This is a genomic window from Streptomyces sp. PKA51, from assembly GCF_057552455.1.
Genome location: NZ_BAAJPZ010000011.1, coordinates 169,163 through 222,769, shown reverse-complemented (window position 1 = coordinate 222,769; position 53,607 = coordinate 169,163). Strand labels below are relative to the sequence as shown.

Annotated in this window: 39 protein-coding genes (1 of these 39 running past the window's edge); 18 read left to right on the top strand and 21 right to left on the bottom strand. The window is 74.0% G+C overall.

Annotated elements, in window-relative coordinates; genetic code table 11:
- Window positions 1-157: 157 nt before the first annotated feature.
- A complete protein-coding gene (locus tag AC27L3_RS18650; RefSeq protein ID WP_487235170.1) occupies window positions 158-364 on the bottom strand; it encodes a hypothetical protein in 207 nt (68 codons plus the stop codon).
- Window positions 365-691: 327 nt separating this feature from the next.
- Here AC27L3_RS18650 and AC27L3_RS18645 point away from each other — a divergent pair, with 327 nt between their 5' ends.
- From AC27L3_RS18645 to AC27L3_RS18610, 8 genes are all read left to right on the top strand, one after another.
- Window positions 692-1,147 (top strand): Crp/Fnr family transcriptional regulator, encoded by a 456-nt coding sequence (locus AC27L3_RS18645; RefSeq protein WP_487235169.1) that lies wholly within the window; start codon window positions 692-694, stop codon window positions 1,145-1,147.
- 253 nt (window positions 1,148-1,400) lie between these two features.
- A complete protein-coding gene (locus tag AC27L3_RS18640) occupies window positions 1,401-2,093 on the top strand; it encodes a pyridoxamine 5'-phosphate oxidase family protein (RefSeq protein ID WP_487235168.1) in 693 nt (230 codons plus the stop codon).
- A gap of 189 nt (window positions 2,094-2,282) precedes the next feature.
- Window positions 2,283-2,408, top strand: a complete 126-nt coding sequence (locus tag AC27L3_RS18635) for a hypothetical protein (protein WP_344435466.1) — start codon at window positions 2,283-2,285, stop codon at window positions 2,406-2,408.
- Between the two features lie 175 nt (window positions 2,409-2,583).
- Window positions 2,584-5,760 carry a lantibiotic dehydratase gene (locus AC27L3_RS18630; protein WP_487235167.1) on the top strand — a complete coding sequence of 1,059 codons (3,177 nt, stop codon included), beginning with the start codon at window positions 2,584-2,586 and terminating at the stop codon, window positions 5,758-5,760.
- On the top strand, window positions 5,757-7,037 hold the full coding sequence (locus tag AC27L3_RS18625; protein WP_487235166.1) for a lanthionine synthetase C family protein: 1,281 nt from the start codon (window positions 5,757-5,759) through the stop codon (window positions 7,035-7,037). The genes AC27L3_RS18630 and AC27L3_RS18625 overlap by 4 nt, the downstream gene beginning before the upstream one ends.
- 39 nt (window positions 7,038-7,076) lie before the next feature.
- Window positions 7,077-8,033 (top strand): JmjC domain-containing protein, encoded by a 957-nt coding sequence (locus tag AC27L3_RS18620; protein ID WP_487235165.1) that lies wholly within the window; start codon window positions 7,077-7,079, stop codon window positions 8,031-8,033.
- 145 nt (window positions 8,034-8,178) lie between these two features.
- Complete coding sequence (locus AC27L3_RS18615) at window positions 8,179-8,406, top strand: hypothetical protein (protein ID WP_487235164.1); 228 nt, start codon at window positions 8,179-8,181, stop codon at window positions 8,404-8,406.
- An 80-nt stretch (window positions 8,407-8,486) separates the two neighbouring features.
- Window positions 8,487-8,717, top strand: a complete 231-nt coding sequence (locus AC27L3_RS18610) for a hypothetical protein (protein WP_487235163.1) — start codon at window positions 8,487-8,489, stop codon at window positions 8,715-8,717.
- A 19-nt stretch (window positions 8,718-8,736) separates the two neighbouring features.
- Here AC27L3_RS18610 and AC27L3_RS18605 read toward each other — a convergent pair whose 3' ends face one another.
- Window positions 8,737-11,667, bottom strand: coding sequence for an AfsR/SARP family transcriptional regulator (locus AC27L3_RS18605; RefSeq protein WP_487235162.1), 2,931 nt, complete (start codon window positions 11,665-11,667; stop codon window positions 8,737-8,739).
- 161 nt (window positions 11,668-11,828) lie between these two features.
- On the opposite strand from AC27L3_RS18605, the gene AC27L3_RS18600 reads away from it, so the two are divergent.
- The 3 genes from AC27L3_RS18600 to AC27L3_RS18590 all read left to right on the top strand — a co-directional run bounded on the left by AC27L3_RS18600 (window position 11,829) and on the right by AC27L3_RS18590 (window position 15,196).
- Window positions 11,829-13,022 (top strand): saccharopine dehydrogenase family protein, encoded by a 1,194-nt coding sequence (locus tag AC27L3_RS18600; RefSeq protein WP_487235161.1) that lies wholly within the window; start codon window positions 11,829-11,831, stop codon window positions 13,020-13,022.
- 28 nt (window positions 13,023-13,050) lie between these two features.
- Entirely contained in the window at window positions 13,051-13,665 is a 615-nt protein-coding gene (locus tag AC27L3_RS18595; RefSeq protein ID WP_487235160.1) for a LysE family translocator, read from the top strand.
- Between the two features lie 403 nt (window positions 13,666-14,068).
- Window positions 14,069-15,196, top strand: a complete 1,128-nt coding sequence (locus tag AC27L3_RS18590; RefSeq protein WP_487235159.1) for a hypothetical protein — start codon at window positions 14,069-14,071, stop codon at window positions 15,194-15,196.
- A gap of 6 nt (window positions 15,197-15,202) precedes the next feature.
- On the opposite strand, the gene AC27L3_RS18585 is transcribed toward AC27L3_RS18590, so the two are convergent.
- The 4 genes from AC27L3_RS18585 to AC27L3_RS18570 all read right to left on the bottom strand — a co-directional run bounded on the left by AC27L3_RS18585 (window position 15,203) and on the right by AC27L3_RS18570 (window position 18,267).
- Window positions 15,203-15,931, bottom strand: a complete 729-nt coding sequence (locus AC27L3_RS18585) for a hypothetical protein (RefSeq protein WP_487235158.1) — start codon at window positions 15,929-15,931, stop codon at window positions 15,203-15,205.
- A gap of 132 nt (window positions 15,932-16,063) precedes the next feature.
- Window positions 16,064-16,561: an SRPBCC domain-containing protein gene (locus tag AC27L3_RS18580; protein WP_487235157.1), complete on the bottom strand. Its 498-nt coding sequence runs from the start codon at window positions 16,559-16,561 to the stop codon at window positions 16,064-16,066.
- Complete coding sequence (locus AC27L3_RS18575; protein WP_487235176.1) at window positions 16,558-17,409, bottom strand: hypothetical protein; 852 nt, start codon at window positions 17,407-17,409, stop codon at window positions 16,558-16,560. The genes AC27L3_RS18580 and AC27L3_RS18575 overlap by 4 nt, the downstream gene beginning before the upstream one ends.
- 201 nt (window positions 17,410-17,610) lie before the next feature.
- Window positions 17,611-18,267, bottom strand: a complete 657-nt coding sequence (locus AC27L3_RS18570; protein WP_487235156.1) for a TetR/AcrR family transcriptional regulator — start codon at window positions 18,265-18,267, stop codon at window positions 17,611-17,613.
- Window positions 18,268-18,376: 109 nt separating this feature from the next.
- Between AC27L3_RS18570 and AC27L3_RS18565 the strand changes: the two genes are divergently transcribed.
- A complete protein-coding gene (locus AC27L3_RS18565) occupies window positions 18,377-19,693 on the top strand; it encodes an alpha/beta fold hydrolase (protein ID WP_487235155.1) in 1,317 nt (438 codons plus the stop codon).
- A 153-nt stretch (window positions 19,694-19,846) separates the two neighbouring features.
- Window positions 19,847-21,718 (top strand): CASTOR/POLLUX-related putative ion channel, encoded by a 1,872-nt coding sequence (locus tag AC27L3_RS18560; protein ID WP_487235154.1) that lies wholly within the window; start codon window positions 19,847-19,849, stop codon window positions 21,716-21,718.
- A gap of 133 nt (window positions 21,719-21,851) precedes the next feature.
- Here the strand turns inward: AC27L3_RS18560 and AC27L3_RS18555 are convergent, their stop codons facing one another.
- Window positions 21,852-23,234 carry a phosphatase PAP2 family protein gene (locus AC27L3_RS18555; protein ID WP_487235153.1) on the bottom strand — a complete coding sequence of 461 codons (1,383 nt, stop codon included), beginning with the start codon at window positions 23,232-23,234 and terminating at the stop codon, window positions 21,852-21,854.
- A 147-nt stretch (window positions 23,235-23,381) separates the two neighbouring features.
- Here AC27L3_RS18555 and AC27L3_RS18550 point away from each other — a divergent pair, with 147 nt between their 5' ends.
- Entirely contained in the window at window positions 23,382-24,146 is a 765-nt protein-coding gene (locus AC27L3_RS18550; RefSeq protein ID WP_487235152.1) for a class I SAM-dependent methyltransferase, read from the top strand.
- Between the two features lie 4 nt (window positions 24,147-24,150).
- Here the strand turns inward: AC27L3_RS18550 and AC27L3_RS18545 are convergent, their stop codons facing one another.
- The gene (locus AC27L3_RS18545; RefSeq protein WP_487235151.1) at window positions 24,151-25,410 is read right to left on the bottom strand and encodes a Gfo/Idh/MocA family protein; all 1,260 of its coding nucleotides are present in this window, start codon (window positions 25,408-25,410) and stop codon (window positions 24,151-24,153) included.
- 114 nt (window positions 25,411-25,524) lie between these two features.
- Between AC27L3_RS18545 and AC27L3_RS18540 the strand changes: the two genes are divergently transcribed.
- Both AC27L3_RS18540 and AC27L3_RS18535 read left to right on the top strand, forming a co-directional pair.
- Complete coding sequence (locus AC27L3_RS18540) at window positions 25,525-26,817, top strand: RICIN domain-containing protein (RefSeq protein WP_487235150.1); 1,293 nt, start codon at window positions 25,525-25,527, stop codon at window positions 26,815-26,817.
- A 76-nt stretch (window positions 26,818-26,893) separates the two neighbouring features.
- Window positions 26,894-27,226 (top strand): STAS domain-containing protein, encoded by a 333-nt coding sequence (locus AC27L3_RS18535; RefSeq protein WP_487235149.1) that lies wholly within the window; start codon window positions 26,894-26,896, stop codon window positions 27,224-27,226.
- Here the strand turns inward: AC27L3_RS18535 and AC27L3_RS18530 are convergent.
- The 11 genes from AC27L3_RS18530 to AC27L3_RS18480 form a co-directional block, all read right to left on the bottom strand.
- Entirely contained in the window at window positions 27,219-28,301 is a 1,083-nt protein-coding gene (locus tag AC27L3_RS18530) for an amidinotransferase (protein ID WP_487235175.1), read from the bottom strand. The genes AC27L3_RS18535 and AC27L3_RS18530 overlap by 8 nt on opposite strands.
- A 95-nt stretch (window positions 28,302-28,396) precedes the next feature.
- Window positions 28,397-29,785, bottom strand: a complete 1,389-nt coding sequence (locus AC27L3_RS18525) for a phosphatase PAP2 family protein (protein ID WP_487235148.1) — start codon at window positions 29,783-29,785, stop codon at window positions 28,397-28,399.
- Window positions 29,786-29,949: 164 nt separating this feature from the next.
- Window positions 29,950-32,700 carry a discoidin domain-containing protein gene (locus tag AC27L3_RS18520; protein ID WP_487235147.1) on the bottom strand — a complete coding sequence of 917 codons (2,751 nt, stop codon included), beginning with the start codon at window positions 32,698-32,700 and terminating at the stop codon, window positions 29,950-29,952.
- A 174-nt stretch (window positions 32,701-32,874) separates the two neighbouring features.
- Window positions 32,875-33,927: a class I SAM-dependent methyltransferase gene (locus AC27L3_RS18515; protein WP_487235146.1), complete on the bottom strand. Its 1,053-nt coding sequence runs from the start codon at window positions 33,925-33,927 to the stop codon at window positions 32,875-32,877.
- Window positions 33,924-35,135 carry a glycosyltransferase gene (locus tag AC27L3_RS18510; protein WP_487235145.1) on the bottom strand — a complete coding sequence of 404 codons (1,212 nt, stop codon included), beginning with the start codon at window positions 35,133-35,135 and terminating at the stop codon, window positions 33,924-33,926. The genes AC27L3_RS18515 and AC27L3_RS18510 overlap by 4 nt, the downstream gene beginning before the upstream one ends.
- Window positions 35,132-35,926, bottom strand: coding sequence for an alpha/beta fold hydrolase (locus tag AC27L3_RS18505; protein WP_487235144.1), 795 nt, complete (start codon window positions 35,924-35,926; stop codon window positions 35,132-35,134). Before AC27L3_RS18505 ends, AC27L3_RS18510 begins: the two co-directional genes overlap by 4 nt.
- Entirely contained in the window at window positions 35,923-36,213 is a 291-nt protein-coding gene (locus tag AC27L3_RS18500; protein WP_487235143.1) for an acyl carrier protein, read from the bottom strand. Before AC27L3_RS18500 ends, AC27L3_RS18505 begins: the two co-directional genes overlap by 4 nt.
- The gene (locus AC27L3_RS18495) at window positions 36,210-40,577 is read right to left on the bottom strand and encodes a beta-ketoacyl synthase N-terminal-like domain-containing protein (protein ID WP_487235142.1); all 4,368 of its coding nucleotides are present in this window, start codon (window positions 40,575-40,577) and stop codon (window positions 36,210-36,212) included. Before AC27L3_RS18495 ends, AC27L3_RS18500 begins: the two co-directional genes overlap by 4 nt.
- Before the next feature lie 56 nt (window positions 40,578-40,633).
- A complete protein-coding gene (locus tag AC27L3_RS18490; RefSeq protein WP_487235141.1) occupies window positions 40,634-47,518 on the bottom strand; it encodes an SDR family oxidoreductase in 6,885 nt (2,294 codons plus the stop codon).
- Between the two features lie 231 nt (window positions 47,519-47,749).
- The gene (locus AC27L3_RS18485) at window positions 47,750-48,373 is read right to left on the bottom strand and encodes a cysteine hydrolase family protein (protein WP_487235140.1); all 624 of its coding nucleotides are present in this window, start codon (window positions 48,371-48,373) and stop codon (window positions 47,750-47,752) included.
- A gap of 18 nt (window positions 48,374-48,391) precedes the next feature.
- Complete coding sequence (locus AC27L3_RS18480) at window positions 48,392-49,645, bottom strand: MFS transporter (protein WP_487235139.1); 1,254 nt, start codon at window positions 49,643-49,645, stop codon at window positions 48,392-48,394.
- Between the two features lie 124 nt (window positions 49,646-49,769).
- Here AC27L3_RS18480 and AC27L3_RS18475 point away from each other — a divergent pair, with 124 nt between their 5' ends.
- Entirely contained in the window at window positions 49,770-50,705 is a 936-nt protein-coding gene (locus AC27L3_RS18475) for a LysR family transcriptional regulator (RefSeq protein ID WP_487235138.1), read from the top strand.
- A gap of 107 nt (window positions 50,706-50,812) precedes the next feature.
- Here the strand turns inward: AC27L3_RS18475 and AC27L3_RS18470 are convergent, their stop codons facing one another.
- A complete protein-coding gene (locus tag AC27L3_RS18470; protein ID WP_487235137.1) occupies window positions 50,813-51,361 on the bottom strand; it encodes a GNAT family N-acetyltransferase in 549 nt (182 codons plus the stop codon).
- Window positions 51,362-51,408: 47 nt separating this feature from the next.
- Window positions 51,409-53,286, bottom strand: coding sequence for a transketolase (locus AC27L3_RS18465; RefSeq protein WP_487235136.1), 1,878 nt, complete (start codon window positions 53,284-53,286; stop codon window positions 51,409-51,411).
- Window positions 53,287-53,539: 253 nt separating this feature from the next.
- Here AC27L3_RS18465 and AC27L3_RS18460 point away from each other — a divergent pair, with 253 nt between their 5' ends.
- Window positions 53,540-53,607, top strand: the start of a protein-coding gene (locus tag AC27L3_RS18460) for a LamG-like jellyroll fold domain-containing protein (protein WP_487235135.1). It continues 7,552 nt past the right edge of the window; 68 of the gene's 7,620 nt are visible here — the first part of the coding sequence; it begins with the start codon at window positions 53,540-53,542; its stop codon lies off the right edge, out of view.

The following is a 53,607-nucleotide window of genomic DNA, read 5'->3' as shown; positions in this document are numbered from 1 at the left end:
CCGCCTGGGGCGGGGGTAACTGCGCGATCGGCCACCGACGGCCCGCAGTCGAACGCGCCACCCCGAGGCCCGGGCTGAGCACGGCACCCTGCCTGCGGGCGCCTCGTGGCTTGTCGCGCAGTTCCCCGCGCCCCTAGGGGGCCACGCCGGACAGGCCCTAGAGGTCCAGGTGGCAGTTGGCGACCAGCTGGCAGGCGTCCTGGACGAGGGCTCCGGGGTCGATGTCCTGGACCACGCCCCCGAGGTCGATGTCACGCGGCTGTGCCCGGGGGGCGGCAGTCGGGGCGGCCGGGGCGACGGCCGCAGCGGTCAGCAGGAGCACGGCCGCGGCCGCCGACACGATGCCCGCTCGGAATGCGATCACGACGGGAGACTCCCTCTGCGTGGTCGTGCGTGGAGAGGCGCGGCTGCGGCCCCCGAAGAGCCTGCCCGACGACAGGTTCCGGTCGCCCGGGCGGCCCGGCGCACGGACGCGCTGCCCCAGGGCCCGGGCAGCGGAACGGCGCTGTGTGCCGGCCGCACGCCGGGGCACGGCGCACCCCGCGCCCCCCTCCCGGCTCGCTCGGGGTGCGGGGGGCCGGGGGTGTCGTCAGGCTGGGGGGACAGGAGCGCCCTTCGAGCAGCGAGCAGCAGGAGCCAGCATGTCCTCCGTCACGGCACCACCGGCCGCCCGCACGGACGGGGCGTCGTCGTGAAGCGCACCGGTGTGCTGGCCGCCCTTCCCGACGAGCCGCGGGAGCGGCTGATGGCGCTCAGTCGCGAAGTGACGTTCGACGTGGGCACGCGCATCTTCGAGGAGGGCGGCAAGGCCGACCGCTTCTGGGTCGTGCGCACCGGCAACGTCGAGCTGGACATCCATGTGCCCGGCCGCCGTGCCGCGGTCGTCGAGACCCTCGGGCCGGGGCGGATGCTGGGCTGGTCCTGGCTGTGTCCGCCGCACCGGTGGCATCTGGGCGCGGAGGCCGCGAGCCCGGTGCGCGCGTGGGAGTTCGCCGCGGCGGACGTGCTCGACCTGTGCGCTCGCGACCACGAGCTCGATCATGCCCTCCTGATGTACGTCATCGAGGTCATCGGGCGCCGCCTGCGGGCCGCCCGCACCCGGTTGCTGGATCTGTACGGTCCCTACGGCAGCGGGTCTACGGAGTGAGAGCGAGCCGGAAAAGACGCAGGTCAGTGCGGTAGCGCTGGGCCTTGGGGCGTGGTGTGATGGAAGTGGCGGGAGGACCCCGCAGGAGACGCGGGGAAGCGGCCCGCAGCCGCGCACCGCGCAATCCGGATCCGCGAGAGGTGGATGGGCCCTCCCGTCGGCATTCCCCCACGACGCGCCCTGCCGGGGCGTACCGATCGGCGGCACAGCGCTGGCACGCGCCGTCGGCCTCTGGTCCCCTGGAGACAAGGCCGTGGACGTGGAGGTGCGGGTGATGCACGGTGACGGGCCCGGCCCCGGTGGCGCGAGCGAGGACACGGTGGCCACGCGCTGTGCCGTACGCCGTGAGCAGCTCGGGCTGACGCGGGAGGATCTGGCGCGCCGCGCCGGGATGTCCGTCGCCTACCTGGGTCAGCTGGAGACCTTCAGCGGGGATTTCGATCCCGCCGCGCTCATGCGGCTGGCCGCGGCGCTGGAGATGCCGTACGACGAGCTCGTCGCCGGCCCGCGGGATGCGCCCGCGGGCCGGCAGGGGGCCGCTCCCCACCCGCTGCTGGCGCAGCTTGCGCAGGAGGAGTGCTGGCGACGGCTCGGTACGCACGGCATCGGACGGGTCGGGCTGGGCGCCGCCGGAGCCGCTCCCGTCGTGGTGCCCGTGAACTTCCTGGTCGACGGCCGTACCGTCGTCTACCGGACCGAGGCCGGCGGTGCGGCGGCCCCGGCGGAGGGGGAGCAGGTGGCGTTCGAGGCCGATCACATCGACGAACATCTCAGCCGCGGCTGGAGCGTCCTCGTCACCGGAACGGCCGAGCACATCGGCGACCCGGGCACGGTCGAGCGCCTGGCCACCCGGCCGGGCGCCCGGCCCTGGGCCGGTGGCGAGCGCGACCTGTGGGTGCGCATCCGGCCGGGCGAGGTGACCGGCCGCACGATCCATACCCGGTGAGGGTCGCGTCGCCCGGCGCGGCACTTTCCCTGCTGCGACCGCCCCGCGGCATCGGCATTGATGCGGCGTAGATCCGGCGTGGATCCCGTGTAGACGGGCGCTTCGTAGGTTGGCACTCGCCACCGGGGACGAGCCCCGGGGCCGCCGCCGGAGACGGGGCGCATCGCGCACGAAGAGGATGGAGTCGTCATGAACAACTTCGACGAGCTGTTCGAGCTGGACGTCATCGAGGTCGCCGCCACCGTCGAGGACGAGCAGGTCGAGGCCCAGGCCGCCACCGGCTCCTGGCCGTTCTACTGCAAGACCACCATCTGACGGTCGGTTCTGTGTTCGGGCGCACAGCCCACAGGTGAGGCGGCCCGGTCCCCCGACGGGCCGCCTTCCTCGTTCCCGGGCAGTTCCCCGGCGGTTCCCCGAAAGTCCCCCGGCAGTTCCGCGGCACTCCCCAGCACTCCCCCGGCACTTCCCCGCACTTCCCTGGAGGCTCCCTGTGGCGGCACCCGCAGCCCACCCGTCGACCTTCCGTTGCGCGGACGCCCTGCTGTTGCGCGCCGCGGCCCGGCCCCCGGAGCAGGCCGGCGGCCCGGGCGAGCGGGACGAGCCCGGCGACGGGGAGGCGGAGCTGCGGGCGCATCTGCGCACCGCCGCGGCCGATGCCCGGTTGCGGGAGGCGGTCTCGCTGGCGAGCCCTTCGCTGCACCGGACCCTGGACGCCGTGCTCGCCGGGGAACCGGTCCGCCCCAAGCAACTGCGGCGCGCGGTACGGGCGCTGGCCCGCTACCGGCTGCGCATGGCGGGCCGGGCCACGCCCTTCGGCACCATGGCGGGGGTCGCCGCGATCGGCTTCGCCGAGGAGCCGGGAGCGGCCACGGTCGGCTGGGGCGAGAGCCATCGCAAGGCGGTGCGGCCCGACATGGGCTGGCTGACGGAGGTGGTGGCCGGGCTGGAGCGGGAGCCGGCCGTGCTGCGGCCGCTGCGCGTCACCGCCAACGACCTGTGCTTCGTCCGGGGTGACCGGCTGGTCGTCCCGTACGTGCCCGCTCCCGGGGCGGGCACCCGCCCGGCCGCGCAGGAGGTGTCGGTACGGGCCGGGGCGGTCGTCCTGCACGTCGTCCGGCGCGCCGCCCTGCCCGTACGGTTCGGGGAGCTGGCCGACGAGTTGGCCGCCGCCCACCCCGGAGTGCCGGCCGCCACCGTGGAGCGGCTCCTTGTCGACCTGATCGGGGCGGAAGTACTGCTGACGGAGCTGCGCCCACCGCTGGACGGCGCCGATCCGCTCGGCCACGTCCTGGACCTGCTGACGGGCCGGGGCGGTGCCACCACGTCCCTGCCCGGGCCCGTGGCCGCGCTCGCCGCCGAACTGTCGGCAGTGGAAAAGGACCTGAGGACCTACGCCGCGGCGCCGCTGGGCGACGGTCTCGACGCCCGTGACGCCGCCTGCCGGCGGATGGCCGAACTGCATCCCTCGGACCACCTCCTGCAGGTCGACCTCGGGCTCGACGTCGACGTGCGGCTGCCGCCCGCCGTGCGAGCCGAGGCGGAACGGGCCGCCGAGACCCTGTGGCGGCTGGCCGCCGCCCGCCCGGGCCCGGCCCATCTGCGCCGGTACCACCTCGACTTCCTCGAGCGGTACGGAGCCGGGCGCGCCGTCCCGCTCAAGGAGCTCCTCGACCCGGACACCGGCCTCGGCGGGCCGGCCGGCTACCGGCTTCCCGCCTCCCCGCGGGAGCCGGCCCAGGACTCCTCGGCCCGGGAACAGGACCGGCTGCTGACCGAGCTCGCCCAGGAGGCGGCCATGGGCGGTGAGCGGGAGATCGTCCTGGACGACGCGCTGGTGGAGCGGCTGGCCGCCCGCAGCGGTGACGCCCCGGCGCCGGTGCCACCGCCGTCCTTCGAGATCCTGGCGCAGCTGCTCGCCGACACGCCGCGGGCACTGGCCGACGGTGATTTCCGGCTGGTGGTCACCGGCGGGGCGCGCACGGCCGGTGCGCACGCGGGGCGCTTCGGCTGCGTGCCGGGCGCCGACGATGCCCGGTTCGGCGCGCTGGTGCGGCAGGTGCCGGGGACGGTCCCGGAGGCCGTCACCGCGCAGATGAGGTTCCCGCCACCGCGCGGTGCGACGGCCAACGTGGCGCTGGTGCCGCGCCACCTGCCGCTGACCATCACGCTCGGCGCGTTCGCCGACCGCACCGACGGGACGGACCTCGGCGTGTCCGACCTGGCCGTCGTCGCCGACGTGCACCGGCTCGCCGTGGTGGCGCCCCGGCTCGGCAAGGAGGTCGTGCCCCTCGTCCCCAGCATGCTCGCGACGGTGTGGCACGCGCCGAACGCGGCCCGTTTCCTGCACGAGGTGACCCAGAACGGCTTCCCCGCCTGGCCGCGCTGGCGTTGGGGAGCCGCGGACAGCCTGCCGTACCTGCCCCGGGTGCGGTACGGGCGTACCGTCCTCGCCCCCGCCCGCTGGCGCCCGACGGACCCCGCGCTGCAGGACCGGGCCACCGCGCCCGGCGCGTGGGAGCAGCGCTTCGACGCCTGGCGGTCCCGCTGGCGGGTGCCCGACCGGGTCGAGAGCGTGAGCGGCGACAACCGCCTCGCGCTCGATCTGCGGCGCCCGTTCCACCGCGCGCTGCTGCGCGACGAATGGCTGCGCCGCCCGGGCGGTGTCCTGCAGGAACTGCCGACCGACTGCGGCCCCGGCTTCGGCTGGCTGGCCGGCGACGCCGGGAGCGCCGAGGGCTCCGGCCGGGTCAACGAGATCGCCTTCCCGGTGATCCGGGCGGCCGCGCCGGCGCATGGCCCGGTACGGCCCGTGTCCGTCCCCGAGCCGCGCCGGACGCGCGTGGCGCACTCCCCCGGCTCGCGGTGGCTGTACGCCAAGGTGTACTGCTCGGCCGAGCGGCAGGACGAGATTCTCGCCCGCAGGCTGCCCCGGCTGCTGGAGGGCCTGGAGGGCGGCGAGGTCGACCGGTGGTTCTACCTCCGCTACCGCGACCCGGACCCCCACCTGAGGCTGCGTTTCCACGGCGACCCCGCCGTCCTGGCAGGGTCCCTGCTGCCGCGGCTGGCCGCCTGGGCCGACGGCCTCGCCGCCGAGGGGCTCGGGAGCAGGCTGGTGCTGGACACCTACGAGCCCGAGCTCGAACGGTACGGGGGAGCTGCCGCGGCCACTGCCGCCGAACGCGCCTTCCACGCCGACAGCCTCGCCTGCCGGGAACAGCTGGAGCTGCTCGCTGACGGCGACGTCGACCTGGACAGCACCGTGTTGGCGGCGCTCGGCCATGTCGACCTGGCCTGCCGCGTCGCGGGCACCGCGGAAGGCATCCGGTACCTGCTGGAGCGTCCGGCGCCCGCGGGGGCGGCCGAGCCCTCGCGGGCCGCCAAGGACAGGGCGCGGGAGCTGATCGACCCGCTCGGCGGCTGGGAGCAGGTGCGGGCCCTTCCGGGCGGTCCGAAGCTGCTGGCCTGCTGGGAGCGCCGGGCGCCCGCCCTGTCCGCGTACGGGGCGGTCCTGCGGGAACGCGGCGCCGGCACGGGCCCCTTGGGTTCCCTGCTGCACATGCACCACAACCGGCTCGCCGGCATCGACCGCGCCGCCGAGGAACGCTCCTTCGCCCTGGCCGCCGTCGCCCTGCGCAGCCGCGCGAGCCGCCGGCAGGCGACCGCGTGAACGCGCCCGTGAACAGCCTGCGCCGGCGGGCGGCCGAGGTCGTGGCGCTCGTCGCGCACCGGCTCGCCGACCCCGACGGCCGGGCGGCCGCGGACGTGTCCGCCTTCCGCGCGGCGGGCCTCGGCGACGGCGCGCCGGGCATCGCGTTGCTGCACGCCGAGCTGGCGCACACCGATCCGGCGCACCGGAGCGCCGCCCACCGGTGGCTGCGCCACGGCGCCGCGCTCGCCGGGGGCGGGGCCGTTGCCGGTGCGCAGGGGCTGTACGGGCCGGTGGCCGCGCTGTCGTTCGCCCTGCACCGGGCGGCGGAAGGGCACACCGCCCAGGGCCGTCTCGCGCGGCAGGTCGCCGAGTCGGCGGCCCTGCGGGCCGGCCGCGAGGAGCGCCGCCTCGGCGAGCACCGGGGCTGCACCGTCCTGACCGCGTACGACGTCATCGGCGGGCAGGCCGGGCTCGGCGCGCACCTGCTGGAACTGGGCGGTCCGGTGGCCAAGGCCACCAGCGTCCGCGTGGTACGGGCGCTGACGGCGCTGGCCCGGCCGGTACGCGCCGGCGACCTGCTGCTGCCCGGCTGGTGGGTGGCGCTCGACGCGGAGGCGTACCGGCCGGTGCCGCCGGCGCGGGGGCACGCCAACCTGGGCATGGCCCACGGCCTGCCCGGCCCGCTCGCCCTGCTCGCCCTCGCCTGGCGGCAGGGGCTGCGGGTGCCCGGTCAGCGGGCTGCGATCATCGGTTTCGCCGAGTGGCTCCTCGCACAGCGCCGTACGGACGCCGCGGGCCCGTGGTGGCCCGGCCAGGTGACCGCGGACCCCGCCGCGTCGCGGCCCGGGCGGCCGTCCTGGTGCTACGGCACCCCGGGCATCGCCCGCGCCCTGCAGCTCGCGGGCCTGGCCCTGGGCGTCCCCCGCTGGCAGGAGGCCGGCGTCGGCGCGCTGCGTGCCGCGCTGGCCCGCGCGGCGTCGGGCGAGGCGGGGCCGGCCGCCGAGGCCGGGCTCTGCCACGGGCTCGCCGGGCTGCTCCAGACGACCTGGCGCGTCGCGGAGGACAGCGGTGATGCCGAGCTCGCCGGTCACCTGCCGCGGTTGGCCGCCCGCCTGCTGGACCTCGTCGACGAGGACCGGCCGTACGGCTTCGCCGAGGCGCCGGGCCCGCGCCCGCCCGAGGAGCACCCCGGCGGCTTCCTCACCGGCGCGGCCGGTGCCGCGCTCGCCCTGCACACCTTCGCCACGGACACCGCGCCCGCCACCCGCTGGGACCGCGCGCTCCTGCTGGTCTGAGACACCACGACCGAGACCCACCACAGAAAGAAGAGATCCATGCACCGGGAGGAACTCACCCGCTGGGTGGGCGACACAAACGCCTTCCTGCACCGGTACTGGCGCACGATGCCGGCCGTCTTCCGGCCCGCGCCGGGCACCGGACCGGCGGTCCCGCTCACCCTGGAGGAGATCGACACGGCGGTGGCGGGCGGCCTGCTGCGCGTACCCCACCTCGAACTCGCCCGGGCCGGCGACCCGGTGCACTCCTCCCGGTACACGCGGGCCCGCACCGTCTCGGGGGTCACCACGCCCGGGTACGCCGACCCGGAGCGCATCCGCGAGCTGCTCGCCGACGGTGCCACCCTCGTGCTGCGCAACGTCGAGCACTGGCACGCGGCCACCCGCGCGCTGACCCGCAGACTGCAGGCCGAACTCGGCCGCCGCGTCGAGGCGTTCTTCTTCGTCACCCCGTCCGGCACCCAGGGGCTCGACCTGCACCGTGACGACGCCGACGTCCTGCTGCTGCAGAGCTCCGGCAGCAAACACTGGACGGTACGCGGCGGCCCCACCGGCCCGGACTGGGCGCCGGGCGAGGTGACCGACGGCGGCCCGGTGCTGCTGACGGAGACCCTGAACCCCGGGGAGGTGCTCTACATCCCCCGCGGTTTCGCCCACGAGGCCGTGGGCGGCGAGGGTCTCTCGGCGCATCTCTCGCTCACGATCCGCGAGGTGAGCACCCAGCAGCTGTTCGCCTCCCTGCAGCGTCTGCTGCTCGACTCGCTGCCGCTGCCGAGCCGCCCGCTGGACGACGACGCCCTGTACGCGACCGCGGACCTGCTGCTGGACCGGTTCCGCGACCGGCTGCCCGAGGTGACCGCCGAGGACGTCGTCGCCCACGCCCGCCGCGCGCAGCTGGCCGAGGGCACGATCCCCGGGCTGGGCGCCGATCCGGGCATCGCCGCGCTGGCCGCGCGCCGGGGCACGCCCCACGGCCCGGCGGCGGCCGCCGCATGAGCGGCACCCGGGCGCGCCCGCGCCGCCGGCACCCACGGCGAACTGCTCGCCTCCGACGGGCTCCACGCCCGTCTCGTCCGCACCCGGCTGCTGCACACCCCTCACACCCTCACACCCCTCGGATGCCTCAGGAGGCGGGACGCCCGTGAACGACGTCTACGGGCTCGGCCTGCCCCCGCTGCCCTCGGACCACCATGCGTTGCGCGCGGTCGTGGTCGTGGAGTGCCTCACCGAACAGGGCCCGGCCCTGCGCTACCTGTACACGGGCACCACGTCCTGGGGTGCACTGGGGATGCTGGAAGCGGCGAGGATCCGGCTGGCGGGCGCCCTGGAGCCGGGCGGGCCGTGGGAAGGCCCGGAGCAGGAGAGCTGAACGGGGTCGTATATCGAACGTAGATCGGCGGACCGCACAATCGGTGCATCACGTGTTCCGCCAAGAGACAGGACCCTCCCGTGTCGCGCTCCTTCGTGTCCCGCAAGCGTCGTGCAGCCGTTCTCGCCCCGGCCGCCCTGGTCGCGCTGCTGGCCCTCACCGGCTCCCTGTCGTCCGTCGCCGGCTCCGGCACCTCCGTACGGACCTCCGCCGACTCCCCCGTCACCCACGTCACGTACACCGACGGGCATGACGGCCACCGGCCCGGCGGCGGCAACAAGGATCACGAGGAGTACAACACCAAGGCGTGAGGGCCCTGCGGCCTCCGCGTCACGCGGCCGGCGCGGGTCGTCCCTCGTCGGCGAGCGCGTCGAGGAGCGCCCGCACCTGCGCGGCCTCGGGCAGCGCGGTGCGGGTGAAGACCTCCAGCGCCTCCCGGGCCTGCTCCAGCGCCGGTTCACGGTGGCCGGCACTGTGCGAGACGCGGGCCCGGGTCCACAGCGCGTAGCCGCGGTCACGGTCGCGGCCGGGCACGGTCCGGTAGTAGGCCACCGCCCGGTCGGCCGCCTCCCGCGCCTGCTCGACCTCGCCCATGACGCGCAGGGTCTCGGCGCAGCGGTACCAGGCCTGGGCCTGCTGGCCCGGGATCCCGGCGGTCGCGCACACCTCCAGGCACTCGCGGTAGCCGGCCAGCGCCTCCGGGTACCGGCCGAGTTCGTGCAGCGCCTGGCCGCGCACGCACAGGGCGTGGGCCACCCCGTGCTGGTCCGCCATCTCGCGCAGGGCGCGCAGGGCCTCCTCGCAGGCGGGCAGCGCCTCCTCGGCGCGGCGGCCGCGGATGCGGGCCAGCGCCGCGTTGAGCGTGGTGATCAGCTCGCCCGACCGCTGCCCCCACTCGCGGGCCAGCACGAGCGCCTCGTCGAAGAATTCGGCCGCGTCGTCGTACCGCTGCTCGAACTGGGCTATCACCCCGAGGTCGTTGCACGCCTGCTGCAGGATGGCCCGGTCGCCGGCCTGCCGGCAGAACCGGGCGGCCAGCTGGGCGTGGGTACGCGCCTGCGCGAGCCGGGTCTCCTGGATCGCCGCGTTGCCGCAGATGAAGTGGGCGCGGCCGGCCGCACGGTGGTTGCCGGCGAGCGCGGCGGCCTCGGCCAGGGCCTCGGCGGCCATGGCCATCCGGGCGTACGGGATGTCCTGGCCGAACGAGCTCAGGGCCACCAGGAGGTCGGCGGCCGTGGTCAGGGACTGCGGCTCGGCGGCCTCCCACCGTCTGACCAGCAGCTGGACGGCATGGACCGCGCCATCGCATTCCTCGATCACCCAGGCGCGGGCCTCGGCCAGGCCCGCGAAGCGCGGGCCCCCCGGCCGTACCGCACCGGCGGCGATGGTGCTGTGCACCGGATCGCCGGGCACCATCCACCGGAACGCCTCCCCCGCCATGGCGAGGAAGTGGTCGAGCAGCCGGCGCTCCACGGCGAGGTTCTCGTCCGCCGGGGCCAGCTGCCGGGCGAAGTCCCGGACGAGGTCGTGGTACCGGTAGCGGCCCGGTGCCGGTGATTCCAGCAGCGCGGCGTCCACCAGCGGCTCCAGCAGATCCTCCGCCTCGGCCTCCTCCAGGCCCAGCGCGGCCGCGGCCGCCCCCAGCCCGATGCCCGGCCAGGCCGCCGACGCCAGCGACCGGAAGGCCAGCGCCTGCCGGTCGGTCAGCTGGTGGTGGCCCAGCTCGAACGCGGCCGCGACGGCGAGATCGTCGGCACGCAGTTCGGCCAGGCGGCGCCGCTCGTCGGCGAGCCGGGCCACCAGGTGCGCCACCGTCCAGCCCGGCCGGGACGACAGCCGCGTGGCCACGATCCGCACCGCCAGCGGCAGACAGGCGCAGGCGGTGACCAGCGCCAGCGCGGCCTCCTGCTCCGCATCGGTGCGGGGCGCGCCCACGATGCGCCGCACCAGGGACAGCGCCTCCTGCACGCTGAACTCCGCCAGCCGCACATGGGCACCGGACGGCACGCCCACCAGGCGCGCCCGGCTCGTCACCACCACCGCGCAGCGGGCCGCGCCCGGCAGCAGCGGCCTGACCTGGGCGGCGTCGCGGGCGTTGTCGAGCAGCAACAGCACCTTGCGGTCGTCGAGGAGCGTACGCAACAGCCGGGAGCGGTCCTCCACCGAGCCGGGGATCTGCTGCCGGGGGACGCCGAGTGCGGACAGGAAGCTGACCAGGATGGTGCCGGGGTCGGCGGCGTCCGTCCCCGTGCCGCGCAGGTCGGCGTACAGCTGACCGTCCGGGAACTCCCCCTTGACCTGGTGCGCCACGCGCAGGGCCAGGGTGCTCTTGCCGATGCCGCCCATGCCGCTGACGGAGGCGACCGCGAGTGCGGTGCGGTCCGGGTCGGTCAGGGCCCGGCACAGCTCGGCGACCGCCTCGTCGCGGCCGCTGAAATCCGCTATGTCGGCCGGAAGCTGAGCAGGCCGGGCGTAAGTGGCCGACCCGCGTGCGGCGGGAGCGGCAGCAGGAGCGAGACCGGGGTCGCGGGCCAGGATCCGCTCGTGCAGGGCGCGCAGCTCCGGCCCGGGGTCCAGGCCGAGTTCCGTGGACAGCACCTCGCGGGCCCTGCCGAACACCGCCAGGGCGTCGGCCTGCCGCCCGGCGGCGTACAGTGCCCGCATCAAGAACCCGTACGGCCGCTCCCGCAACGGCTGCTCCCGGATGAACGCGGTCAGCTCCGGCACCAGTTGCGCGTGCCGCCCCAGCAACAGGTCGACGTCGAAGCGCTCCTCCAGCAGGGTCAGTCGCAGCTCGGCCAGCCGGGAGCGCTGCCGCTCGGCGAACGGCCCCGGCACTCCGGCCAGCGGCTCGCCCCGCCACAGGGCGACGGCCTCCGTCAGCAGCGCGGCGCACTCGTCGTACTCCTCGGCGGCGCGCGCCCGCGCCGCCTGCGCCGCCAGGTGCTCGGCCCGGAAGGCGTCCACCGACAGCGGGTCCTGGGTGAGCCGATAGCCGTCGCCCGCCCGGGCCAGCACCTGCGGATCGCCACCGGCGGCCGTCAGCAGCTTGCGCAGCCGCCACGCATACGTCCGCACGATCGTCACCGCGGACTCGGGCTCCGCCTCGCCCCACACCCCGCTCACCAGCTCGCACAACGGCACCGCGTGCCCGCAGCGCAGCGCCAGTACCGCAAGCGCCGCCTGCTGCTGCGGCGGCCCGCTCGGCAGAACGACCTCACCATCACGGATGCCCACGGCCCCGAGCACAGAGAATTCCACAGTCCCCCCACCACCGGCACAAGCCAGTTGAAGTGGGGACATGCTAACCAGCGGTTCATATGCCGCAAAGCCACAAGAGCGCGTGTCGTGAGGGGGCGCGGCCCTCCCTGCCGCGTCCCGGCGGCACGTCCTACAGTGATCGGATCACTGGAGGAGGCGTCATGAACGCACGGAACAGATCCGAACGGCCCTACGACGTCGTGCTCTTCGGCGCGACAGGCTACGTCGGCGAACTCACCGCCGCGTACCTGCTCGAGCACGCACCGCACGACTGCCGCCTGGCCCTCGCCGGCCGCAACCGCGACAAGCTCGAACGGCTCCGGGACCGCCTGGCCGCACGGCACCCGGAACGGGCCGCCGCCCTCGCCCTGATCCGGGCCGAGGCGGACGACCCGGCCGCCCTGCGTGCCCTGGCCGAATCGACCCGCGTCGTGGCCTCGACGGTCGGCCCCTACATCGTCCACGGCCAGGAACTGGTGGCCGCCTGCGCGCAGGCCGGCACCGACTGCACCGACCTGACCGGCGAACCGGAATTCGTGGACTCGGTCTTCGTCCGGCACGACGCCCTGGCCCGCCGCACCGGGGCCCGCCTCGTCCACTCCTGCGGCTTCGACTCGCTCCCGCACGACCTCGGCGCCTACTTCACCGTGCAGCAGCTGCCCGAAGGCGTACCGCTCACGGTCGACGGCTTCGTCACCGCCCGGGGCCTGATCTCCGGCGGCACCCTGGCGTCCTCACTGGTCATCGCCTCCCGTGGGTGCCAGGCACTGGCCGCCGCACGGGAGCGCCGCGCCCATGAGCGCCGGCCCGCCGGCCGCCGGATCCGCACCCCCCTGGGCGTACCGCGGTTCAGCAAGGAGACGGGCACCTGGGCGCTGCCCCTGCCGACGATCGACCCCCAGGTGGTACGGCGCTCGGCCCTCGCCCTGGAGCGCTACGGGCCCGACTTCCGCTACCGCCACCACGCTTCGGTCGCCTCCCTCCCCGTGGCCCTGGCCGCCCCCGCCGCACTCGCCACGGTCGCGGCACTCGCCCAGGTCCCGCCCGTGCGCTCGGCGCTGGGGAAGCTGTACGCGCCGGGGCGCGGCCCGAGCGAGCAACAGCGTGCACGCAGCTGGTTCCGCGTCCGCTTCGTGGGCGAGGGCGGTGGCCGGCGCGTGTTCACCGAGGTCGCCGGCGGCGACCCGGGCTACGGCGAGACGGCGAAGATGCTCGCCCACTCCTCCCTGTCCCTGGCCCTGGACGATCTGCCGGAGACGGCCGGACAGGTCACGGCGGCGACGGCGATGGGCGACGCCCTGATCGCCCGCCTGACGGCGGCGGGCATCACGTTCCGGCTGTGCCACGCACGGTGAACAGGCCCGCCCCGAACCGGAAACCGACATGACCGAAATCCTTGCCGTAGCCCTCATCACCGTCCTGGCCGTCATCAGCCCCGGGGCGGACTTCGCCATGGTCGTGCGCAACAGCTACCTGTACGGGCGCACGGCCGGCGTGCTCGCGGCGGTGGGCATCGCGCTCGGCGTCCTGATCCACGTGTCGTACACCATCCTCGGTGTCGGGATCGTCATCGCGCATTCCCCTTCGCTCTTCACCGCCATCAAGCTGATCGGCGCCGCGTACCTCGTCTTCATCGGGTGCCGCACGTTCGCGCAGCGAACGCGCCTGGACATCGACCTGACCGACCGAGCGGCCGTCTCCTCCTGGCAGGCGCTGCGGACCGGGCTGCTGACCAACGCCCTGAACCCCAAAACCACCCTGTTCGTGCTCAGCACCTTCACCCAGGTCGTGCATCCGGGGACGCCGCTGTGGCGGCAGATCGGGTACGGGCTGTTCATGTCGCTGGCCCACCTGGGCTGGTTCGCCCTGGCAGCCGTCTTCTTCTCCGACGACCGGCTGCGCGGCAGGATGCTGCGCCGCCAGACGCTGCTCAACAGGCTGATCGGCTCGGTGCTCGTGGGGCTGGGCCTGGCCCTCGCCCTCGCCCCGGCCACGTAGGCCGTATCCGGCGGATCTTCGTCACGCGCCACGACGGCGCCCCTCAGGGGCGCGGGGAACTGCGCGACAAGCCACGACGCGCGCGCAGATGAGGTGCCGTGCTTCGCCCCGGCCTCGGGGTGGCATGTCGACTGCGGGCCGTCAGTGGCCGATCGCGCAGTTCCCCGCGCCCCTTACGGGGCACCGGTCGTGTCGTCGGCCGTGAGTGCGCGTTGTGCTGCACATGGGGCATAGCGGCAACATCACCACGACAACAACTCACCCATCGCGCACGCCCGTTCGTGCGGGCGGCCGGAGCGCGGCCGCGGTCGGGCTCTCGCTCGCCCTGCTGGCGGGCATCGCGGCGGTGGGACCGGCGGCGTCCGCCACCGCACCGCGGCCCGCCGGCGCGGCCCATACCGCCGTGCCCGTCCAGCGGTACCTCGACCTGCCCCTGGCCAACGCGGACGGCGAAGGCGCCGGTGGCGTCCACCCGGCGCTGCCGTCGGACGCCGGTGCGCTGCACGAGGCGTTGGAGTCCGTCCGTGCCGCCGGCCTCGCGCCCTTCCGCTACCGGGCGCTGCTGTGGCAGTACTGGCTGGTCCGGGCGGTCGACGATGCGGGCATCGACCTCGCCGGGTGGGCGCCGGCCCGTGGCGTGGAGCCCAACCGGCGTACCGTCGTGGCCGCCTACGCCTACTACGGCACGCTGTTCCTCCACCACCCGGAACTGCGCTGGGCGGGCATGGCCAACATGGTCGGGCCGTCGTTCGCAGCGGGCTTCATGGACCTCGGCATGGTGCCGGACCTCGCGCGGTTGCTCGCCGGCCGGATCGCCGCCCAGCCTCCCGAGCTGCGGGGCCGGCTCCCCGTCGAAGCCCTCGACCTGGCGGGCGCGGGCACCCTCCTGGGAGAGGCCCGGTTGGGCTGGTTCGCCGAACGGCTCCTGGCCATGCAGAAGCACATCTTCATGGACCAGGCCGCCATGCATGCCGCCTATCTGTACGGGGGCACGGCCGCCATCGACGAAATGCGGTCGGCCGATCTGATCGACGGCGCCGCGGCCGCCTCGTGGCATGCCGTCGCCGGCGGCCACCCGGCCGGGGTCGACGCCGCCGCCGGGCAGTTGCTCTCCCGGGAGCAGAACCAGATCATCGCCGGCCAGTGGGACCGGATGCGTGCGCATCTCGGCCCCGTCGGCGGACTCGTCACCTACGCGCTCACCCTGGCGGGCAGCGTGTCCGTCCCCGGCGCCCGTACGCCCGCCCAGTACGCGCCGCTGACCGTCGGCGCCGAGCCCGGCGTGGCGTCCGTCCGGCTGACCACCCCTCTCCCGGCCTTCAACCTCGCCGACCGCGCCCGCCGCTGGGACTACATCACCGCCGACACCCTCCCCGCCTTCCTGCGCCTGCTGCGCGAGCGTCCGGCGCAGGCCCGGGACATCGTCGCGTCCCCGATGGAGGCCCGGATCGCCCGCGAGCGCCTGGCCGCACGCTGGCCGGAGCTGACGGCGCACCTCCTGGCCGGGTGGGGCGTGCAGGCCCGGGCGTAGCCCGCCTCACGTGGCCACGGAGCTTTCCGGGCCCGCCTCGGCGGCGTCCCCGGCAGGACGGGACAGGCCGAACAGCCGGCTCAGGGCAGGCGCGCCGAGCAGGGCGGCGAGGTCGAACCACGCATAGCCGCCGGACGTGCCGGACGGCGGATTGCCGATGGTCACGAGGCCGACGGGATCGCGGGGCTGCCAGGTCCAGGTGCCGAGCGAGGTGCCCAGGAGTTCGAGGTAGGACACCACGACGAACGCCCCGACGTACAGCTCTCTGGAAGGTCCGCAGATCAGGAAGACCGTCAGGCAGCAGAACCAGAAGGCGCCGAGCTGGTCCGGCCGCGGCGCCAGCGTCACGCCGTACAGCGCCCAGCAACCGCCGACGACCACGACCGCCGTGGTCAGCCCCCGCCGGCGCAACCGCGTCCAGGTGCTGCGGCCGATCGACAGGGCGGCGAGGTAGACCAGCCCGTGGCCGGGCGGGACGTACGCCGGCACGTTCCCCAAGCGGTAGAGGTAGACCCCGAGCAGCGGCGAGAAGACGAATTCGATCGCGGTGGCGAAGGCGATGACGATCGCGGTCTGGGTGCGTACCGGCGCCGTCTCACGGCGGAGTACGGCGAACAGCACCCCCCAGGTGAGGACGCCGAGGACGCGCTGGACGGACAGCGAGCAGGTCGTGTCGACGAGCAGGACCACGCTGATCCACAGCATCACCGCCGGGGCGATAGGGATGCGGGACACGCGCACCGCCCTTTCGCGATTTCCCTGTCCGGCCGCATTCGCCCTACGTCATGCCCTGGCCGAGCGGGCAGCCATGCCCGACATCACCCGCGTGGGTGACCGCCCCCGCACACGGTGCAGGACCTTGCGGCATCACCTGCCGGAGACGAGTCCGGCCAGGTGCTGCAGTGAGTTGGCGAGGTGCTCCGGGCCGAACGGCGGGAAGTGGAGGTACTCCCGGATGGACTGCGGCACGGCCGACCAGTCGTAGGTGAGCGTGACGTCGGTCTCGGACGGACCGATCGGCGCGAGGTCGTAACGCCAGGTCCAGCCGCCGAACTCCAGGCGGCCGTCGTCCTTCTCCTGCCCCGTCAGCCAGCCGATGGCGTGCGGCGGGTCGAGCACGTGGACCTTGTTGGCCACCCGGTAGTCGCCCTGCGGATGGCCGGGGTGGTACATGTCCATCCGGAAGACCTGCCCCACCTCGGTCAGGGGCGCCCGGTCCACGGCTTGCCGGACCCAGCCGGTGCCGTCGATCGCGGCATGGGCGGCCGGGTCGGCCAGCACCGCGAAGACGCTCGTGGCGGGCGCGGCGATGGTCAGGGTGGCGCTCACGTTCTCCTGGTCCACGGTGTACGTGCTCCTTGTCATGTCGTCCCGGACTCCCCCTCCGCCTCGCCCTCCGCCCCCGCCTCGCCGAACCGTGCCAGGGCGAGCGCCCCCAGAACCGCCAGGGTGAAGCCCGCCACCGCGAGCGGCAGGAGGCCCGGGCGCGTCGTGTCGCCGAGCCAGGCGACGCCGACCCATGCCGGGCCGAGGGTTTCGCCGATGACCATGCCGGCCGTCGCGGCCGTGACCGAACCGCGGTGCAGGGCGGAGGTCAGCAGGAGGAAGGCCGCGCCACCGCCGAGGAGGAGGGCGTAGGAGGCGGGGTTGGTCAGGAGCGCGGGAAGGGCGAGGTCGTCGATGAGGCGGACGGCGACCTCGACGACGCCGAAGCCGAGGCCGGCGCCCAGGCCCAGGACGGCCGCGCGGGCGCGGCCGGGCAGGCGGCCCGCCGCGGCGCCGATGGCGAGGACGCCGCCGGCGACGCAGAGCACGCCGACGCGCAGGGCCGTCGAGCCCGTGCCCGAACCCTGGCCTCCCGAGGCCAGGGCGAGCAGGGCCAGCCCGCCGCACACCATGGCGACGGCGGCCCATTCGATGCCGCTGAGGCGGACCCGCAGGACGCGCGAGGCGGTCACCGCCGTCACGGCGAGGCTCGCGGCGAGGGCGGCGCCGACCGCGTAGATCGGCAGGGAGCGCAGGGCGACGAGTTCCAGGAGGAAGCCGAGGCCGTCGAGCGCGAGACCGGCGAGGTAACGCCACTGGCGGACGACGCGGGCCAGCAGGACGGTGTCCACACCGGATCCGCTGCCGGCCTCGGTGGCCCGCGCGGCGACGGCTTGCAGGACGGAGGCGGTACCGAAACAGACCGCCGAACCGAGCGCGCACACCATACCCAGGATCACGATCCCCGACTCTAGGGCCTGCCCGGCGGGCAGTGCCCCGTAAGGGGCGCGGGGAACTGCGCGACAAGCCACGACGCGCCCGCAGATTGCCCGGACCCCGGAGTGGTGTGCCAGCTGCGGGCCGTCGCCGGCTGATCGCGCAGTTCCCCGCGCCCCTTACGGGGCGCTGCATGATCCGCCGGGCAGGCCCTAGGGGGCCGGGGGCGTGTTGGGGCCGGAAGGAGGCGAGGGGCAAGCCGGTTCGGCGTGCCGGAGGCTTCGGAAGACCTCGGGGGTCGTCCAGCCGCGCAGCGTGGCCTGGATGGTGGAGCGGAACGCGGCCTCGGCCGTGGGGGCGTCGAGGGCTCCGGCCAGTTCGAGGGTCACGAGTCCGTGCAGGGTCACCCAGATCGACAGGGCGATCGGCGTCGTCCCGCCGGCGAGTACGCCTGCCGCCACGGCCCGGTCGATCGCCGCGACGAGCGGGCCGACGGGGTCGCGGGTGCCGACCGCACCCGACGGGTCGAACGACTGCACGCCTCCGAAGAGCACCGTGTACAGGTGGCGGTGTCCGCATCCCCAGCGCCGGTACGCGACGGCCAGCGCGTGGATGTCGGCGAGGGGGTCCTCGGAGGCCGGGACCGCCGACACGTCCTGGAACAGGCCGGCGACGGCTCGGTCGCGGACCGCTGCGATGAGCCCGTCCTTGCCGCCGAACAGGGAGTACACCGCAGTCGTCGACGCGCCGGCGGCGGAGGCCACGGCGCGCACCGTGACGGACTCGCGCGGCCCCGTGGCGAGCAGCTGCGTCGCGCACTCCACGAGCCGCTCCTTGACGGTCTCGTCGTTCGTTCTCGGCCTGGCCATGGCAGGAAGCCTACCGATCTTTGGTAACGTCGTTTTGAAACGCCGTTCTGAAACAGTGTTCCGAAACGGCGTTCCGAAACGACGTGCACCCACTTCCCGGAGGTCCCCTGTGCTTGCCCGCCTCGCCCGACGCCTCCTGCCGGCACCGGCTGCCGTCGCGGCGCTGGTCGTTCTCTTTCTCGCGCTGGTCGTCCTCACGGACGGGGCCGGCTCGGGACTCGCCGCCTGGCTGACGACGCTCGCCGTCGCTTGCGGCGCCGCACTGTGGCGGGGCCGCGGCCGTACCCGGTCGGCGCGGCTCGTACCGTTCGTGCCGGTGCTCGTCGCGGCGGCCCTGACGGCGTCGGTCTGCGTCCCGACCGCGCCGACGACCCGGCACGCTCCGCCCGATCCGCCGTTCGTCGCCGCCGAGCACTGGAGCCTGGCCACCGGCAGCCGCGTCGCCGTCTACCACTACCCGCCCGGCGGCCCCGGCCCCCGTCGCCCCGTCCCGCTCGTGTACCTCAACGGCGGGCCGGTCCGCGGCATATCGGTGCTCGACCACCGGTTCCTGCAACTCCTGGCGCGCCGGGGCCACGACGTCTACGCCTACGAGCCGGCCGGCGCCGGGCGCAGCGACCTGCTGCCCATGGGCCAGTACACGATCTCCCGGTCGGTGCGTGACTTCGCCGCCTTCACCCGCCGTCTCGACCGGGGCGCGGTCGACGTCCTCGGCTTCTCGTCCGGCGCGGTCGTGCTCACCCGGGCCCTGGCCGAGCCCGCCGTCGCCGCACGGGTGCACCGGGCGGTCATCGCCGAGCCCGGCCCGATGGACGGCCCCACGGCGAGCATCGCCGGGCACAAGGGACGCCCGACCGCCCGCGGCCTCGCGCCGGCCATGACCGGGCCCCGCTCGACGTACGTCCCCCGGTACGGTGTGGCGTTCGGCCTCATGCGCCTGGGGCTGCTCAGCCCGGACAACGGGCTCGTCGGACAGGCCGAGGGCGTCAATGCGTTCACCGCCGCCGACCTGGGCAGCGACACCGCGTCCGCCTACTGCGCCCGCGACGCGCACCGCATTCCGCGCGAGGACACCGCACGGAACTTCTCCTTCAGCCCCGCCGCCAGCCTCCGCGTCCAGCAGACGGTCAAGGACTCGCCCTCCATCGCCACGCGCCTCGGGCACGCGAAGACGCCCGCCATGCTGATGATTGCCGAATGCTCGGCGCAGGTGCGCCAATGGGCGACCGCCGTCCTTGCCGCCGACCCGGCCGTCGAGCGCACCCAGTACATGCCGGGGGTGGGGCACCACATGTGGAACGGCCTGGACGGCAACAACGACCGGGCCGCCGACGTCGTCACCGCGTTCCTGGACGACCGGCCGGCGCCCCTGCCGAACCACCCGACCCGTGACGGGATCTCCGCCTTCCTGCGCGGCCACGAGTAGCGCCCTTTCGGCACCTGTCGCCCACGGTACGGACCGGCGCCCACGGGCATGGATATCTTCCGTGGGCCGGTCGACGTGACGGCCGGTTCCTCGGGCCGGCGGCCCGGCAGTCGGCCGGGCGCCGGCGGGGGACGGCCCGGAGGGGCGGGATGCATGCGGGTGAAACGACGGGACCGGCTACGGTACTGGTTCGAGAGCACGATGGACCGCGGAACGCCTGCGCTCATCGGCTGGTTGGGCCTGGGATCAGTGGCACTGATCGCCGTCACCACGGTGGGGGTCGTGCTCCTGACCGACGAGGACACCGAGTCCAACGGCGGCTGGGCGGGGGTGGCGTGGATGAGTCTGCTGCGCACCCTCGACCCGGGCACCATGGGCGGCGACCACGGCAGCCCGCTGTTCCTCGGGCTCATGCTGGCGGTCACGCTGGGCGGCGTCTTCATCGTCAGCACCCTCATCGGCGTGCTGACCACGGGCCTCAACCACCGGCTCCAGCTGCTGCGCAACGGCCGCTCCCGCATCATCGAGCGCGGTCACACGCTGGTGCTCGGCTGGTCGGAGCACATCTTCACGGTCGTCGAGGAGCTCGTCGAGGCCAACCAGAGCCAGCGCCGGTCCTGTGTGGTGATCCTCGCCGACCGCAACAAGGTCGCCATGGAGGAGCAGATCCGCACGCGGGTTCCCTGGACGGGCCGGACCCAGGTCATCTGCCGTTCGGGCAACCCGCTCAAGCAGGCCGATCTGGAGCTGGTGAGCCCGGACACCGCCAGGTCGATCATGGTGCTCCCACCCTTCTCCCCCGACGGCGACACCACCGTCATCAAGACGCTGCTGATCCTCAACAACAGGTCGTGGGAACCCGGCCGGCCGCCGTTCGTCGCGGCCGTGATGGATTCGGGCAACCTCGCGGCCGCCCGGCTCGCGGCCGGCGAGAGCGGCCTGGTCGTCGACGCCGACGACCTCGCCGTCCGGCTCGTCGTGCAGTCGCACCGGCAATCGGGCCTGTCGGCGGTCTGCAACGAGCTGCTGAGCTTCTACGGCAACGAGATCTACATCAGGCACGAACCGACGCTGAGCGGCTCGACGTACGGGGAGATCCTCGACCTCTACCGCAGCGGCGCCCCGATCGGCCTGTACACCAAGGAGGGTCGCGTCCGCCTCAATCCGGAGATGTCCACGGTCGTCACCGCGGACGACGCCGTGATCCTCATCGCCGAGGACGACATCCTCGTCAGGCTGGCGGACGTCCCGGTCAAGGCCGTGGAGTCGGCCATCGCCGACGGCCGCCCCTGGCAACGGGCCCCCGACCGCACGCTGCTGATCGGCTGGAACTCCCGTGCCGGCACCATCATCGATTTGCTCGACCGGTTCGTCCGGCCCGGCTCGCATCTCGACGTCGCCGCTCCCACCCGTCCCGGCGCTCTCCCCACCGGCCTGGCCAACCTCACCCTCGGCCACCGTCCCTGCCGGCCCACGAGCAGGGCGTCGCTGGAGGCCCTCCGCCCGGGCGACTACCAGCACATCCTGGTACTCACGGACGAATCGGTCGATCCGGAGCTGGCCGACAACAGGACCCTGGTGACCCTGCTGCACCTGCGGGACATCGAAGAGGCGCTGGGCGACCCGTACTCGATCGTCTCGGAGATGAACAACGACAGCAACCGGGAGGTCGCCCAGGTCACCAAGGCCGACGACTTCATCGTCAGCAGCAAGCTGATCTGCCTGCTGCTGACCCAGCTGGTGGAGAGCCCGCAACTGCACGAGGTCCTCTGCGACCTGCTCGACCCCGCGGGCTCGGAGATCTACCTCAAGCCGGCGCACCAGTATCTGAAGACCGGCGTGGAGGCGAATTTCGCCACCGTCATCGAGGCCGCGCGCAGACGAGGAGAGACAGCCGTCGGCTACCGGCTCGGACGGGACCGCAATGCGCCGCCGTCCTACGGAATTCACCTCAACCCGCTGAAGGGCACGCCGCTCACCCTCCGGAAGGGCGACCACGTCATCGTGCTGGCCGAGAACGAATAGCGGCGCCGAACCGGCGCCGGCGCACGCTGGACCGGATCCCCTTCCCGGGCGGCCTCACCCACGGCCTCCCCCACCTCCCGGGACCGGGGCACCGGGCACCCGGCCCCACGGTCCAGGGCGACGGGGTCGTGCGTCACACCGGTTCGGGCTGCGGTTCCGGTCGCCGCGCCGGCACGGGCTCGGGTGCGTTCGGCTCCCACCGCTGGGTGGTGCGTACGTAGCCGTAGATCACCGAGCCCATCGCCAGCAGGAGCAGCGGTCCGAACACCCACGGGTGCTCGGCCATCTCCAGCGGCAGATAGCGGTACGCCGCCAGGAGCGCGGCGAAGACCGCCGCGCCGTAACCGACCAGCCGGATTGCCGAGCGGTCCCAGCCGCGGTCGAACGCGCGCATGGCCGTCTCGATCGTGAGCGCGAACACCACGCCCGCCACGAGATCCACGCCGTAGTGGTAGCCGAATCCCAGCGTCGCGCTGAGGGTGGCGACCAGCCAGAAGGCGCCGGCGTAGCGCAGCAGCCTGGGGCCCTTGCGGGAATGAATGAAGATCGTGGTGGCCCATGCCGTGTGCAGGCTGGGCATGCAGTTGCGCGGGGTGATCGCGTCGTACGGCACCGCGTGCAGGGCGCCGATCGGCGGCGGGGTGTTCGGCCACAGGTTGGCCACCGCCCACTGCACGCCGCCGGTGCCGGAGGCGCCCGGGCCGTAGGCGAAGACCGGCCCGACGACCGGAAAGATCATGTAGATGGCCGGTCCGAGGAGGCCGATGACCAGGAAGGTGCGCACCAGGTGGTGGCTCGGGAAGCGGCGCTCGGTCGCCACGTTGCGCAGCTGGTACAGCGCGACGACGACCGCGGCGACCGCGAGCTGGGCGTAGACGACGTCGACGATGTGGGTGCCGATCGGGGCGGTGGCCCGCAGGACCCGGCCCATCACCCACGACGGGTTGCCCAGCGCGTGGTCGGCGGTGGCCACGTACGGGTCGAGCACCGTGGGGCGTGTCTTCGACGTGATGAGCAGCCACGTGTCACCGGTCTTGCGGCCGGCCACCAGCAGCAGGCCCAGCCCGACGCCCTTGAGCAGCAGAATGCGTTCCTTGCCGGTGCGGCGCGTGACGGCGATGACGGCACAGCCCAGCATCACCCACAGCGCGCCGTTGCCGAAGAAGTGATCGCTGTCGACCTTGGCGTCGACCGCCCACCGCACCAGCACGAAGACGAGGTCGATGCCGATCGCCGCGCCGGCCGCGATGAACCGTTGCCGCCAGGTGAGGACCACCATCATCAAGGCCATGCCGCCGTACAGCGGGCCGGGTTTCGGGGCGAATATCACCTCGCGCGCCTGGGTGGTGATCGGCCCCGGTACGCCGCAGTAGCGACGCGCGGCAATCTCCAGCATGATGAGGAACCCGAGGGTCACCACGCCCGCCGTGGCCCACAGGATCGTCCGCGGTTGACGCCACGCGGCGAACTTGGTTCTGCAGCTTATTCGCGAAAACACCCGCCATACTATAGGCATCAATTATTTGACCGGTTTGCCCGGGTTTCACCGTGCGGCGTCCTGTGCCTCGACCGTAGGTGGCGGCGGCCGCTTGCCCGCTACGGTGAACGCATGTCCTTACCGCGAGAGCAGCCGGAGCCGGCGCACCTGCATGAGGCTCGACAGATGGCCGAGTCGTTCGGCATGGATGCGCAACGCTACGACCGGGCCCGACCGACCTACCCCGATGCCCTGGTGGCGCGTGTCGTCGGCGGCATCCCGGGGCCCGACGTGCTCGACGTCGGCTGCGGCACGGGCATTGCGGCCCGCCAGTTCCAGGCCGCCGGCTGCACCGTGCTCGGTGTCGAGCCGGATGCACGGATGGCCGACTGGGCTCGGTCCCGCGGTCTGCAGGTGGAGGTGGCGACCTTCGAAGCCTGGGAGCCGGCCGGCCGGGCGTTCGACGCGCTGATCGCCGCCCAGTCGTGGCACTGGGTGGACCCGGTCGCCGGTGCCGTGAAGGCGGCCCGGGTGCTGCGTCCGAACGGGCGCCTGGCGATCTTCGGGCACGTCTTCGAGCCGCCTGCCGAGGTGGCCGAGCCGTTCGCGGCCGCCTTCCGCCGGGTGGTGCCCGACTCCCCGTTCGGCCGTCAGCCGGCGCGGCGTCCGCTGGAGACGTACCAGGCGGGGTACGCGACGATCGCCGACAGGATCCGCGAGACCGGGCACTTCCACGACCCGGAACAGTGGCGATTCGACTGGGAGCAGTCCTGCACGCGCGACCAATGGCTGGATCTGCTCCCCACGACCGGCGGCCTGACCCGGCTTGCCCCCGCTCAACTGGCAGAGGTCCTGGGCGCGGTCGGGCATGCCATCGATGCCCTGGGTGGTCGCTTCACGATGCACTACACCACTTTGGCGACCACCGCCGTACGCGCCGGCACTCCTTGACCCGCTACCGCTCGGCCACGAGCGTTTCGACCGTGCCGTTGATTCGCGCGCGCTCGGCCGCGAGGACCGCCAGGTGGCTGGCGAGGGAGTCGCGGGGGCCCGACGTGATCCGCGTGGGGTCCCCGGTGGCCACGGCCGCGACGAAGGCGTCCATGAGCCCCGCGTCGCCGCCGCCGTGGCCGCCGGCCGCGGTCATCTCCCCCTGCCGTACGGGCGTGACCTCCTCGTCGCCGCGGGTCAGGAAGTCGTGGATCCGTATCGTCCGGCCGTCGCCGTACAGCTCGCCACGGGTGCCGAAGATCCGGGTCCTGCGAGGGCCGCCTTCGGTGAACGCGGTCATGGTGAAGGTGGCGGTGACCCCGCCGGGGAACTCCATCGCGACGACCTGGTGGTCGACCACGTCGTTGTCGCAGGCGTACACGCACCGCCCGTACGGGCCCGTGCGCAGGGCCTGTTCGAGGGCTTGCGGGGTGAAGTCGTCGACGATGACACCGAGCGGCCAGCGGTGTTCGCCCCGGTCGAGCATGCCGCCGTAGAAGCGCACGGCCGAGTACGGGCAGCGGGCCTCGACCGGGCACTCGACGCACCGGTCGGCGGCCTCGGCGGGCCGGTTGGCCGGGGTGAAGTGCGAGAGCCGGCCGAAGCTGGACAGCCGCAACGGCGGCTGCCCGACGATGTACTGCAGCCAGTCCAGGTCGTGGCACGACTTGGCCATCAGCATGGACGTCGCCACGTCGGTGTTCCGCCAGTTGCCGCGGACGTAGGAGTGGGCGTGGTGCCAGAAGCCGACCGGCTCCAGGTGCTGGATGCTCATGACGTCGCCGAGCCGTCCGGAGTCGACGACGGCTTTGAGCGCCTGCGTGTAGGGGGTGTAGCGCAGGACGTGGCCCACGGCGAGCATGACGCCGGCCTTCTCCACTGCGGTCACGATGCGCCGGCAGGACTCTTCGTCCAGTGCCATCGGTTTTTCGAGCATGACGTGGTAGCCGAGGGCGGCGAAGGCCTCGGTGGGCTCGACGTGGTCGCGGTCGAGCGTGCAGATCAGGACGGCGTCGGCGATCCGGCCGCGCGCGGCGAGCTCCTTCCAGTGCGCCACCGCGTTCCCGGGCGCGATGCCGTGTTCTTCGGCGAGCCGGGCGCGGCGCACGAGGCGTGGCTCGGCCACGCCGACGACGGTGGCCCGGTCGGGGTGCTGCAGGGCCCATCGTGCGTACCCGGTGCCTCGATCGCCGGCGCCGATGACGAGGAGAGAGACAGGCGACATGACGCAACCCTACGAGCCGCCGTCGCGGCAGCGGGCCGTTTTCCCCGCACCCTTCTTGATCTCCGGCGTGTTCCCTCCTTCCGCGGGCCACGGCCCGGCAGGAAGAATCCGGGCATGTCCTTGACATCATTCGACACCCCGCCGGTCACCCTCGCGCGCCGGATCGGCGCCGCGGTGCTGGCCGGAGTGCTCGCCTGCACGATGCTGCTGGTCGGCGGCGGGCCCGCGGCCGCCGCCGACCCCGACACCCACCGCTTGGCCACCTGGAACATGCAGGTCGGCTCCAGCCGTTGGTCGGGCGTGCAGAGGCTGTCGCGCACCTTCGGCGTCGTGGCCCTCCAGGAGGTGCCCGGGGCCGCGCCCGCCGGTGCGCACCTGCTCGGCCAGAACGGCAACATCCGCTCGTACCTGTGGGACGTCGGCAGCGGGCAGTTCCGCTACCTGCACATCCTCAACCAGAGATCCCGCAACCTCGGCATCGTCACGTCGTTCTACCCGGACTCCGTCCAGGAGCTGACGGGTGGCTACCGCTCGGCGCTGGCAGTGGTGCGCCGCGAGGACCGGACCGTCTTCGCCTCCGTGCACGCGGCGTCCAACGGCGGGCGGCGCAACGACGCGGCCGCGCTCATCCGCCGGGTCGCCGGGTACGCGTCCGGCACCAACGTCCCGAACTGGGTCGTGCTCGGCGACTTCAACCGCTCCCCGCGGAACGTCCTCAACGACGGCGTGCCGCAGAACACCCGGATCTACAACAGCGGCCAGGCCACCCAGCAGAGCGGCAACGAGCTCGACTTCGCGGCCTCCAACGTCAACACGCAGAACTGGCAGGCGACCGTGAACCCCAACTACGGGAGCGACCACTGGCCCGTCGGCTTCTCCAGTCTGCGCGCCTCGGGCAGCCCCCGGGACCTGACCATCCACGCGGACAACAGTGACCGGCTCCTGGACGTCTACAACGGCCGGACCGCCAACGGCAGCCACGTGATCATCTATCACGCCAACGGCGGCAGCAACCAGCGCTGGCGCCTGGTGCCGGCGGGACGCGCCGCCGAGACCGGGCAGCCGCTGTACCGCATCCGGACGCTCAGCAGCGGCAAGTGCCTGGACGTCAACAAGGGCCAGAAGAGCACCAGCGGTGACTACCTGAACATCTGGGACTGCCACGGCCCCAACGGCGAGCCCGACCCGGGCGGCCCCCAGCGCGACACCCAGAACTTCACGCTGGAACACCCCGACTGGCGCTTCCCCAACGTCACCGTGCTGCGCAACCACGCCACCCGCCAGGTCGCCAACGTCGACCACAACCGCACGGGCGACGGGACCTGGCTGCTCCAGTGGCCGTACCAGCGGAACTCCGACGGCACCCCGGCCGTCAACGAGGTCTTCTACCTGCATCCTCGTTTCTGACCCGCCGCTGCCGCCCGGGGTCTGCCGCGCGGCGCCGAACGTGCGCCGGCGGCCGGCCCTCGGGCACAGTGGAGGCATGACGTACGACAGCAAGGCCCCAGACCTGCGCGCGGAGCCGGGTCGCCTGCACGGCACGACGTATTTGTCGGGCGAGCTCGACATGGCCTCGGCCGACCACTGGTACGAGGTGGCCATGGCCGGCACGACCGGTCGAAGGGTGATCGTGGACCTCTCCGGCGTCACGTTCATGGACTCCACCGGGCTCAACGTGCTGATCCGTGTCCACCAGCAGCGCGATCTGCTCATCACCGGAGTCGTCCCCGAGCAGGTGCGGCGACTCTTCCGGATCACGGGAGTCGAGGCCGTCTTCGACTTCGCGCCCTCCGCCGACGCGCGCCGGATCAGCTGAAGTAGGACTCGAGCGTGCCGCGGCGCCGGACGTCGAGCGTCGCGCAGTGGAACGAGCCGCCGAAGGGCGCGTAGTGCAGCAGGCCGCACGGGATCGGCTCGAAACCCCATTTCTTGAGCGCGCGCACCATGTCGGTGTGATGCCGCTCCACGATCACCCGTTTCTCGTCGAGCATGAGGACGTTCATGCTGAGCCATTTGCTGCACATCGAGGTGAGCTTGAGCAGGCGCTCGTCGATGGGGTTGGGTTCGGGGGCGACGAGGACGTCCCAGGACCGCAGGGTGTCGGGCAGGCGGTCGACATCGATGTATTCCGGGTTGATCAGTACCTTTCCCGGGGCGAGGAGGGCCAACGTCGTGTCGATGTGCATGGGGGTCCGGCAGCGGCTCTCGATCTCGTGGATGCGGTAGCCGGGCCCGAGGTGGCGGCGCAACCACTCGATGCCCATCCGGTTGGTCACGTTGCTCCGCGTGACGAACACATCGCGTCCGGCGCGTACGAAGTCGGCCGCGTCGAATACCGGCTCGAACTCGGTGACGACGTACCGCAGGGGCTCACCGGCCTCCGGAACACGGAAGTCCTTCTCGAACAGCTCGTCCGTCAGTTGCGGCTTCGGCGCGGCGGTCCAGCGCGCCCCGCGCCGGAAGTAGTCCTTGAGGAGCCCACGGTAGGAATGCGTCTCGAAATACCGGCAGGGCCAAGCCATCGGAGTCTCGATGATCTCGTCGCCGATCACGAGCATGCTGTCCCGCGGACAGGTGTTGCAAAAACCGCGTGACGACCAGTCCGGGGTGGCGAAACGCCGCCTGTGGTCGACCGCGTCCGGGCGGGTCACCGTGATGCCGAGGGATTGCAGGAGGGCGACGAACTGATCGAGCTCCTGCTGCGCCCGCTCCATCAGGATGCGCGGATACCTGCGCCCGGCGGCAAGCCCGTGCAGCCGGGCCGCCCGGGGCGCGACGCTGTACGCCACGACCGGCAGGCTGGAGGGGATCACCGCGCCGTCGAGACGACCGACGACGACCTCCTCCAGAGGGTCCCACTCGTTGTGCGAGGTGACCGGCGATTCCGGCATCACGTACCACCACCTTCCGCGGCGTCCATTCCCCGGCGGACCGGAGGAACAACGTCGCAGAGGGCATCGGCATACGAACGGGTGGCCCTGGCCTCTCAGCTCTCCCTCGCCGAAGCCCCGGTGGATCCGGGAGCGCCCGCGCACGAAGCGGACCGGCGAGAAGGACCGGAGGCGGGCCGGGGGCTTCGAGGCGGCGGTGCGCTCGCCGAGGCCCGTACGTAGCCGTGGATCACCGAGGCCGTCACCAACAGGAGAAGGGGTCCGAAGACCCACGGATACGTGGCCATCTCCACCGGCAGACAGCGATACGACACCAGGAGCGCGGTGAACACCGTCGCGCCATAAGCGACCAGCCGGATTCCCGGCCGGTCCCAGCCGCGTGCCTGCGCGCGCAGAGCCGCCTCGATCGTCAGGGCGAACACCACGCCGGCGATGATGTCCGCGCCGTAGTGGTAGCCGAATCCCAGCATGGCGACGCACGTGGCAACCAGCCAGAACGCGCCGAAGAAGCGCAGCAGCCGCGGGCCCTTGCGGGAATGAATGAAGATCGCGGTGACCCATGCGGTGTGCAGACTGGGCATGCAGTTGCGTGAGACGTTCCCTTCGAACGGCATGACGTGCGGCGTAGTGATCAGTACCTGCGTGTCCGGCCACAGATGCGCCACCGCCTGGTGCCCGCCGGCGCCGTAGGCGCCCGGGCCGTAGGCGAAGATCGGCCCGACCACCGGGAAGATCATGTAGATGGCCGGTCCGAGCAGCCCGATCACGAGGAAGGTACGCACCAGGTGATGGGCCGGGAAGCGGCGTTCGGCCGCGACGTTGCGCAGTTGGTAGAACGAGACGAGAACCGCCGCCACCGCGAGCTGGATGTAGACGTAGTCGAGAAGATGCCCGCCGATCGGGCCGGTGGCCCTGACGAACCGGCCCACCAGCCACGACGGATTGCCCAGGGCGTGATCGGCGACCGCCACGTACTGGTCGAGGACCATGGGACGCGTCTTGGAGGTGATCAGCAGCCAGGTGTCACCGGTCTTGCGGCCGGTCACCAGCAACAGCCCCAACCCGACGCCCTTGAGCAGCAGCGCGCGTTCCCGGCCGGTGCGACGCGTGACGGCGATGACCGCGTACCCCAGCACCACCCACAACGCGCCGTTTCCGAACATCATCGTGGCGTCGAAAACCCACCGCACCACAAAGAAGACGACGTCGATTCCGACTGCGACACCGGCCGCGACGAACCGCTGCCGCCACGGCAGCACCACCATCATCAACGCCATACCGCCGTACAGCAGCGGCCCCGACTTCGGAGCGAAAATCACCTCGCGCGCCTGACGCGTGATCGGTCCCGACAGGCCGTAGTGACGCGCGGTGGCCTCCAGCGCGAGGAGAAATCCGAAGGTCGCCACGCCCGCCGCGACCCACAGCACCGTCCGTGGGCTGCGCCCTGCGACGAAAGCAGTCCTGCCGTCCGTTCGTGAAAGCATCCGATGACGACCTTTCGCCCAGGGACAGCCACCCCGCCGATCGGCTGCTGGGACGTGTGTCACCTTTGTGCATCACCGGTGCCGGGAGCGCACCCCTGACAGGGCCGTCCGGGTGAATTCCGTGCGCTCCCGGCCCTGGGACGGCCGCGTCGTCACCGCATCCGCTACGAGACCGTCAGCTCGGCGATCCCCGTGCGGGACCCTGGTGCGCCCCCGCCGTGCACGGCCACCCGTACGTACCGTGCGGAGACCGGTCGTCCGTCGGGAGCGGCAGCGCGCCAGTGGCGGCCGTCGAGGGAGTACCGGACGTCGTACGCGGCCGGTGCCGGGCCGCTCCAGTCGGGGGCGACCTTGGTGACGCGTACCGGCTTGCCCAGGTCGGTGGTCAGTTCGCCGTCCCGTCCGTCGGGGACCCATGCCGTGGCCGGGTTGCCGTCGACGGCGGCGGCCGCGTAGAGGCCGGGTTCCTCGGAGGAGGCGGTGACGGCGGTGCAGCGGGCGAGGTTGCCGGTGGGGGCGAGGTCGGGGCGGCGCGTTGCGAGGACGACCGGGGCGGCCTCGGTCAGGACGCGGGCGCCCTGCGGGGTGTCGAGGGTCATGGGCGCGCCGCCGGTGAGCCGGACGGTGGTGGTGCGGGCGCCGAGTGCGATGTCGTAGGTGCGGCCCTGCCAGTGCAGGCCGCGCAGGGTGACGCCGCGGGCGAGCTGCGGGGGCAGCATCGGGTCGAGGTGCAGCCGGTCCTCGCGCATCCGCATGCCGGTCAGGCCGTTGGTGAAGACCTGCAGGAAGCCGCCCTTGCCGGTGAGGAAGTCGTGGGCGGGCGAGCCGGCGAGCGGGTCCTCGGCGCCGGCCTTGGCGCCGCGTGCCTCGGAGAACTGGGCGAAGGGTCCGCGGACGAACGGCCTGATGGAGCGCTGCAGGTAGGTGTACGTGGAGCAGCCGGGTTCGCCCGTGCCGGCGGCGGCGATGGCGTGGACGGAGTCCGTCATGGCGGGGCCGTCGGGGTCGGTGCGCCGGGCGTAGTAGTCCAGGGTGCTTGCCGCCGCGCCCTGGGGCATGGGCCACTCCAGGGGGTAGGTCAGCAGTACGGTGTCGGCCTGCTTGATCTTGCTGCCGGTGTAGCCGTCGTACTGCAGGTAGACCTTGCGTGCGGCGTCGTACGGAATGCGGATGCGGTCGGCGATCGCCGTCCACTCGGCGGGGGCGCGCTCGCCCAGCAGGTGTGCGGCGTGGGCGGCGTTGCGCAGGGCGGTGACGGCTCCGGCGTTGGTGAAGACGGCGTCGTTCACGCCGTTGCTGTACTCGTCGGGGCCGGCGGTGTCGTTGATGGAGTAGCTGCCGTCGGTGTTGCGGGCGGCTCTGCCGGCCCAGAACTCGGCTATGCCCTTCATGACGGGCCAGCCGCGCTCGCGCAGCCAGCCGGTGTCCCCGGTGGCGAGGTAGTACTGCCAGGTGGCGAGGGATATGTCGGACTGGAGGTGGATCTGGGTGCGGCAGTGGGGCGGGTCGACGCTGTGGCATTCCCGGGCGAGGTCGCCCTTGCTGCCGCTGTTCCACGGGTAGAACAGGCCCTGGTAGCCGAGCTTGCGGGCGTTCTCGCGGGCTCCGGGCAGGGTGCGGTAGCGGTAGTCGACCACGGTCCGGGCGAGGTCGGGGGCGGTGGCCAGCAGGGCCGGGTACATCCAGGTCTCGGCGTCCCAGAAGACGAGGCCCGCGTAGTTGTCACTGGTCAGGCCGGCCGGGGCGATGCTGTCGGACGCGCCCTGCCGGGCGCTGGAGAGCAGCCCGTACTGGGCGGAGCGCACCCATGCCTGCAGGTCGCGCCGCCCCGGCACCTCGATGCCGGAGCGCCACAGCCGGGCCCAGGCGGCGGTGTGGGCGCGCAGCAGGCCGTCCCATCCGCGCCGGGCGGCGCGCAGGGAGGCCGCGGTGGCTTCCTGGCGGGGTGCGCGCGAGGTCAGTGCGGTGTCGACGCCGACGTACTTGGTGACGTCGTACGACTGCCCCTTGCGGACGGGGAAGGTGAGGGACTGGTGGGCGCTCAAGTCCCGCGCGGCGTCGGCCCGCCGGGCCGCGGAGGGGTGCACGGTGCGGCCGGCCTGCAGGGTGGAGGCGACGGCTCCGTCGGTGTCCGTGCCGTCGGTGCGGAAGGCGACGTCCATGGTCCGGCCGTCGTGAGCGCTCTTCGCGGTCCGGTCGCCGCCGCCGGTCTGCCGGATGCGCCGGGCGCCGTGCCCGTCGAGCAGGTCGGTGACGGTGGCCTGGCCGCTCCAGTGGGGCGTGATGCTCAGTCGTACGGCGCCGGTGTGCGGGTCGTCGCGGTCGGCCAGGACGTCGTAGACCAGGTCGGTGCTGCGGCCGTCGGCGGCGGTCCAGGTCAGGGAGGTGCGGACGAGGCCGCAGTGCAGGAAGAGGGTCTGACGATAGCCGGATATTCGACCCGCTTTCGTCAAAGAGTTGAAGGTATCGGCGTGGGCCCCGCCGGTGCCGACGGTGAGGCCCGTCCAGGTGGGCAGGGCGGCGACGGCCTGCCGGTCGGCGGCGGTCTGCGGGTTGTGCGCATACAGGCCGGAGACGAACGAGCCGTCGTAGGCGGGGGTGAACAACGGCCAGCCGGTCTTGGCGCTGCTGTCGCCGTAGCCGGCGCCGTTGGGCGGTATGCGCTGGCCCAGGTAGCCGTTGCCGACGTAGGCGTGGTGGGTGTCGTCGGTGTCGATGCGATCGGTTGCGAGGGTCCAGCCGTCGCCGGTCCGGCAACTGCCGGCGGGTGGGGCGGAGTCGGAAGGACGGTCGGTGGTGGGGGGTTGCGGCGCCTGCGCGACGGCCGCGGGCGGCACCGAGGCGACGAGCGCGCCTGCGAGCAGCAGTGCGGACAGGCGGGCAGGACGCGGCCGCGCACCGGGAGAGTACGTCATTGTTCTCCGTCGTCTGGATCTCTTCCAAGAGTCCCGCGACCTTAAATTAATGAACGGAAGAGGGTCAACAGTCGACGTTGTCTGTACGGTTCTTGAAGAAGATGTGCCGTGTTGTGCCCGGGCGCCACGATGCGGCCGCTCTGCGCCGGCGGTTCGGCCCCGGGCATCGCGCCGTCACATGCGGGCCACGATCCGGTACGCGTTGGACAGCCGTGTCCGGCGGGCGAGCGGGGCGAGCAGCTGTTCCACGCCGTACACACCGGCCAGCAGGGGGACGGACGACCAGAACAGGGCCTCGCGGGCGGCGCTCCGGAGACCGCTGGGCGGTGCGGCGTGCCAGGGGGCGTCGGCAGGCGGGAGGGCGTGGACGAGGGCGAGGAGCGCGGCGCCGGTGAGATCGAACGGGATGTGCGGCTCGTGCCGTTCGACGGCGACGACGGTGCAGCCGAGCGACTCCAGTTCGCGGCGGAGGTTGGCGAGCGGGATGAGGTGCAGGTGCTGGGGCTGGAAGTAGGGCACCCACCAGCGCCCCAGGAGCGCGCTCGACAGGCATTCCGGGTCCGGGACCTCGATGATCAGGTGTCCGCCGGGAGCGAGGACCGTGCGGGCGGCGGTCAGCTCGGCGCGCGGGTCGAGGGTGTGCTCCAGGTAGTGGAACATGCTCACCGTGTCGTAGCTGCCCTCCAGTTTGGGGGCGAGGTCGGTGAGCAGGCCGCGGTACGCCTCGGCGATCCGGCCCTGGCGCTTGCCCTCCTCGACGCCTTCGCCGACGTCGAGTCCGTCGAAGACGGTGGCCGGATGCACCGTCCTGGCCGTCTCGGGGAAGTGTCCGTGCCCGGTGCCGACGTCCAGCCAGCGGCGCGGGGCGCCGAACGGCAGGAGGGCACGGGCGCCGGCGCGGTAGCGCTTGTGGTTGCCCCTGCCGTTGAAGACCCATTCCGACAGGTCCGCTCCCAGGCCGTCGTAGAAGTCCCGGTAGTAGAAGTCCAGTCCCTCGGGCGTGAGCCGGGGGTTCTGGAAGGAGTGGGAGCAGGCGCGGCACTGGTCGATCACGAAGGTGCCGGGCTTGTGCTGGAGCAGGTCGGCGGTGCGCAGCCGGGTCCGCAGGCGCGTGGAGCCGCACCAGGGGCACGTGGTGCGCCTGGGCTCGTGGAAGCGGTCGGTGCCACGGGCGAGTTCGCTCTGGTAGTCGACGCGGAGCCGGGCTACCTCCTGGGTCCGGTTCATGGTCGTCCCGGTCCTCCTTGTTGTGTGGGGGCTTGTCTTGTGGGGGCGAGTTCTGTGAGGGCGAGTTCTTCGAGGTGGGTGGCGGCCGCGGCGGCACCTCCGGCGGCGCGGAAGGATTCCCGGACGCGGTGTGCGGCCGCGCGGTACGCGGGGGCGGTGAGCACGGCGTCCAGTGCGGCGCCGATCGCGTGGCGGTCTGCGCGGCCGAACCGGATGCGGATGCCGGCTCCGGCCGTGGTGAGCTGGTGGGCGATCACGGGCTGGTCGTCCCGGATGGGGGCGACGACCAGCGGAACCCCGTGCAGCAGGGATTCCGCGACGGTGTTGTGGCCGGCGTGGCAGACGACCGCCGCGGCCCGGCCGAGCAGAGCGGGTTGCGGTACGCGCCGCACGGCCAGCACGGTGTCGTCCGAGGTGCCCTCCAGTGCCCCGCCCGGGTCGGCGACGACGGCCTGGACGTGGGGGGACCGGTCCCGTACGGCCGCCGCGCACTCGGCGAGGAAGCGGGCGCCGAGGCCGGTGTTGGCGGTGCCGAGGGAGACCAGGACGGTGTGCCGTGCGGGATCCAGCCACTGCCAGGGGAAGGGTGCGGTGCCGGGCCGCCGCCGGGCGAGGGCGGGTCCGACGAAGCGGGTCTGCGGGGGCGCGGCGCACGCGCCCGCCAGGGCGGGGGTGGTGAAGGCGAGGACGAGGTCGGGCGAGAAGCGGGGGTCGTGGGTGCGCGCCGGGTCGCCGAGCGCGGCGCGCAGCCCGGCCAGCAGGGTGCGGATCCATTCCTCCACCTTCGGCATGGCGGACAGCGCGCCGGAGAATTCGGCGGAGGTGGTGGCGGAGGTCGCACAGGGGATGCCGAGCCGTTCGGCCGTCAGGGCCCCGGCGAGCGCCTGCTGGTCGGCGACGACCACGTCCGGGCGGAAGACGGCGGCGGCCCGTTCGACGCCCGGTGCCATCGCTGTGGCGAGCGGGGCGAGGAAGTCCTGCCACAGGAAGCGCAGCGCCGCGACCCCGCGCAGTTCGGGGGGCCGGTGCGCGTCGCCGGGCGTCGCGCAGGCGTGGACCTCGGCGCCGGGTCCCGCCAGTTCCCGGACGAGCCCGGGGTGCCCGGCCCAGGCGACGCGGTGCCCGCGGCGGGTGAGTTCGGCGGCCACCGCGGCGGCGGGATGGACGTGCCCGACGAGCGGCGGCACCACGAAGAGGAACCGGCTCATACGCGCACGGCCTTCGTCCGCTGCCGTTCTCCCGCCCGGAGCCAGTCGAGCATGAGCGTCCCGACGGTCCGCGGGTCGCCCACGAGGACGGAGTGGCCGTGGCCCGGGACCAGGTGGGTGCGGCAGTCGGGGAGCAGGGATTGCAGCCGGGGCGCCATGGCCGCGAGGTCGGAGGTGGCCCCGTACACCGCGCGGACGGGCAGGTCGAGCTCGCGCCAGCGGTCCTCGGCGGGTATGCGGCTGGCCGCGATGTCGGCGGCGATCGTCGTCTCCTGCAGCAGCGGGCGGGCCCGGCGGACCAGCCGGGCCGCGTGCCGGCCGTAGCTCCGCTCGATCCAGGGCAGGGCCCGCCCGTCGTGGAGCCGGTGCGCCGAGCCTCCCAGGAGGGTGCTCATCTTCGCCGCCCAGGCCGCGGTGGGCGGCTCGGACTCCACGGTCAGGAGGCCGGCGACCCGGCCGGGGTGGTGCAGGGCGTAGTCGAAGGCGACGGTGCCGCCGAAGGAGTTGCCGGCCAGGTGCACGGGCCCGGTGGTGTCGAGGTCGTCGAGGAGGGCGGCGAGGTCGCCGGTGAAGTCCTCCAGGCGGTAGCCGGTGGTGGGGCGTTCGCTGCGGCCGTGGCCGCGCTGGTCGTACATCACCACGTCGTGCCCGGCCGCGGCGAGTGCCGGGGCCACGGTGAAGTAGTAGCTGGTCAGGTTGTCGGTGGCGATGCCGTGGACCAGGACGACGGTCTGCCCGCCGCGTGGTCCGAGGCGTACGGCGTTCAGCCGGGGTCGGGCGGCCCGGGTCACCTCGGGCGCCCTGCGATGTAGTGGACCAGCCGGCCGACGGACAGCTCGATGATCTCGGTGAGTTCGAGGGAGGCGAAGAAGGCCGGGAAGTCGACCCGGTCGCCGTAGCGGCGCCCGAGCTCGGCGGTGAGGGCGACCAGGTCGATGGACTCCAGGTCGAGGTCCTCGACGAAGCGGGTGTCCATGGTGACGACCGTGCCTTCGAGGCCGAGCTCGGGCAGGACGGCGTGCAGTGCTTCGGTGACCTCGGCGAGCACGGTGGCGTCGCATGTGGGGGTGGTGGTCATGAAGGGCTCTCCTCGTGGTGCTGCCGGTGGGTGTCCTCGGTCCAGGCGACGACGTAGCGGCGGGGCGGCAGGCCCGGTGGGTTGGCGACCTCGGCGAGGGACACGGGATACGTGCGGCCGGAGGGCGTACGGACCGTCAGCCGGTCGCCGTCCGCGGTGGTGATGCACAGCTCCCGCAGGTGTCCCGGCACACCGGTGCCCTCGGCCCTGGCCGCGGCCTCTTTGGCCGCCCGGAAGCGGACGAGGGTGTGTGCGTCGCCGCCGATGCGGTCGTACAGCGGGTGGTCGCCGGGGGCCAGGACCGTGTCGCAGGTGGCCTGCTGCCGCTCGGTGATCTCCGCGATGCCGATGCCGGCCGGTGCGCCGCCGGGTGGACGGACCAGGGCGACGGCCGCTTCCGCGCAGGGGGCGAAGGACAGGGAGAGCGGTGGCAGTTCCCGGCCGTGCACTCCTTCGGGGTGCGGTCGGCCGCTGTCGTCGTCGCGCACCCGGATCTCGGCGGGGAAGACCGGGCCCGCGCCGTGCTGCCACAGGTGGTGGCGTACGGCGTCCTTGGCGGCGATGCGGCCGAGCAGCCACTGCGGCCTGTCCTGCCGTGGCCGGGCGACGTAGGCGTCCCGTTCCGCGCCGCCGAGCACGTTGCGCATCATCAGCTCGCGGGAGGCCGGGTCGGGCCAGTACTCGAAGACCAGGTGCCAGCCGCCGGGCCGGACGCGGGAGAGGGTGCTGTGCTCGGGACGGCGCCGGATGGCGTCGGTGGCGGCGGGCGAGTCGAAGCGGCGGTCCTCCCAGCCGTCGATCTCGCAGTGGACGGCTTTGCCGTGGCTGAGCTGGATGTCGGCCGTCAGCCGGGTTTCGGTGAGGGAGGTGATGCGGATGTGGCATTCGAGGCGCTCGCCGGCGGTGGGTTCCGGTCCGTGGAACCGGATCTCGCGGATGGCGGCCGGCAGCACGACGGTGCGGTCGGAGCGGGTGGCCATCAGCCAGTAGCCGAGGAGCTGCCCGGCGTTGTCCAGGAGCGCGCCGGGCGTGGGCAGAGCGGTGATCACGCCCCGGACGTGCCGTGCGCCGAGTCCGGTGACCGCGGTGACGCCCTGGAAGAGCGGCCCGTGGAACATCCAGCGCTCGCCGTACATCCGCCGGGCCGAGACGGTGGGCGGCTGTTCGTCGGCCGGGACGGGCCAGCGGGCGGGCGGTGCCGGGTGGCCGGGTGCCGTCTGCGTCTCGGCACGGGCGTACCGGCCGAACTCGACGGTGCGGCGGTCCGGCCGGCCGGGTACGGGGCGGACCGTCACGCTCACCTCGACGGCGGGCTCGGCGACCAGCCAGGCCAGGAAGCGGGCGTTGCGGACGGCGACCGTGACACCGGTGCCGGGCGCGGCCGCCGCCTCGGTCATGTGCTGGATCATGGTCGTCGCGGGGACCACGGGCCAGCGGTCGCCGAGGTCGGGCCAGTCGGGCCGCTGGCGGTAGAAGCAGTGGTCGGCGAGGTACGGCATGGTGTCAAGGGCCACGCGGACGGTGGTGACGCGGGTAGCGGCGGCCGGGGCCGCCGCCCGGGGAGCGTCGTACTGCGCGAAGAGCGCCGCGGCCGCGTCGGCCGTCTCGCTCAGCAGGGCGCGCAGTTGTTCCGCTTCGGGGTGCCGCCGGGCGGCCTCCGCGAGCCGGCCGCTGCCCGGCGTCCCCTCGCCGCCGAGCGCGCCGCGCAGCTCCGTACGGAGCCTCTCCCGGGTGGCGGGGTCGAGGCGGACGGGCCCGGCGTCCAGGCCGAGCCGTACGCCCGGCGGGGCCGGCACCGCGACCGTACCGGTGGGGCGGCCTGCCCCGGGGGCCAGGGCCGCGAGGTCGGGCTCCGCCCCGTACGCCCACAGGCCGGCCACGGCGCGCCGCACCCGGCCGAGGCCGTCGCCGCCGTCGCCGCCCCCGGCCGTGACCGCCACGTGCGCGCGGTCGGCGAGGATGTCGCCGACCAGCGCCGGCAACTGGCCCTGTCCGGCCTGGACGAAGGCGCGGAACCCGGCCCCGTACAGGGCCTCGACGAGGCCGCGGAAGCGGACCGGCTCCAGGAGATGGCGCACGGCGAGCTCCCGGACCTCCCCCTCGCCCTCCGGGAACGGCGCGCAGGTCGTGCCCGACCAGACGGGCACCGAGGGCCGGTGGAGGGTGAAGCGTCGCATGGCCTGGCGGATGGGCCCCAGGTAGGGGGCCAGCATGGGCGTGTGGAAGCCGGACGCGAAGGGCAGGGCACGGCCGAGCACGCCGTCGCGGCGCAGCCGCTGCGTCACCTTCTCCACCTGGGCCGCGGGACCGCACACCACGCACTGGTGCGGGGCGTTGTCGTGGGAGAGCACCACCTCGTCGACTCCGGCCAGGGCCGCCTCCACCTGGGCCGCGGGCGCCCCGTAGGTGACGAAGACCAGGTCGGGGACGCGCAGCTCCAGGGGGTCGAAGTCCCGCAGGAAGGCGTCCACTTCCTTGTCGGCGAAGATCCCGCCGACGGCCATGGCGGTCCACTCCCCCACGCTGTGCCCGGCCAGGGCGTCGGGGGCGATGCCGCAGCGGCGCAGCGCGGCGGCCAGGAGCCGGCCGGCGTCGACGACGGCGGCGCCGTGCTCGGCGACGGCGCCGACCCGGGCCTGCTGCCAGGCGGGGCGGGGCAGTCCGAAGTGGCGGGCGACGTCCTCGCCCTGGGGGACGAATCCGGCCTCCAGGCCGGGGAAGAGGAAGGCGGTACGGCCGCCGGCCGCCCCGAGCAGGGGCCGGGGCGCGAACCACACCTCGCGGCGGCCTCCCCAGGCCAGACCGCGGGCGACCACGTTGCGGGCCAGTGCGAGGCGCTCGGCCCCGGGCCCGGCCACGGCCAGCCGGGCAGCTCCGGTGCCGGTGTGCCCTGCGGCACGCAGCCGGGTGTCCTCGGTTTCGAGGAGCGCACGCAGCGCCTCGGGGGACTCGGCCGCGATCCGCAGGACCGGTTCGGGCTCGTCCACGCGCAGGGCCGCGGACGCAGGGCGTCTCCTGCCCGCCGCGGGGACGAACTCCTCCAGCACCACGTGCGCGTTGATGCCGCCGAAGCCGAAGGCGTTCACCCCCGCGCGGCGCACCTCCGCCTCCCAGGGGCGGGCCACCGGGGACGGGCGGAAGCGGGTGGCGAGCAGCCCGGGGTGGGGGTCGTCGCAGTGCAGGGTGGGCGGCAGCACCCGGTGGTGGAGGGCCAGGGCGGCCTTGACCAGGCCCGCGGCGCCCGCCGCCGGCATGGTGTGGCCGATCATCGACTTGACCGAGCCGATCACCGCGTCCGGTGCGCGCGGGGTGCCGAACACGCGGTGGAGCGTGGTGATCTCGGCCGCGTCACCGCTGGGTGTTCCCGTGCCGTGGGCTTCCAGCAGGCCGAGCGCGCCGGGGGCCGCGGGGTCCAGGCCGGCCGCCTCCCAGGCGAGGCGGACCGCCCGGGTCTGGCCGTCCGGGTCCGGGTTCACCAGGGTGGCGGTGCGTCCGTCGCCGGCCACGCCCGTGCCCCGGACCACCGCGTACACCCGGTCGCCGGCGCGCACGGCGTCGGCGAGCCGTTTGAGGACGAGCACCGCGGTGCCCTCGCCGATGAGCACCCCGTCCGCGTCCCGATGGAAGGGGCGGATCCGCTCGGTCCGGGAGAGGGCCCCGAGCCGGGCGAAGACCGACCACAGGGTGACGTCGTGGCAGTGGTGCACGCCGCCGGCGAGCATCACGTCGCAGCGTCCCGCGGTCAGCTCGCCCACGGCCTGGTCGACCGCCAGCAGGGAGGAGGCGCAGGCCGCGTCGACCGTGTAGGCGGGTCCGCGCAGGTCCAGCCGGTTGGCGATGCGCGAGGCGGCGAAGTTGGGGACCAGGCCGAGGGCCGCTTCGGGGCGGTCCGGTCCCAGGGCCTCCTCGAAGGCGGTACGCACCCGGGCCAGCCGCTCCTCGCCGAGGTCGGGCAGCAGTTCGCGCAGGGTGCGGGTCAATTGGCCGGCGGTGCGCACGCGTTGGTCGAGGCGTGCCAGCCCGGCCGTGAGGTAGCCGCCGCGGCCCAGCACCACTCCGATGCGGGTGGGGGGCACCGTGGACAGGCCGCCCGCGTCGGCGATCGCGGCGGCGGCCGTGCGCAGGGCGATCAGCTGGTCGGGCTCGGTGGCCGGGACGGAGTCCGGCATGATGCCGAAGGCGACGGGGTCGAAGCCGGTGAGCCGGTCGTCGACGAAGCCGCCGCGCCGGCAGTAGATGGCACCGGAGCGGTACTCCTCCTGGTCCCAGCGCCCCGGCGGCGCCTCGGTGATGGCGTCCACGCCGGTGCGCAGGTTGTGCCAGTAGGTCTCCAGGTCGTCCGCGCCGGGCAGCGTGACCGCCATGCCGGTGACGGCCACCGGTTCCCGAGGAGGGTTCCCGGGGCGACCGCGGTGCACCGTCACCACCCCGGAGGGGCGAGGACGACCTCGCCCGTACCGTCGTCGCCCCAGGTCAGTTCGCGCAGCAGGGCGAGCGTTCCCTCCCGCGGGTCGATCAGGCCGATGCCGCGGCGGGCGTACTCCCGGGCGAGTTCCGGGCCGACCATCCCGCCGTGCGTGCCGTCCGGGGCCCACGGGCCCCAGTGGACGGTCAGCGCCCGCGTACCCGTGGAGCGGTGCCATGCCCGGCCCAGTGCGGCGAGGGCGTCGTTGGCGGCGGCGTAGTCCGCCTGGCCCCGGTTGCCGTGCACGGCCGCGACGGAGCCGAACAGCACGGTGAAGCGGGGTGGCGCGGGGAGTCGGCGCAGCGCGGCGAAGAGCGTACGGGCGCTCTCCGCCTTCGTGTCGTGGACGCGCGCGAAGGACGCCGGGTCCTTGTCGGCGATGAGCCTGTCCTCGATGACTCCTGCGGCGTGCACCAGGCCGTCGATGCGCCCGTGGCGGGCGTGGGTCTCCTTGACCGCCTGCTCGACGGCCGCCGCGTCCCGCAGGTCGACGCAGCGGTAGCGGCCCTCGCCGCCGGCCGCGCGGATCGCGGCCAGGGTCGCCTCGATCTCGCGGCGGGCCAGGAGGAGGCCGGCCTGCCGGTCGATCTCCGCGGGGCGCAGCTCGCCGCTCGCGGCGAGCGCGGCCCGCAGCGCTGCGCGCCCGGTGACGCCGGCCGTGCCGGGCGGCTCGGGGGCGTCGGACAAGGCGGTGCGACCGAGCAGGTCGATGCGGCAGCGGGCGGCGGCCGCGAAGGCGACGGCGACGCGCGCGGCGATGCCGCGCGCCCCGCCCGCGAACAACAGGACGGACTGCGGCCCGAGCCCGAGGGCCTCGGCCGCCCGCTCCGCCGTGGACTCGTCGTCCGTGAGCAGGGGACCCAGCGGGGCCTCCTGCGGCTCGATGCCGAACCGCCGGCCGTCCCCGGTGCGGACGACCACGGGCTCCCGGTCGGGTGCCAGGAGTTCCCCGATGACCGCATCCGCCACGTCGTCGGCGCCCGGGCCGTCGGGAAGGAGCACCAGCCGGGCCGTCGTCTCCGGGTACTCGCGGGCGGCGGTGCGCAGGAAACCGCCCATTCCGTCGCCCTGCCCGTCGTCCCGGCCACCGTCCCCGGCGGGCCGGACGCACAGCAGACGGCGCGGGCCGCGCTGCAGGAGGGCCTTCAGCAGAGGGAAGGCGCCCGGCAGTACGGGACCGGTGGGCCCCGGAAGCAGGATCACCGCGTCCGTCGGCCCGGCCGGGTCGATCGACGTGCCGTCGGCGTGGGTGGTGTGCGCACCGTGCTCGCGGAGCCGGGCGAGGAGGGCCCGGCTGACGTCGGCGGTGCCGCCGAGCACGAGGGCGTGCGTGTCCCGCAGGTCCGGGCAGCCGCCGGATGGTGGTGCGTCGGTCGGCGGTGCGTCGTCCAGCGCCGTCTTGCGCAGGACGTACCGCCGGGGCGCGACTGCGGTCGGCTCGGTGGCCGCGATCTCGTCGGGCTCGCGCTCGGTGTGCGCGGCGGGGGGCTGTGCCGGTGCCGGATCACCCGTGTGCGCGTCCATCCATTCCACGATCGACGCCGCGGTCCGTGCGCGGATCAGGCCCTCCAGATCCGCGTCGTCCGGAATCTGCGCGTCCGCGCCTCCGAGCCGTTTCACCAGTTCGCCCGCGATCTCCGTCCGTTTGATCGAGTCCACGCTCAGGTCGGCCTCCAGGTCGAGCCGGGGATCGAGGATCTCCACCGGATAGCCGGTCCGCTCGCTGATGACCGCCAGCACCGTGCGCAACAGGTCGGGCTCCGCCGCGTCCGCAGGGCGGGCCGCGGGCACCGGTACGGGAGCGGCAACCGTCTCGGTCACCGGCGCGGGAGCCTGCGGCGGGACGGTCGGCGTCCCGCCGAAGTACGACAGCAGCACGTCCCGCTGCGCCGCGATCAGCTCACGGCTGCCGCGCAGGAAGTCCTGGACGAGCACCGCCCGGTCCGCTCCCGCAGTCCCGTTCGTACCGTCACCGCCCTGCGGCGGTGTCAACGGTGCGATCCGGCGGGCCGGTTGCAGCCCTCCGGGCAGCAGCCCGCCGTCCGCGGTGCGCACCAGGTGCCCGTCCACGATCCAGCCGGGGCGCTGCGGTGCCCGCCCGGGCTCGGCCACCACCGCGTCCCTGCCCGCGAACAGCGCTTCCGCGTCGATGTGGACGCCGCCCGCGACCGCCAGCCGGGCCAGCGCCTCCAGATGGCCGCGCAGCCCGGCCGCCGGGTCCGGCTCGAAGGGGACGGCCAGGTGCGGCCGGTCGCCGAGGACGGCGCGCACCAGGCCGGTGAGCACGGTGCCCGGGCCCGCCTCGACGAAGATCCGCGCTCCGGCCGCGTACATCGCCTCGATCTGCTCGGCGAAGCGCACCGGCGCCGTGATCTGTCCGGCGAGGCGGGCCCGCACCTGCGCGGTGTCCGCCGGGTAGGGGGTCGCCGTCAGCCCGGACCACACCGGGATCCGCGGTGCCCGCAGGGGGCGGGAGGCGAGCACGTCGGCGAAGGTCTGCGCCGCGCCGGCCATCATCGGGCTGTGGAAGGCGCACGCCACGTCGAGCGGTTGCGTGTCGAAACCGGCGTCCCGCAGGGCGGCCGCTGCTCGGCCCACCGCCCGGTCCGGCCCCGCGATCGTCGTCTGGGACGGGGAGTTGTGGCCCGCGACCACCACCTCGCCGGCGAACCCGGCCCCGGTCAGGACGGCTTCCACCGCGGCCGCCCCGGCGGCGACGGCGGCCATGGTGCCCGGCTCGTCCCCGGCCGCGCCCAGCATCGCCTCGGCGCGCAGCTCGCTCAGCTCCGGCAGGTCGGCGGCGGGGAACACACCGGCCACGCACAGCGCCACGAGCTCCCCGTAGGAGTGACCCGCGACCATGTCGGGGCGGACACCGAGCTGGGCGAGCACGTCGTGGGCGGCCAGGCCCGCGGCGCCCAGGGCGGGCTGGGCCCGCCGGGTGTCGGCGAGCCGGGCACGCCGGGCGTCCCGGTCGGCCGTATCGAACGCGGCCGGCGGGAACATCGCGGCGGCCGGGGCCCGGCGCAGGTGCTCGTGCGTCTCGGGAAAGGCGGTGAACAGGTCCGCCAGCATGCCGGGCCGCTGGCTGCCCTGGCCGGGGAAGAGGAAGGCCAGCTTGCCGTTCTCGCGGTCGGCCGTGCCGGCCGCGCGCCCGGCGGCGGCCGCCGGGTCGGGCCGCTCGCCGGCGGACGCCGCGTCGGACCGCTCGGCTCCGCCCGTGAAGGCGCCCGTGAAGGCGCCCGTGAAGACGCCCGGCATCGCACGGCCCTCCCGTGCGGCCCGGAGCAGGGCGGGCAGTTCGGCGAGGTCGGCGGCGATCACGGCCGCGGTGACCGGCCCGGCGGCAGGGTCCGCGGCCCGGCGCGCCGCTGTACGGGCGAGGTCGCGGAGCCGCCAGGGTTGCGTGTCCTTCCCGTCCGCGGCGGCGTCCGGCTCGGCCAGGCGCAGCAGCTCCTCGATCGCCGCCTCGCCGCGGAAGAGGAACAGCTCGGCGGGCCAGGCGTCGGCGGCCCGGCGCGGCGGCGCGCCGGTGTCGCATCCTTCCAGCACCACGTGGAAGTTGGTGCCGCCGAAGCCGAAGGCGCTCACGCCGCCCACCCGGTGCCGCGCCGGCGCGGCCCACGGCAGGGCCCGTTGGTGGAAGACGAACGGGCTGCTCTCCGGCCGCCACGCCGGATTGGGCCGGCGGACGTGCAGGGTCGGCGGGCGCACACCGGTGTACAGCGCCAGGGCCGTCTTGATCACACCGGCGAGCCCGGCCGCGCACTTGGTGTGGCCGATCTGCGACTTCACCGAACCGATCACGCACTCCCCCGGCGCGGCCCCCGATTCCCGGAAGACCTCGGTGAGCACGTCGAGTTCGGTGCGGTCGCCGACCACCGTGCCGGTGCCGTGCGCCTCCACCAGGCCGACGCGGGCCGGTGGGATCCGGGCCTGGGCGTAGGCCCGCTCCAGCGCCGTGCGCTGGCCCTCCGGCCGGGGTGCGGTCAGGCCGCGGGAGCGTCCGTCGCTGGCGGAGCCGACGCCTTTGACGACGGCGTAGATCCGGTCGCCGTCGCGCTGCGCGTCGGCCAGTCGTTTGAGCACCACGCAGGCGACGCCCTCGCCCAGGGCGATGCCGTCCGCCGCGGCGTCGAAGGGCCGGCAGCGGCCGGTGGGGGACAGTGCGTGCACGGACGAGAAGAGGACGTAGTCGTTGATGCCGTTGTGCAGGTCGGCGCCGCCGCACAGGACGAGGTCCGCCGTGCCCGTCGTCAGCTCCTTGCAGGCGATGTCGACGGCGGCCAGGGAGGAGGCGCAGGCGGCGTCGACGGTGTAGTTGGCCCCGCCGAGGTCCAGGCGGTTGGCGATCCGGCCGGAGATGACGTTGGCGAGCATCCCGGGGAAGGAGTCCTCGGTGAGGACGGGCAGCTGCTGCGCCAGGTCCTCCGGGAGCCGTCCGCCCAGGTAGGAGGGCAGGACGGTGCGCAGCGCCGTCGCGTGGGAGAGCTCGCTGCCGGCCTCGGCCCCGAAGACCACGGCGGTGCGTGCGCGCGGGAAGTCGCGCTCCTCGTAGCCCGCGTCGGCGAGGGCGCGCCGGGCCGCCTCCAGGGCGAGCAGCTGTACGGGGTCGACGGAGGCGAGGGAGGACGGCGGGATGCCGAAGCGCAGCGGGTCGAAGGGGATGGGGGGCAGGAAGCCGCCCCACCGGGAGGCCGAGGTGTCGTGGGCGGGTGCGTCGGCGCCGTGGTGGAGGGCCGGGTCCCAGCGCTGCGTGGGCACTTCGGTCACCGCGTCCGTGCCGGCGAGCACCTGGGCCCAGAAGGCGTGCAGGTCGGGGGCTGCGGGGAACATGCCGGCCATGCCGATGATCGCGACGTCGAGCGGTGGGGGCGCGGGAGCGGCCGGGGTCGCGCCGGTCGCCGCCGCGGACGGGGCCCCGCCGGTCAGTTCCGCGGCGCGCCGCTCGTGGAAGGCGGCCGCCCCGTCGGTGACGGCACGGTGGAGTGCGGTCACGGTCGTGGTGGCGTCGCGCAGCACGGCCACCTCGCCGGCCATGAACATGCCTGCGTCGAGCTGGCGTTCCTCGCCCACCCGGCGCAGTTCGCCGTCCACGCGCTCGACGCCCTTGGCGGCGATGCGCAGCCGTCCCAGGTTGAGCCGTTCCAGCCGCTCCCAGGCGTCCCGTCCGCGGACGCCCTGGCGGCGCAGGTCCTCCTGGAGCCCGCGGTAGGTGGTGGTGTACGGGCTCGGTACGCAGCGGGTGACGTGGCCCGGCGCGGTGTCCAGCAGGACCGTGCTCCCGGCGCCGAGCACCGTGTGCTGGAAGGCCGGCCGGACCGCGCCGCACTCCACCGCCTCGCGGGTGAAGAGGTAGGCGGTGCCCATCAGGACGCCGACAGCCGCACCGCGCCGGGTGAGGCCGGTGGACAGGGCCGCGACCATGGCCGCCGAGCGCTCGTCGTGGATCCCGCCGGCGAACAGCACCTCGACGGCCGGTGGCTCGTCCGGCTCGTGCCCGCGGTCGTCCAGGAAGCGTTCCAGGACGTCCAGCTGGGCCTCCCAGAGCGGGAAGGAGTTGCTGGGTCCGACGTGGCCGCCGCACTCGGCGCCCTCGAAGACGAAGCGCCGGGCACCCGCGTCGAGGAACTGCCCGAGCAGCCCGGGCGTGGGGACCTGCAGGAAAGTGCGGACGCCGTGGGCCTCCAGCGCGGCGGCCTGTGTGGGGCGGCCACCGGCGAGGACGGCGTGCGTGGGCCGCAGGGCGCGCACGGCTTCGAGCTGGGCGCCGCGCACGTCGTCCGGTGCGAAGCCCAGGATGCCGACGCCCCAGGGCCGTCCGTCGAGCACGGCCCTGGTCTCTTCCAGGAGCGCCCTGGTCTGCTCGGGGCCGGACAGGGCCAGCGCGAGGAACGGCAGGCCGCCGGCCTCCGCGACGGCGGCGGCGAAGCGTGCCTGGTCGCTGACGCGGGTCATCGGGCCCTGCGCGACGGGGAGTTCGGTGCCGAAGGAGCGGCTCAGGGCGGAACCGGGGCGCAGGGCCCCGGCCGCACCGGGGGTTCGCAGCGCGGTGTCGATTCCCTCGCGCACGGCCCGTACCGCGGCGCCCACCGTGCGGTGGTCGCGGGCGAAACGGCGGGCGAGGAAGGCGTCCTGTCCGAGCGGTACGGGGCGCTCCCGCAGCTCGGCGGGGGTGCCCGGCCGGTCGGGGTCCAGCAGGCGCCGTCCGTCGGCGAGGACCGTGGCGGCCGCGTCCGTCGTGCGCAGCAGGCGGGCGAGCGCGGGCGGGACGGTCGCTTCCTCCAGCAGCGCGAGCTGGACGTCGAGTACGACGCCGGCGGCCCCCGCGAGGACGGCGGCCGCGGCGGTGTGCGGCCCGATGCCGCCGCACGCCCAGAGGGGAACGCCGATCCCGGGGTCGGCGAGCAGGTGTTGCAGCAGGACGAAGGTGGACAGTTCGCCGGCCGGGCCACCGCACTCGCTGCCCCGCGCGACGAGGCCGGCCGCCCCGGCCCGTACCGCGGCACGGGCCTCGGCCCGGGAGCGGACCTCGGCCAGGACGGTGAGACCCCGGCCGCCGTCGGCGGGCGGGGCGGCGCCGGGGGCGAGCAGGACGGTGTGCGGCCCCGGTTCGTGCCGGTCGTGCAGCTCGTCCGGGCGGAGCGCGCAGCCCTGCGCGAGGCGGACGCCGAAGGCGCCGCCGGTCCAGCGGCGGGCGAGGGAGAGGGCTTCGCGGGCGCGCGGGCCCCCGTCGCCGAGGTCGAGGACGCCGAGCCCTCCGGCTCTGCCGACGGCTGCGACGAGCCGCGGGTCCGCCTCCCCGAAAGGACTGACACCGATGACGGTTGGCTGCAGCACGAAGGCGGCTCCCCATACTCCCCAGGAACTCTGGAATCAGGACCATGCCGGAGGAGCCGGAGCCAAGGACGAGCGTCCCTGCCTCCGCGGTGGTTTGCGCCTCGGCAGCAAACGTTCCGGATCAACCTTCCACGCCGTCAACCATGGAACAAGTCCGGTTGTACGGCGCACAGTTGCATACACGCGAATCCTTTTGGCGCCCGCGCATCATATTCCGCTTGACAATGGACCTCAATACCTCACCCCTGGAACAGCCGTGGGCCCGTGCAACGCGGCGCGCAGCCCGGCGGTGTCGACGATGCGGGCCCGTGCGGGCAGGACATGACGCAGCAGGGCGTCGTGGGCGTCGGGGTCCGGGTCCGCGACGCCGTCGGAGAGGACGTGGAGCCGGTAATCGCGGTCCGCCGCGTCGAGGACGGTGGACACGACGGCGCCGCTGGTGCTCATGCCGCAGACGACCAGGGTGGTGATGCCGCGCTCGCGCAGTTGCCGGTCGAGGTCGGTGGTGGACATGGCACCGTGGCGGACCTTGCGCACGACGATGTCGCCGTCCCGGGGAGCCAGGCGCTCGTGGACGGCGGCGGCCGGGTCCTCGTGGTGCAGGACGCGGTGCTGGGCCAGCGGGGCGAAGGACTGGTTGGCGGCGGGGGTCGCGTCCCAGTCGGCCTCGGTGAAGCCGACGCGTACGAAGGCGATGGTGCCGCCGTGTACGCGAACGGCGGCGATGGCCTCTTCCACGCGGCCGAGCAGGGCTTCGCGGTGCCCGCCGTCGGGCACGGCGGCGAGGATCGCGGGTTGGCAGTCCAGGACGAGAAGAGCGGTGCGGGCCGGGTCGAGGGCAGGGGCGGTGCTCACGGGAGGGTTCTCCTTGGCTCAGGGGGCGGGGCTCGGGGTGGGGGCCGGTTCCGGCTCGCGCTGCGGTGTGCGGTCGCCTCGGGGCAGCAGGAGCGGGGTGGCCAGGATGAGCAGGCCCGCGACCGCGAGGGCGGTGCGGGGGCCGGTGGCGTCGGCGAGCAGCCCGCCGAGCGCGGTGAGGACGGCGATGGACGCCTGCTGGCCGATCGACCACGCCGACAGGGTGCGGGCGAGGAGATGCTGCGGGGTGTGTTCGAGCCGGTAGGTGGCGAGCACCGGGGTGTACAGGCTCATGTTGATGATGATCGCCAGCTCGACGGCCATCACGGTGACGAGGCCGACGACGCCGGGGCGTACGAAGACCAGGCCGATCAGCCAGACGGCGCGCAGGGTGCCGACGGTCCGGAAGACCCGGTCCCGGCCGTAGCGGGCCACGACACGGCGGGCCAGCCGGGAGCCGATGAGGCCGCCGAGGCAGGGGGCGGCGAAGGCGAGGCCGTACTGCCAGGGCGCGAAGTGGAGTTGGCGCAGCAGGAGCAGGGCGAGCACCGGCTCGGTGGCCATGATCAGACCGGAGACGAGCATGTTGTTGAGGTAGAGCGCCCGCAGGCCGGGATGGCCCATGATGTGGCGCCAGCCGTCGAGCAGTGCGCCTGCCCGGACCGATCCCTCGGCGGGGTTGTGGGGCGCCTCCTCCCGGTCGCGGATCGCGGTGATGCACAGTGCGGAGCACAGGTAACTGAGCGCGTCCGCCACCACGGTGGCGACCGGCCCGAACACGCCGATCGCCGCCCCGCCCAGCGGTGGTCCCACCGCGATGGAGCTCCAGTTCGTCGACTCGAAGCGCGCATTGGCCACGAGCAGGTCGTCCGGCCGGACGACGGACTTGAGGTAGGCGCCGCTCGCCGCACCGGACGCGATCCTGGCCGCGGCGACCACGACCGAGACCACGAGCAGCTGGAGGAACCCGAGGCAGCCGAAGGCGTAGGCGACCGGGATCGTCGCCATGGCCGCGCACCGCGTCAGGTCCGTGGCGATCATGACCGGGCGTTTGCGCCGGAACTCCACCCACGGCGCCAGCGGCACCGCGATCAGCGCGCCCACCGCGGGCCCCACCGCGGAGAGCGCGGACACCTCGGCCGGGCCGGCACGCAGCACCAGTACGGCGATCAGCGGGAGCGCCCCGAAGCCCAGTGCGGACCCATAGGCGCTCACCGCGTACGCCCCCCACAGCCAGCCGAACCGCCGGCCCAACCGTCTCCTGCCCGCCATGCTGCACGTCCCCCTGCCACAAACCGATGTTGACCAGGAAGAGCAAAGCGAGAGGCACTACAGCAGGTCAAACAACCGTGCGACCTGTTGGCCACAACCATTGGTTGTTCATTAGGGTGGCAGCGTGGATCTCGAAGCAGTACGCACCTTCGTCGCCGTCGCGGAAGCGGGGCAGTTCCAGAAAGCCGCCACCGACCTGTCGATCACCCAGCAGGCCGTCTCCAAGCGCATCGCCGCGCTGGAGCGCGACCTCGGCGTGCGGCTGTTCACCCGCACGCCGCGCGGCGCCGAGCCCACCATCGACGGGCAGGCGTTCCTGCCCCACGCACGCGAGCTGCTGCGCACCGCCGAGCGCGCGATCGCCTCCGTGCGCACCGGCCACCGTCCGCTGCGGGTCGACGTGATCAACTCGCGCGGCGCGGCCTCGGGCCTGATGCGCGGCTTCCACCGCGCGCACCCCGGGATCGAACTCGACGTCCTGATGCTGTTCGACATCGAGCCGGCCGTCGCCGCCCTGCGCTCCGGTGCGCTCGACGCGTCCTTCCGCGCCGTCGCCGCGCCCGGCCGGCCCCTCCCCGAGGACATCGCCTCCGTCCGGGTGCTCGACGAGCCGCTCCAGCTCCTCACCGGCCCCGCCCACGCGCTGGCGGGCGCCGGGTCGGTGCCCCTCGGCGAGCTGGTCGGGCACCGGATCTGGATGCCCGGCGTCGTCCCCGGCACCGAATGGACCGCCTACTACGACGACCTCGTCGCCGAGTACGGCCTCACCATCGAGGCGACCGGTCCCAACTTCGGCTCCGACGCCCTCCTCGACACCATCGCCGACACCCCGGCCCTGGCCACCTTCATGGGCGAGCACACCCGGCTCATCTGGCCCGCCGGCCACGGCCTGCGCCGCATCCCGGTGACCGACCCGACCCCCGTCTACCCCCACTCGCTCCTGTGGCACCGCGACAACCCGCACCCGGCGCTGGCCGCCCTGCGTGCCCACCTCGCCGCGACCGGGGGCGGCCACGACGCCGCCGGGACCTGGCGGCCGGGCTGGGTGATCCCGCGCTGAACCGGGCCCTTCGGGCAGGCGCCCCGGCGTGCCGCGCACGGCCTGCAGGTGCCGGATCCCGCCCGTCGTCGGACCCGCCGGGTCCGAACGGCAGCGGGGGGCGGCGGTCAGAGGGGCTGGAGGACCATGAGGATCTCGTCGCGGTCGTCCCCGGGGGCGAAACGCAGGGCACCGGGCCAGCGGCCGATCTCCTTCCAGCCGAACCGCCCGTAGAAGTCCTCCAGTCCGACTCCCCCGCGCGCGGCCAGCCGCAGGTGTTCGAGGCTCATCTCGTCCCGCGCCACCTGGCGGGCCCGTTCGAGCAGCGCGGCACCGATGCCGCGCCCACGGACGTCGGGGTGGGTCTGGACGTGGTGCAGGGTGCCCCAGTGGGCGACGAGGCGGAATGCGTCGCGGCGTACGACCAGCCAGCCCACCGCCTCCCCGTCCAGCAGGGCCACGATCAGCCGGCAGGTCTTCGGGTCGAGACCGGCGAGGAGGGCGTCCAGAGCGGATGCGGCCTGCTCGGCGTCGATGGGCGGGAAGGGGAATCCGGCCGCACCGCCGGCGTTGGTGACGTCGACCCAGCAGTCGGTCAGGGCCTGACGCAGCCGGGCGTCGACCTGGTCGCGGGAGACGAGCTGGCGCAGTTCGAGGGAGTCGGAGTCCTGGTGCATCCTCGGAGTGTGGCAGGCCACCGGTGGGGCAACCGGTGCCGGCCCGTCTAGCCGCCGGCGGTCAGGGCGCGTGCGGCCCGGACGATGTGGGTGCGGGAGATGCCGGCTTCGTCGAGGAGTTCGGCCGTCGTGCCGGACCCGGGCAGGACCGTGACGGCGAGGTGGGCGACCGCGGGAGCGAGGCGTTCGGCCGCGAGTGCGGCCAGGGCGGCTTCGCCGATGCCGCCCTCGGGGTGGTGGTCCTCGGCGATGACGAGCGCACCGGTCTCCCGTGCGGCGCGGGCCAGGGTCGCGGCGTCGACGGGTTTGACGCAGTACAGGTCGACGACGCGGGCGTGGATGCCGTCGGTGGCCAACCGGTCGGCGGCGGCCAGGCATTCGTGGAGGGTGACGCCGGCGCCGACGAGCGTGACCGCGTCGTCGTCGCTGCGGCGCAGCGTCTTGGAGCCGCCGACGGGGAAGTCCTCGTCGGGGGCGTACAGGACGGGGTAGGCGCCCCGCGTGGTGCGCAGGTAGGAGATGCCGGGCAGGTCGGCCATGGCGGCGGTCAGGGCCGTGGCGGAGGTGGCGTCGCTCGGGTACAGCACGGTGGAGCCGTGGACGGCACGCATCATGGCGAGGTCCTCCAGGCCCATCTGGGAGGGGCCGTCGGCGCCGATCTCCACGCCGCAGTGGGAGCCGCACAGGGCCATGGTGGCCCGGGACACCGCTGCCATGCGGATGAAGTCGTGGGCACGGGTGAGGAAGGCGGCGAAGGTGGCGGCGTACGGGCGGTAGCCGCGTACGCCCATGGCGACGGCCGTGGCGATCATCTGCTGTTCGGCGATGTAGGTCTCGAAGTAGCGTTGCGGGTGGGCCTTCTTGAAGTCTTCGGTGTGGGTGGAGTTGCCGACCTCCGCGTCGAGGACGACGACGTCGGGGCGGGCGCCGAGGGCGGCCAGGGCCTTGCCGAAGGCGCTGCGCGTGGCCACGTCCTTCCCGGTGTCGTAGCGGGGCAGCTCGACGGGGCGGGCGGCCGGGCGCGTGGCCGGTGCGCCGGCCGGTGGCCGGGGGCCGCGGACGGACAGGGAGCGCACGCCGCCGAGTTCGGCGACGGCCCGCTCCGCGAGGTCCTCGGGCAGGGGCTTGCCGTGCCAGCCGTTCTTGTCGGCGACTTCGCTCACGCCCCGGCCCTTGACGGTGCGGGCCAGGACGACGGTGGGGGCCTGGTCGTCGGTGGCGGTGGCCAGGGCCCGGTCGACGGCGCCGAGGTCGTGCCCGTCGATCGTGATCGCGCGGCAGCCGAACGCCTCGGCGCGGCGGGCGTACGCGCCGGTGTCCCACCCCAGCTCGGTGGGGCCGCACTGGCCCAGCCGGTTGACGTCGACGACGGCGACGAAGTTGGCCAGCCGGTGCCGCCCGGCCTTGTCGAGCGCCTCCCAGACCGATCCCTCGGCCATCTCGCTGTCACCGCACAGCGTCCACACGCGGTACGGCTGCCGTTCCAGCTCGCGCCCGGCCAGGGCGATGCCGACGGCGTAGGCGATGCCCTGGCCCAGGGAGCCGGTGGCCACGTCCACCCACGGCAGCACGGGGGTGGGATGCCCCTGCAGCCGGGAGCCGAAGCGACGGTAGGTGCCCATCAGCTCGTCCTCGCCGACGACGCCGGCGGCACGGAACATCGCGTACAGCAGGGGCGAGGCGTGTCCTTTGGAGAAGACCAGGTGGTCGTTGGCCGGGTTGCCGGGGTCGTCCCAGTCGTACCGCAGGTACCGGGCCATCAGTACGGCCATCAGGTCGGCAGCCGACAGGCTGGAGGTGGGGTGGCCGGATCCGGCCGAGGTGCTGGCGCGGACGGAGTCCACCCGCAGCTGCTGCGCCAGCTCGAAGACCTGGGTCAGGTCGGTGTCGGGGCCGAGGGGCTCGGTGGGGGCCCGTGCCGTCATGGTGGGTGCTCCCGTCCTTGCGGCCGGCGCGCCCGGCCGCTGTCTTCATCCTGACCGTCCGGCGCTCCACCGGCGGCAGAAACTGGGCCGGAGGGGTGAGGGCGTCGCTTTCCAGGCAGTGGCGCAATGCTTTCCTTGACGCGCCGACCGCTTCGGTAAATCGTGTGACCGCTGCGCTCGCAGGGGGGAGCGGCGCAGGTCAGCGGGGGTTTCCCCCAGCCCCACACGGCCCTTTTCAAGGAGAGTTCCGCCCTTGTCCGGCGAACAGCATCTGCTCAAGGTCTACAGCGACCGCACCTACGTACACACCACCACCGTGCG

Bases quoted from the DNA above. Each gene is read 5' to 3' on its own strand.
- AC27L3_RS18635 (WP_344435466.1), top strand. From the start codon at position 2,283: ATGAACAACTTCGACGAGCTGTTCGAGCTGGACGTCATCGAGGTCGCC.
- AC27L3_RS18620 (WP_487235165.1), top strand. From the start codon at position 7,077: ATGCACCGGGAGGAACTCACCCGCTGGGTGGGCGACACAAACGCCTTC.
- AC27L3_RS18600 (WP_487235161.1), top strand. From the start codon at position 11,829: ATGAACGCACGGAACAGATCCGAACGGCCCTACGACGTCGTGCTCTTC.
- AC27L3_RS18595 (WP_487235160.1), top strand. From the start codon at position 13,051: ATGACCGAAATCCTTGCCGTAGCCCTCATCACCGTCCTGGCCGTCATC.
- AC27L3_RS18580 (WP_487235157.1), bottom strand. From the start codon at position 16,561: ATGACAAGGAGCACGTACACCGTGGACCAGGAGAACGTGAGCGCCACC.
- AC27L3_RS18575 (WP_487235176.1), bottom strand. From the start codon at position 17,409: ATGGTGTGCGCGCTCGGTTCGGCGGTCTGTTTCGGTACCGCCTCCGTC.
- AC27L3_RS18570 (WP_487235156.1), bottom strand. From the start codon at position 18,267: ATGGCCAGGCCGAGAACGAACGACGAGACCGTCAAGGAGCGGCTCGTG.
- AC27L3_RS18560 (WP_487235154.1), top strand. From the start codon at position 19,847: ATGCGGGTGAAACGACGGGACCGGCTACGGTACTGGTTCGAGAGCACG.
- AC27L3_RS18555 (WP_487235153.1), bottom strand. From the start codon at position 23,234: ATGCCTATAGTATGGCGGGTGTTTTCGCGAATAAGCTGCAGAACCAAG.
- AC27L3_RS18550 (WP_487235152.1), top strand. From the start codon at position 23,382: ATGGCCGAGTCGTTCGGCATGGATGCGCAACGCTACGACCGGGCCCGA.
- AC27L3_RS18545 (WP_487235151.1), bottom strand. From the start codon at position 25,410: ATGTCGCCTGTCTCTCTCCTCGTCATCGGCGCCGGCGATCGAGGCACC.
- AC27L3_RS18540 (WP_487235150.1), top strand. From the start codon at position 25,525: ATGTCCTTGACATCATTCGACACCCCGCCGGTCACCCTCGCGCGCCGG.
- AC27L3_RS18535 (WP_487235149.1), top strand. From the start codon at position 26,894: ATGACGTACGACAGCAAGGCCCCAGACCTGCGCGCGGAGCCGGGTCGC.
- AC27L3_RS18530 (WP_487235175.1), bottom strand. From the start codon at position 28,301: ATGCCGGAATCGCCGGTCACCTCGCACAACGAGTGGGACCCTCTGGAG.
- AC27L3_RS18525 (WP_487235148.1), bottom strand. From the start codon at position 29,785: ATGCTTTCACGAACGGACGGCAGGACTGCTTTCGTCGCAGGGCGCAGC.
- AC27L3_RS18520 (WP_487235147.1), bottom strand. From the start codon at position 32,700: ATGACGTACTCTCCCGGTGCGCGGCCGCGTCCTGCCCGCCTGTCCGCA.
- AC27L3_RS18515 (WP_487235146.1), bottom strand. From the start codon at position 33,927: ATGAACCGGACCCAGGAGGTAGCCCGGCTCCGCGTCGACTACCAGAGC.
- AC27L3_RS18510 (WP_487235145.1), bottom strand. From the start codon at position 35,135: ATGAGCCGGTTCCTCTTCGTGGTGCCGCCGCTCGTCGGGCACGTCCAT.
- AC27L3_RS18500 (WP_487235143.1), bottom strand. From the start codon at position 36,213: ATGACCACCACCCCCACATGCGACGCCACCGTGCTCGCCGAGGTCACC.
- AC27L3_RS18495 (WP_487235142.1), bottom strand. From the start codon at position 40,577: ATGGCGGTCACGCTGCCCGGCGCGGACGACCTGGAGACCTACTGGCAC.
- AC27L3_RS18480 (WP_487235139.1), bottom strand. From the start codon at position 49,645: ATGGCGGGCAGGAGACGGTTGGGCCGGCGGTTCGGCTGGCTGTGGGGG.
- AC27L3_RS18470 (WP_487235137.1), bottom strand. From the start codon at position 51,361: ATGCACCAGGACTCCGACTCCCTCGAACTGCGCCAGCTCGTCTCCCGC.
- AC27L3_RS18465 (WP_487235136.1), bottom strand. From the start codon at position 53,286: ATGACGGCACGGGCCCCCACCGAGCCCCTCGGCCCCGACACCGACCTG.